The sequence below is a fragment of the Trichocoleus sp. DQ-A2 genome, from assembly GCF_039961915.1.
In the GTDB taxonomy this organism is placed as follows: Bacteria; Cyanobacteriota; Cyanobacteriia; order Cyanobacteriales; family FACHB-T130; genus FACHB-T130.
In genome coordinates this window covers 1-57,671 of record NZ_JAMPKD010000002.1, presented here as the reverse complement: position 1 = coordinate 57,671, position 57,671 = coordinate 1, and the positions used below count along the sequence as shown (strand labels likewise).

42 protein-coding genes, 1 tRNA gene, 1 pseudogene and 1 other annotated feature (1 of these 45 running past the window's edge) are annotated in these 57,671 nt (G+C 46.7%); of the genes and pseudogenes, 12 read left to right on the top strand and 32 right to left on the bottom strand.

Going from position 1 to position 57,671, the window contains the following annotated elements; translation table 11 throughout:
- The 4 genes from NC997_RS01735 to NC997_RS01720 all read right to left on the bottom strand — a co-directional run.
- A protein-coding gene (locus NC997_RS01735; RefSeq protein ID WP_190529329.1) for an alpha/beta hydrolase crosses the window boundary here: on the bottom strand, positions 1 to 879 show its 5' portion. Its footprint begins 39 nt before the window's first position; the window shows 879 of its 918 coding nt (coding positions 1-879); its start codon is at positions 877 to 879; its stop codon lies off the left edge, out of view.
- Positions 880 to 900: 21 nt separating this feature from the next.
- Positions 901 to 1,908: a GTP-binding protein gene (locus NC997_RS01730; protein WP_190529327.1), complete on the bottom strand. Its 1,008-nt coding sequence runs from the start codon at positions 1,906 to 1,908 to the stop codon at positions 901 to 903.
- 241 nt (positions 1,909 to 2,149) lie between these two features.
- Positions 2,150 to 3,391 (bottom strand): Rid family detoxifying hydrolase, encoded by a 1,242-nt coding sequence (locus tag NC997_RS01725; protein WP_190415165.1) that lies wholly within the window; start codon positions 3,389 to 3,391, stop codon positions 2,150 to 2,152.
- Positions 3,392 to 3,576: 185 nt separating this feature from the next.
- Positions 3,577 to 4,221, bottom strand: coding sequence for a TetR/AcrR family transcriptional regulator (locus NC997_RS01720; RefSeq protein WP_190415166.1), 645 nt, complete (start codon positions 4,219 to 4,221; stop codon positions 3,577 to 3,579).
- 156 nt (positions 4,222 to 4,377) lie between these two features.
- Here NC997_RS01720 and NC997_RS01715 point away from each other — a divergent pair, with 156 nt between their 5' ends.
- Both NC997_RS01715 and NC997_RS01710 read left to right on the top strand, forming a co-directional pair.
- A complete protein-coding gene (locus tag NC997_RS01715; RefSeq protein WP_190529325.1) occupies positions 4,378 to 6,027 on the top strand; it encodes a pitrilysin family protein in 1,650 nt (549 codons plus the stop codon).
- Positions 6,028 to 6,055: 28 nt separating this feature from the next.
- Complete coding sequence (locus NC997_RS01710; protein WP_190529323.1) at positions 6,056 to 7,561, top strand: pitrilysin family protein; 1,506 nt, start codon at positions 6,056 to 6,058, stop codon at positions 7,559 to 7,561.
- 100 nt (positions 7,562 to 7,661) lie between these two features.
- Here NC997_RS01710 and NC997_RS01705 read toward each other — a convergent pair whose 3' ends face one another.
- Positions 7,662 to 10,403 carry a zinc-dependent metalloprotease gene (locus NC997_RS01705; RefSeq protein WP_190529321.1) on the bottom strand — a complete coding sequence of 914 codons (2,742 nt, stop codon included), beginning with the start codon at positions 10,401 to 10,403 and terminating at the stop codon, positions 7,662 to 7,664.
- A 604-nt stretch (positions 10,404 to 11,007) separates the two neighbouring features.
- Positions 11,008 to 14,088: a zinc-dependent metalloprotease gene (locus tag NC997_RS01700; RefSeq protein ID WP_348257754.1), complete on the bottom strand. Its 3,081-nt coding sequence runs from the start codon at positions 14,086 to 14,088 to the stop codon at positions 11,008 to 11,010.
- Between the two features lie 341 nt (positions 14,089 to 14,429).
- Here NC997_RS01700 and NC997_RS01695 point away from each other — a divergent pair, with 341 nt between their 5' ends.
- Positions 14,430 to 15,302 carry a hypothetical protein gene (locus NC997_RS01695; RefSeq protein ID WP_190529319.1) on the top strand — a complete coding sequence of 291 codons (873 nt, stop codon included), beginning with the start codon at positions 14,430 to 14,432 and terminating at the stop codon, positions 15,300 to 15,302.
- 264 nt (positions 15,303 to 15,566) lie between these two features.
- Here NC997_RS01695 and NC997_RS01690 read toward each other — a convergent pair whose 3' ends face one another.
- Entirely contained in the window at positions 15,567 to 15,752 is a 186-nt protein-coding gene (locus NC997_RS01690; RefSeq protein ID WP_190433756.1) for a hypothetical protein, read from the bottom strand.
- An 83-nt stretch (positions 15,753 to 15,835) separates the two neighbouring features.
- Positions 15,836 to 16,576, bottom strand: a complete 741-nt coding sequence (locus tag NC997_RS01685) for a peptidylprolyl isomerase (protein ID WP_190529317.1) — start codon at positions 16,574 to 16,576, stop codon at positions 15,836 to 15,838.
- Between the two features lie 234 nt (positions 16,577 to 16,810).
- On the opposite strand from NC997_RS01685, the gene NC997_RS01680 reads away from it, so the two are divergent.
- Entirely contained in the window at positions 16,811 to 17,203 is a 393-nt protein-coding gene (locus NC997_RS01680; RefSeq protein ID WP_190529315.1) for a hypothetical protein, read from the top strand.
- A 365-nt stretch (positions 17,204 to 17,568) separates the two neighbouring features.
- On the opposite strand, the gene NC997_RS01675 is transcribed toward NC997_RS01680, so the two are convergent.
- The 6 genes from NC997_RS01675 to NC997_RS01650 all read right to left on the bottom strand — a co-directional run bounded on the left by NC997_RS01675 (position 17,569) and on the right by NC997_RS01650 (position 21,337).
- On the bottom strand, positions 17,569 to 17,841 hold the full coding sequence (locus NC997_RS01675) for a hypothetical protein (RefSeq protein ID WP_190529313.1): 273 nt from the start codon (positions 17,839 to 17,841) through the stop codon (positions 17,569 to 17,571).
- Positions 17,842 to 17,958: 117 nt separating this feature from the next.
- Entirely contained in the window at positions 17,959 to 18,168 is a 210-nt protein-coding gene (locus NC997_RS01670; protein WP_190415176.1) for a hypothetical protein, read from the bottom strand.
- Between the two features lie 128 nt (positions 18,169 to 18,296).
- The gene (locus tag NC997_RS01665; protein ID WP_190415177.1) at positions 18,297 to 18,509 is read right to left on the bottom strand and encodes a hypothetical protein; all 213 of its coding nucleotides are present in this window, start codon (positions 18,507 to 18,509) and stop codon (positions 18,297 to 18,299) included.
- Between the two features lie 142 nt (positions 18,510 to 18,651).
- Positions 18,652 to 18,870, bottom strand: coding sequence for a hypothetical protein (locus NC997_RS01660; protein WP_190429765.1), 219 nt, complete (start codon positions 18,868 to 18,870; stop codon positions 18,652 to 18,654).
- Positions 18,871 to 19,123: 253 nt separating this feature from the next.
- Positions 19,124 to 19,549: a HetP family heterocyst commitment protein gene (locus tag NC997_RS01655; protein WP_190415179.1), complete on the bottom strand. Its 426-nt coding sequence runs from the start codon at positions 19,547 to 19,549 to the stop codon at positions 19,124 to 19,126.
- Positions 19,550 to 19,576: 27 nt separating this feature from the next.
- Positions 19,577 to 21,337 (bottom strand): HlyD family efflux transporter periplasmic adaptor subunit, encoded by a 1,761-nt coding sequence (locus NC997_RS01650; protein WP_190415180.1) that lies wholly within the window; start codon positions 21,335 to 21,337, stop codon positions 19,577 to 19,579.
- 57 nt (positions 21,338 to 21,394) lie between these two features.
- Here NC997_RS01650 and NC997_RS01645 point away from each other — a divergent pair, with 57 nt between their 5' ends.
- Complete coding sequence (locus NC997_RS01645) at positions 21,395 to 21,709, top strand: hypothetical protein (protein WP_190529311.1); 315 nt, start codon at positions 21,395 to 21,397, stop codon at positions 21,707 to 21,709.
- Positions 21,710 to 21,755: 46 nt separating this feature from the next.
- Here NC997_RS01645 and NC997_RS01640 read toward each other — a convergent pair whose 3' ends face one another.
- Both NC997_RS01640 and NC997_RS01635 read right to left on the bottom strand, forming a co-directional pair.
- Complete coding sequence (locus NC997_RS01640; protein WP_242031466.1) at positions 21,756 to 24,947, bottom strand: peptidase domain-containing ABC transporter; 3,192 nt, start codon at positions 24,945 to 24,947, stop codon at positions 21,756 to 21,758.
- 699 nt (positions 24,948 to 25,646) lie between these two features.
- On the bottom strand, positions 25,647 to 28,139 hold the full coding sequence (locus NC997_RS01635) for a GH116 family glycosyl hydrolase (RefSeq protein ID WP_190529309.1): 2,493 nt from the start codon (positions 28,137 to 28,139) through the stop codon (positions 25,647 to 25,649).
- Between the two features lie 409 nt (positions 28,140 to 28,548).
- Here NC997_RS01635 and NC997_RS01630 point away from each other — a divergent pair, with 409 nt between their 5' ends.
- The 3 genes from NC997_RS01630 to NC997_RS01620 all read left to right on the top strand — a co-directional run bounded on the left by NC997_RS01630 (position 28,549) and on the right by NC997_RS01620 (position 33,516).
- The gene (locus tag NC997_RS01630) at positions 28,549 to 29,049 is read left to right on the top strand and encodes a pentapeptide repeat-containing protein (RefSeq protein WP_190529307.1); all 501 of its coding nucleotides are present in this window, start codon (positions 28,549 to 28,551) and stop codon (positions 29,047 to 29,049) included.
- A gap of 221 nt (positions 29,050 to 29,270) precedes the next feature.
- Positions 29,271 to 29,600: a hypothetical protein gene (locus NC997_RS01625; RefSeq protein WP_190529305.1), complete on the top strand. Its 330-nt coding sequence runs from the start codon at positions 29,271 to 29,273 to the stop codon at positions 29,598 to 29,600.
- Between the two features lie 406 nt (positions 29,601 to 30,006).
- Positions 30,007 to 33,516 (top strand): PAS domain S-box protein, encoded by a 3,510-nt coding sequence (locus tag NC997_RS01620; protein ID WP_190529302.1) that lies wholly within the window; start codon positions 30,007 to 30,009, stop codon positions 33,514 to 33,516.
- Between the two features lie 26 nt (positions 33,517 to 33,542).
- Here NC997_RS01620 and NC997_RS01615 read toward each other — a convergent pair whose 3' ends face one another.
- The 3 genes from NC997_RS01615 to NC997_RS01605 all read right to left on the bottom strand — a co-directional run bounded on the left by NC997_RS01615 (position 33,543) and on the right by NC997_RS01605 (position 39,684).
- Complete coding sequence (locus NC997_RS01615; protein ID WP_190529300.1) at positions 33,543 to 36,821, bottom strand: tubulin-like doman-containing protein; 3,279 nt, start codon at positions 36,819 to 36,821, stop codon at positions 33,543 to 33,545.
- A gap of 119 nt (positions 36,822 to 36,940) precedes the next feature.
- Positions 36,941 to 37,843: a VWA domain-containing protein gene (locus NC997_RS01610; protein ID WP_190529298.1), complete on the bottom strand. Its 903-nt coding sequence runs from the start codon at positions 37,841 to 37,843 to the stop codon at positions 36,941 to 36,943.
- 188 nt (positions 37,844 to 38,031) lie between these two features.
- A complete protein-coding gene (locus tag NC997_RS01605; RefSeq protein ID WP_190529587.1) occupies positions 38,032 to 39,684 on the bottom strand; it encodes an ABC transporter substrate-binding protein in 1,653 nt (550 codons plus the stop codon).
- Positions 39,685 to 40,053: 369 nt separating this feature from the next.
- Here NC997_RS01605 and NC997_RS01600 point away from each other — a divergent pair, with 369 nt between their 5' ends.
- Positions 40,054 to 40,599, top strand: a complete 546-nt coding sequence (locus tag NC997_RS01600) for a GIY-YIG nuclease family protein (RefSeq protein WP_190529296.1) — start codon at positions 40,054 to 40,056, stop codon at positions 40,597 to 40,599.
- 65 nt (positions 40,600 to 40,664) lie between these two features.
- Positions 40,665 to 42,494, top strand: coding sequence for a protein kinase (locus tag NC997_RS01595; RefSeq protein WP_190529294.1), 1,830 nt, complete (start codon positions 40,665 to 40,667; stop codon positions 42,492 to 42,494).
- 177 nt (positions 42,495 to 42,671) lie between these two features.
- On the opposite strand, the gene NC997_RS01590 is transcribed toward NC997_RS01595, so the two are convergent.
- Positions 42,672 to 45,053 carry an ATP-binding cassette domain-containing protein gene (locus NC997_RS01590; protein ID WP_190529292.1) on the bottom strand — a complete coding sequence of 794 codons (2,382 nt, stop codon included), beginning with the start codon at positions 45,051 to 45,053 and terminating at the stop codon, positions 42,672 to 42,674.
- 167 nt (positions 45,054 to 45,220) lie between these two features.
- On the opposite strand from NC997_RS01590, the gene NC997_RS01585 reads away from it, so the two are divergent.
- Together NC997_RS01585 and NC997_RS01580 are read left to right on the top strand one after the other, a co-directional pair.
- On the top strand, positions 45,221 to 46,741 hold the full coding sequence (locus tag NC997_RS01585) for an IMS domain-containing protein (RefSeq protein WP_190529585.1): 1,521 nt from the start codon (positions 45,221 to 45,223) through the stop codon (positions 46,739 to 46,741).
- 73 nt (positions 46,742 to 46,814) lie between these two features.
- Positions 46,815 to 48,059: a serine hydrolase gene (locus tag NC997_RS01580; RefSeq protein WP_190529290.1), complete on the top strand. Its 1,245-nt coding sequence runs from the start codon at positions 46,815 to 46,817 to the stop codon at positions 48,057 to 48,059.
- A 307-nt stretch (positions 48,060 to 48,366) separates the two neighbouring features.
- Here the strand turns inward: NC997_RS01580 and rplL are convergent, their stop codons facing one another.
- The 12 genes and pseudogenes from rplL to NC997_RS01520 form a co-directional block, all read right to left on the bottom strand.
- Positions 48,367 to 48,759 (bottom strand): 50S ribosomal protein L7/L12, encoded by a 393-nt coding sequence (gene rplL / locus NC997_RS01575; RefSeq protein WP_190415192.1) that lies wholly within the window; start codon positions 48,757 to 48,759, stop codon positions 48,367 to 48,369.
- Between the two features lie 131 nt (positions 48,760 to 48,890).
- A complete protein-coding gene (gene rplJ, locus NC997_RS01570) occupies positions 48,891 to 49,469 on the bottom strand; it encodes a 50S ribosomal protein L10 (protein WP_190529287.1) in 579 nt (192 codons plus the stop codon).
- A 45-nt stretch (positions 49,470 to 49,514) separates the two neighbouring features.
- Positions 49,515 to 49,714 (bottom strand) — a sequence feature (ribosomal protein L10 leader region).
- Positions 49,715 to 49,806: 92 nt separating this feature from the next.
- Complete coding sequence (gene rplA, locus NC997_RS01565) at positions 49,807 to 50,523, bottom strand: 50S ribosomal protein L1 (RefSeq protein WP_190529285.1); 717 nt, start codon at positions 50,521 to 50,523, stop codon at positions 49,807 to 49,809.
- A gap of 99 nt (positions 50,524 to 50,622) precedes the next feature.
- Positions 50,623 to 51,048 carry a 50S ribosomal protein L11 gene (gene rplK / locus NC997_RS01560; protein WP_190415195.1) on the bottom strand — a complete coding sequence of 142 codons (426 nt, stop codon included), beginning with the start codon at positions 51,046 to 51,048 and terminating at the stop codon, positions 50,623 to 50,625.
- Between the two features lie 9 nt (positions 51,049 to 51,057).
- Complete coding sequence (nusG, locus tag NC997_RS01555) at positions 51,058 to 51,714, bottom strand: transcription termination/antitermination protein NusG (protein ID WP_190415196.1); 657 nt, start codon at positions 51,712 to 51,714, stop codon at positions 51,058 to 51,060.
- Entirely contained in the window at positions 51,711 to 51,935 is a 225-nt protein-coding gene (gene secE / locus NC997_RS01550; protein WP_190415197.1) for a preprotein translocase subunit SecE, read from the bottom strand. Before secE ends, nusG begins: the two co-directional genes overlap by 4 nt.
- 325 nt (positions 51,936 to 52,260) lie before the next feature.
- A tRNA-Trp gene (locus NC997_RS01545) sits at positions 52,261 to 52,333 on the bottom strand.
- A gap of 92 nt (positions 52,334 to 52,425) precedes the next feature.
- Positions 52,426 to 52,788, bottom strand: coding sequence for a 50S ribosomal protein L19 (gene rplS, locus NC997_RS01540; protein WP_190415198.1), 363 nt, complete (start codon positions 52,786 to 52,788; stop codon positions 52,426 to 52,428).
- 275 nt (positions 52,789 to 53,063) lie between these two features.
- Positions 53,064 to 54,164 (bottom strand): phosphate ABC transporter substrate-binding protein PstS, encoded by a 1,101-nt coding sequence (gene pstS, locus NC997_RS01535; RefSeq protein WP_348257753.1) that lies wholly within the window; start codon positions 54,162 to 54,164, stop codon positions 53,064 to 53,066.
- A 449-nt stretch (positions 54,165 to 54,613) separates the two neighbouring features.
- A complete protein-coding gene (locus tag NC997_RS01530; protein WP_190529281.1) occupies positions 54,614 to 56,527 on the bottom strand; it encodes an iron uptake porin in 1,914 nt (637 codons plus the stop codon).
- Positions 56,528 to 56,899: 372 nt separating this feature from the next.
- Entirely contained in the window at positions 56,900 to 57,571 is a 672-nt protein-coding gene (locus NC997_RS01525; RefSeq protein WP_190529583.1) for an iron uptake porin, read from the bottom strand.
- Between the two features lie 10 nt (positions 57,572 to 57,581).
- A pseudogene (locus NC997_RS01520) lies at positions 57,582 to 57,671 on the bottom strand (IS5/IS1182 family transposase); the annotation flags it as partial.

The following is a 57,671-nucleotide window of genomic DNA, read 5'->3' as shown; positions in this document are numbered from 1 at the left end:
ACCTACAGCATCTGCGTACTCTTCATGTAATCCCAACGAACCGGGAAGCCTGACTGTCTGCACTCCTGGGACATTCGCCATTGCTTCCATTTCTTCCTTTGATTTCGGGGGCGCTTGTTCGCCAATGACTACCATCACGGGTAACGGTAAAGGCTGAAACCAGGCGAGAAAATCGTCTCTATGATTCACCGGATCTAAACCTCCGGTGACGAAGGCGGCGGGAGCAAAACGCGCTCCTGGTTGATGTGCTGTCTGCAACTTTTGTTCGAGTCGGGAGGGACTCAACGAGTTAGGTTCAACGTAGACATGGCGACGATACATCAAGCTAATGAAGGACTCCGTGGTGTTTAGCTTGTAGAGAGCTTGTCCTAAAATGGGCGATCGCACTACATTTCTCAGCGTTCCAAACCACCCTTGCTGTTTACCCATCATCGTCGGAAATGGCCCGCGCCAAGTGGGAGCCGCTAAAACAATCCGCGACAAAACGGACGGTTGTTGCCGCGCTAGCTGCATTGCGTAACCAGCAGCGTGTCCAGCAGCAATGATGGATACTGGCGTATTAAAAACATTTTTGACAAAATCTTGCAGAAATTGGTGATATAGGGCGGGTTGATAGTTCAAGGGTAGACGAGGCGATCGCCCAAATCCAGGCCAATCGAGAGCAACGGCTTGAAACTGAGATGATAATAACTCTGCCAGTCCGCGCATTTCCGCGCGTGTAGAAACGGTGCTGAAAGCTGGCAGAAGTAATATAGGAGATCCTTTGCCTAGAGTTTCATAAACTATGGGTAATTCTTGTCCTTCCCAAGTCCAGAGATATTCCTGAACGGTTCCGCCAATTCCGACAGTACTAGGTGCAGAAATCGTTGAAGTTGCCATAAGACACAATCCCTATTTTATTTACTCTAGGCAATCTTTTAACTGTTGTTGAATTTGGGCTTCATTCAAGTTACGCCCAATAAATACCAGTTGATTGCTCTTTTGAGAAATCCACTTGTCAGTTTTCATCTCAACCCGTTTACCGCACATTTGAAAGATGTGGCGTAAACTACTTTCCTTAAACCAGAGTAAACCTTTGGCGCGAAAAACGTCTTCGGGAAGTTGTTCGGTTAAAAATTGTTGAAATTTCTCTAAAAGGAGAGGGCGATCGCTTTCAAAAGAAAATGACATGAAACCATCATTCTCTAAGTGGTGGGAATGATCGTGATGGTGATCGTGATGGTGATGATGGCTAGATTCCTCTTTAGCTGGATAAGATTCCGCTTGGGAAACTCCCACATCTAAAATTAGTGGCAGAGGAACTTGTCCGTAGGAGGTTCGCAAAACTCTTGCGCCTACTTTCATGGCGCGAATGTAGTCTTCCAACTCCTTGACTTGGGCTTCTGGAACCAAATCGGTTTTGTTCAGCAGAATGATGTCACCATAGGAAATCTGATTGAGGGCGGCATCACTTTCAAAATGCTCCGGTGTAAACGTTTCCACATCCACCAAAGTCAAGATAGAATCAAGCCGAGTTAGATCGCGCAAATCTGTACTAATGAAGGTCAAGGCAATGGGCAATGGATCGGCAATTCCGGTTGTTTCGACAATTAAGTAATCGATGCGATCGCTTCGTTCCAGCACCCGATAAACTGCATCAAGCAATCCATCGTTGATGGTGCAACAAATACAGCCATTGCTTAGTTCGATCATATTTTGATCGACGGATATTAAGAGCTGGCTATCAATATTAATATTACCGAATTCATTAACTAAAACTGCTACCTTTAAGTCTTGACAATTATGCAAAATATGGTTGAGTAGCGTTGTTTTACCACTACCTAAAAAGCCTGTAACGATCGTGACTGGCATTCCCCGTTTAGGAATATCCGGAATTAGGTTTTGTTTGGGTGCTGTAAGATTGTTCATTGCTCTGTCGGTGTTAATTGAGCGATGCAGACATGGATTCGCACCATGCGGCGTAGCATTTCCGAGGACATGGTAGTTCTCAGAATGCCGGGATAATTTTAATAATGATAACTATTATCATAAGGGATCGCGGGAGGTGTTTTGTCGGCAACCCTTCTACCAATCGCTCGCAGGCTATACAGGCGTAGGTTAGAGTAGCGAGTTCTAACCTACAATGCGATCGCGCTTGGCGTTATCGGTCTTAAATTACCGCAATGCAGTCAATTTCTACCAGCACATCCTTGGGTAGACGGGATACTTGCACGCAGGCACGGGCAGGGGCTGTCTCTGCGTCAAAATATTTACCATAAACTGCGTTAACCGCAGCAAAATCATTCATATCTTTGAGAAAGACGGTGGTTTTGACCACATTCTCAAAGTTAGCGCCAGCCGCAGAGAGAATCGCTTCAAGATGAGCCATTACCTGTTCTGTTTGCTTGGCTACATCGTCGGTGTAGACAATATCACCGATTCTGGGATCGATGGCAATTTGACCAGCGACGAAGATCATCTGACCACTGGCAGCGATCGCTTGATTATACGGTCCGACTGGTGCTGGTGCGTTCTCGGTGCGAATTACTTTGCGTGTCATTGATGTTTGTGTTGGTAACGATGTTTCCTGTTTGCGGGGTTCTGTATCAGAGGCTAAGGACTTGTAAACTTCCCCATCGGGCATTATCGCGCCCGTGAAATCCGCACCCTTGATGCTTGCTCCATAAAGGTTTGCATCAGTCAAATCTGCTTTTTTCAGGTTGGCTCCATTCAGGTTTGCCCCCATGAAATTTGCTCCTTGCAGACCTGCTCTCTCTAAATTTATCCCTCGCAGACAGGCTTTTCTAAACTGTATGTTTGTCAGTTCTGCTGCGCCTAAATCTACCTCAGCAAAATTCATAGCTGACAAATTATAGCTGGGCAACTTGACACCCCGGAGCTTGGCTCCCTGGAGGTTGGCATCTTGGATGTTAACATTAGCTAATTCTGCCCGACTTAAGTCAGCTTCAGCTAAGTTTGCACCCGTTAGTTTCGCATTACTCAAGTTTGCTCTAACAAGGTTGGCTTGACTTAGAGACGCTTTAGTTAGGTTGGCACTATTTAGTTGAGCATCACTTAGGTTTACATTGTCTAGGTTGGCATTATTAAAGTTAACACCACTCAAGTTTGCCTTACTGAGGTTGGCACCGCTGAGTTCTGCCAAACCCAAATTTACTGAAGAAGCTTGCACCCCACTCAGATTTGCTCCAATTAAGGATACTCTGCTAAATTTTGCGCCAGTGAGGTTGGCATTAGCCAAGTTTGCCTGATTTAACTCAGCTCCGGTCAAATCTGCATTCTGTAGGTCTATCCCATTTAGGTTTGCACCTGGGAGCTTTATCCCACTTAGTTTTGCTCCTTGAAAGTTCCGTTCGCGTTGGGCGTATCTTTTTAGAAGTTCTTCAGCGTCCATTGTTGGTTGAGCAATTATCGCGCACTTGCATCAGTTTAAGACACCAGGCGAACAGGAAATCGCTGGGGCATTATTTTAAACCTGCGAAGGCGGGTTTTGTCTGTATAGGCGCGATTTCTAATCGCCGGAGCTAATGCAAATTTTAAACGCTCGGATTAATGCAAATTCTAATTGCCGGACTAATCTTAATTGCTTGATTTCGCTAACACACCATTCAGGAAAATATCAGCTAACCCTTCTGCCATTTCTTGCATTGCTTTCGGGGAAGCATTTTCTCCCAATAGGGTGTCGTGGCTAAAACCGGCGATTGTGAACATCCCTAAGAAAACTTGGGCGACAATTCTTGGATTCATGCGGCGATAGGTGCCTCTATCCATTGCAGTTTGAAAGAAAGCTTCCGCCACATCCGTCATTTTGACAATGACTTCAGCTTGGATGCGATCGCGCAACTCTGGATGAAACTGCGCTTCGGTAAAGCAAACCCGCAGCATATCCGCATTTTCACGTAGATTCATCATCCGCCGATGCATCACCTGAGCTACAGCTTTATAGCTGCCCATTTCACTCAATTCGGTTAATAAATCTGTGAGAATTTCTACCCAGCCTTGCGTCGCCACCTCAATCAAGATCGCCTTTTTGTTCGGAAAATGACGAAACAACGTTCCTTCTGCAACCCCCGCTGTCGCGGCAAGATCGCGGGTTGTTGTCCCCTCATATCCCTGTCGGGCAAATAACCGCTGTGCTGCCTGTAAAATTCGGGTGTGAGTATCGTCTTCAGTATGAGCAACTTGCTTAGTTGTTCCTACCGTTTTCCGGTTAAAAATTCCCATATTAAGAAATAAATGGATGGATTACCACTAACACCCTAATGCAATTGTGCTATGGGCGAGTAATCAATCCCCCAAACCTTCACAGATTGTTAACACCACACAATCCACGTTAGAGTCAATATCTTGGAATTAGCGCTGCTTAATCTTTTGTATTGTATGAGTCAGTTTTGTCGATTCCTGTGTGTGTCAATCCCAACGACAGCACAACCGTTACGGGAAAGTTTGAACCCCAGCCCTCAACCGTCAAGACAGCGTCAGTGGCGAAGCATTCTGGCTTTTCTGCTCGCGCTGCTGCTGGGGTGGGGTATGCAGCCCAATGTGGCGTTAGCTCGTACCCAGACGCTTGAAAAGGCGGATGGGACTGCCACAACCCAATCGATTCAGCCCTATTTAGACCGGGTGATTCAGCGGGTGACAGAGTTTCGCTTAGAGAATGGTCTGAAGTTTATTGTATTGGAACGGCACCAAGCGCCGGTCGTGTCGTTTTACACCTATGCCGATGTGGGCGGTGCCAACGAACCCAATGGTCAAACAGGCGTTGCTCACTTTCTAGAGCATTTAGCTTTTAAGGGAACCACACGCATTGGTACGCAGGACTACAAGGCAGAAAAACCGCTTTTAGACCGTTTAGACCAGTTATCTGAACAAATTCAGGCAGCAAAAGCGGCAAAGAAATCGGCAGAAGTGACAACGTTGCAGGCAGAATTTAACAAAGTTGAAGCCGAAGCAGCAAAATATGTCAAGCAAAATGAACTGGGTCAAATTGTCGAACAAGCGGGAGGCGTCGGTCTAAATGCGGCAACCTCTACAGATTCCACAGTCTATTTCTACAGCTTTCCTTCTAACAAGTTAGAGCTGTGGATGTCGCTGGAGTCGGAGCGGTTTTTAGATCCGGTGTTTCGAGAATTTTATAAAGAGAAAGAAGTCATCCTGGAAGAGCGACGGTTGCGAACCGATAACTCACCCATTGGTCAAATGATTGAGGCTTTTCTGGATGCGGCTTTCAAAGTGCATCCCTATAAGCGTCCAGTGATTGGCTACGACCAGGACATCCGCAATCTTACCCGCGAAAATGTGCAGAAGTTTTTTGACACGCACTACGTCCCCAGCAAGTTAACTATTGCGGTCGTTGGGGATGTTAACCCAGTGGAAGTGAAACGGCTGGCTCAAGTTTATTTTGGACGTTACAAAGCGAGAACGGCGGAGCAGGAGCAATTACCGACGGAACCCAAGCAAACGGAAGCGCAGGATGTCACTTTGCGCCTGCAATCCCAACCTTGGTATCTAGAAGGCTATCACCGCCCAGCGATGAATCATCCGGATCATGCAATTTATGAACTGATCGGTCGATTGTTGAGCGATGGTCGGACTTCTCGCCTCTACAAGTCTTTAGTAGAAGAGCAGCAAGTCGCTCTGAATGCGGAAGGTTTTAGTGGCTTTCCGGGAGATAAGTATCCAAATTTGATGCTGTTCTACGCGCTAACAGCTCCCGGTCATACAGTGGATGAAGTGGCGGCGTCTTTGAGCAAGGAAATTGAGCGGCTGAAGACGGAACCCGTAGCAGCACTGGATTTGGATCGGGTGAAGACTCAAGCAAGAGCTGATTTATTGCGATCGCTCGATTCCAATATGGGCATGGCGATGTCGCTAGTGGACTATGAAGTGAAAACCGGCTCGTGGCGGAACCTGTTTAAGCAACTAGATGCGATCGCTACCGTGACACCCGCAGAAATTCAGCGCGTGGCGAAAGAAACTTTCCAGCCACAAAACCGGACAATTGGGCGAATTCTGCCTAAACAGGACTGAGGACTGAGAGGAAGAAGAAGGAAGAGGAATGAGTATGCAGTGGTTTAGGCAGAATTTGCGGAAGAAGGGCAAAGGAAAACAAAGGAAAAATTATTTTCTGTTTCTTTTGACTTTCTCCTTGATACTTTTGACATTTTTGATGCCAGCGGTAGCGGATACAGCGCGGCATTATACGGAGTTGAAGTTTCCGCCATTGCCGGAAATTCAGGTACCCCCGTACACGCGCTATCAGATGGACAATGGGATGATTGTGTATCTGATGGAAGATCGCGAACTTCCCCTCGTGAGTGGCACGGCGATGATTCGCACCGGCGCTCGTCTGGAACCAGAAAACGAGGTAGGTTTGGCTACGTTGGTTGGGGAAGTCATGCGGACTGGCGGAACCGCGAAGCACTCCAGCGATGAACTAAACCAATTGTTGGAACAACGCGCCGCTTCGGTAGAGAGCAGTATTGTTAGCACTGCGGGTAGTGCTGACTTTACGACGCTCTCTGAAGACTTGAAGGACGTATTTAGTTTGTTTGCTGAGGTAATCCAAGAGCCGATTTTTGCACAGGAAAAGCTAGATTTAGCCAAGACGCAACAGCGCGGTGAAATTGCGCGGCGGAATGACGACCCAGGTGGTATTGCTTCCCGCGAATTTGAGAAATTAGTCTATGGCAACAATAGCCCCTATGCTCGCACCGTAGAATATGCAACCTTAGACAACATTTCCCGCGATGACTTAATCAGTTTCTACCAGAAATATTTTCATCCGAAGAATATGATTCTGGGCATCGTGGGGGATTTTGACAGTAAGGCGATGCGTCAGATGATCCAGGAAAAGTTTGGGAACTGGAAGCCAAAAGGCACAGCGCAAACTCCACCGATACCAGGGGCGGAACAGGCAAAGCGGGGAGGCGTGTTTCTGGTAAATCAGCCGCAGCTAACCCAGAGTAATATTGTCATGGGTCATCTGGGCGGTCAATTGAACAGTCCTGACTATGCGGCTCTGTCAGTATTAAATGGAGTGTTAAACGGTTTTGGCGGACGGTTGTTTAACGAAGTGCGATCGCGCCAAGGTCTTGCTTACACGGTGTACGGTTATTGGGGCGCTCAATATGACTACCCAGGCGTATTCCTTGCTGGGGGACAGACTCGCTCTGATGCGACTGTGCCCTTCATTAAGGGCGTTTTATCGGAAATCGAGCGCATTCGCACCAATCCAGTGACGCCAGCAGAACTTTCCTACGCCAAGGAATCGGAACTCAATTCTTTTGTTTTTAAGTTCCAAGATCCCAGCCAAACTCTGTCGCGATTGATGCGATATGAATATTACGGCTACCCGAAGGATTTTATCTTCCGTTACCAGCGCGAGGTGGAAGCAACCACGATTGAGGATATTCAACGGGTTGCCCAAAAATATCTCCAGCCAGAGAACATTGTCACGCTGGTGGTCGGAAATGCTGCTGCGATTCAGCCGCCTCTAACCAGCATCACGCCCAATGTTACGTCGATAGATATTGCGATTCCAGGAGCATCAAAAAATAGTTAGTCCTTAGTCCTTAGTCCTTAGTTTTTGCAACAGACTAATGACTAATGATTATTTGTCACAGGTCAGGAATCATTAGTTAAATGACTCCTGACCTGTCAGTTTAATTTGATTGCATCTGAGCATCTAAGGCTTTAGAGATGCGATCGCGTGTTTCTTGCAGGTGTGCTTTGGTGTATTCATCTAAGTTCCCACTCCGGTGCCTGAGGCTGCCGTTGATGTCTTCACGCAATTGGCGCAATTTTGACCAGGCAAGCGTTCGGGCGTCTTCGGGCACGTCCTCAGTCCGCAACACCATGCCGATTAGTATTTGCAAATGTTCTCGCTGCAAAGCCCGACGAAAGCTGGATATCTTCACCGATTTGCTATCTGCTGGCTGCAACTCACTCCAAATGTCACTGTGCAAGGTATTAAATAGTTCGGGTAGCGTCAGTGCTTGATTTGGCTGACTTTTCAGTTCCAAGTCGCGCAGACGGTTGAGGCGATCGCCCGATAGCACTTCTCTCAAAACAATGCTTTGCGGGAAGAAGATGCTGTCGTGAACCGGAAAATCAAGGCGATTAATTGCAATATTATTGCTCCAATCCATCCAGCGCGAGGGTGCTAACTTATTGAGTAGATCCGGCGGGAAATTAAAAGCGTCTTCCGCAAAGACATACTTTTGCAATGCTGCCAAGGCTTCGCGCTGCTTGGCGACTGGCACAGGTTCAAAGGGTAAGCGTCCGTTGCGGTTTCCGGGGCGATCGCGGTAGAACGATTGTCCGCCAATATACTTAGTAATCAAGAACACGTTTTGCAAATAGTGCATGAACGCGGTGTTAAAGCGATCGCTGACTTCGCTGTAACTTTCGCCGGTGCCGGGATACCCTTTATTGAGACGATCCCATAGTTGGCGGTCGATATCCAGTTGCGATCGCGAGTAACCAAGCGGATCGCCACTCAGGTCATATTGGTTCACGGTGGGATCGAGGTCAAAACTGTCTTCATCAGAGGCATAAGCTAATTCTGGCTGACTCGATTTCTTGGCAATCTCATCGAGAAACCGCTGTTCGGCGATGGGAATTACCCCGCCGCTGGGTTTATAACCATACTCAATCGCCCACTCGTCATAAGCCCCCACTTTGCTGGTATAGTAATCTCCTTGCTTGACGCCTTGGGGTGCCAAGTTGGGTGGCAGATAGTCCATGACGGAACTCACCATCCCCTTAGCACGGGTGATGTCAGTGTTGTTCAATTCCTCTGGGGTGAGGAGGGTACTGCCACGGAAGTTGTGTCTTAAGCCTAGAGTGTGTCCGACTTCGTGAGCAATGAGCAATCGCACAAATTGATGAATGTACTCTTTCATGCGATCGCTTCTGGGACTGACATTCTGCAATAGTGACAGCGACAGCGACCCAACTGCCATCTGATTGGCAAATTGCATTCCCTTGCATCGATGGTTGTGACCATCATGCTCTAATAACGAAGGTTTTACCTGTCTATTGGCACCATGCGCCTCTCCACCATGCGCCTCTCCACCATGTTTAGACGAGTGAGAAGGCAAGAAGCCACGGTGACAAATACTGCTGTTCCCCTTCTGGTTCGGTTCGATCAGGTGGCGATATTCCTGCTTGAACGAATTCACAAAGTCAGCGTCCACGATAATGTCAGCATCCAAGATTTCCCCAGTCAACGGGTTGACGCGCGACGGCCCTAATGCAAATGCGGCATCCAAAGAATTGAACCAGCGAATCGTGTTGTAGCGCACATCAGCCGGGTCCCAAGTCGCATTTTCTGGCATCTGCTGCACTGCGATCGCATCCTTGAATCCCGCCTTCTCAAACGCGGCGTTCCACATCAAAACGCCCTCGCGGATGGCGTCGCGGTACTCAACCGGGACAGTATTTTCAATCCAGAAGACAATTTGTTTTTTGGGTGGCGACAAGGAAGCTGCGGGATCTTGCTTTTCTAGATTCCAGCGCTGGATGTAGCGCACAAACGGATCTTTACCACTTTTACTGGAAAAATCCTTGTAAACCGTCGTGAAGTATCCAATCCGTTCGTCGGCAAGACGCGGAATATAGCCGTTGTTTTCCGGTAGCTGGGAGAGACTGTAATGTACCTTCAGGGAAAGGGCGCGGCTGTCAGGCAACGTCGGCAAATACGCCCCGTCATCTCCACTAGGGTTAGAGAAGCCGTAAATCGACTCAATTTCCATGTTCAGGGGGAAAGCTTTGGCAGCACCGAAGTAGGTTTTGTCTTCTTCTAGCTGGTATGAAGCCTCCAAAGCAGTTTTTAAATACGAACTTAATCCAGGTAAATCGCTGAGTAGCAGGTTCCCCAGATCGACGAGAATGGTTTGGCGTTGCGGATGAATGCTGATAATTTTCAGGGAACTGAGAACGGAGTCAGAAAACCCTCGTTCTAGCGATCGCTGTTCTGGATTGCCGGGACTAGTACGGAAGTTCACGTTGCGGACGGCAAAGTGCAAATTGTTGTTGACTCGACGAAAGTAGAAAAGCATATCTTGCAGCGGCATTCCGCTGTAAAGACCTCGTTCGCCAATTCCGGAGTCTAAGGTAATGGTGGCAAGGTAGTTTTTATTGAGCTGTTCTGGTTTAATTTCTAGATATATTGTGCCGGTTTGTTTGTTTCGGTAAACGGTAAATAATCCTTCCAGCTTTTGAGTGTTTTTAACCGTCTCATCGAAGGATTGAAAATCCGAATTTTCTATATTTATATCTTTAGCTAAAACCTGAGAGGTTACGACTGGCTTCTGGGTGTTTGTAATGGCTGCTTTAGCTGAAGAAACATTTGCGAAGAATAGTCCCAGAAGGAAAAACACGTAGAATGGCGATTTTTTCATTTTGTCTTTAAACTGATTGACGATTACTAATTCAAGTCGGAACAATGATGGGTTTGGAAAATAGAGATGCCATTGTCGTCTCTAGAGCCTGTTCGTGGCTTTAGCAGAGGGTCTGTACCAGATACATATAGGAAACCTACCCACCCAAATTTTAAAATTCCGGATTTTCTAAATCTGCTTGGCTACGAATAATTTGTATTTTTTTGATTTCCCTTCACCAGGTACTTTATAAACCTCCTCTAAGGGGGACTAAAAACAGAACACAAATCCTTTGATTTCTCTTCAACAAAATCTAGAGAGCTATGTTGCACGCTAAAGTTGAGCGTCATCTTCAACACCATCTTTAAATGCATCAACGTCTCCCTGTTTAAGGTTCCCGTTCCAGTGTTCAAAAATACTATCCGTCAAAAAAAACAAAAAAGTTTACAGTGACGCGGCGCGTTACTGTCTGATTGACTCCCCCAATACATCTTGGTGAACCTCTCCCCAACCTCTCTCTTGCAAGGAGAGGGGCAAAGAGTTCTTTCCCCTTTCCCTTGTAGGGAAGGGAAAAGGGAGTTAGGTTTTCTCTTTCACGTTGCACCATTTATCGTTGATCGCAGATTCACTTCGATTCCAACTGGGCGTTTAAGGCTTTGTTAATGCGATCGCGTGTTTCCAGAAGATGCGCTTTGGTATAGGTGTCGAGGTTCTTCTGCTTCGATGCACTATCCAGCGATTTCCGCAGTTGTTGCAGTTCGTACCATGCTAGGGTTCGGGCATCTTCCGGTACCGATTCAGTCCGCAACACCATCCCCAGCATGATTTCCAGATGTTCGCGTTGCAAGGAACGGCGGAGGCTGGAAATATTCGCGGGTTTGCGATCGGATTGCTGTACCTCTGTCCAAATGCTATTTTGCAAGGTGTCGAAGAGTTCCGGTAGCGTCAGCGCTTCTCCTGGTTTTGTTTTCAGTTCAATGTCGCGCAGACGATTTAGGCGATCTTCGGATAGAAGCGATCGCAATACCCGACTTTGCTGCAACAGCAGGTTTTCATGAATTGGATAATCCAGTCGGAAAATCGGGATCGGATTTCCCCAATGTCTCCAGCGCGACGGTGCCAACTGATTCAGCAATTGGGGCGGAAAATCAAAAGCGTCTGCGGCAAATACATATTTTCTTATTTTTGTCAATGCATCGCGCTGTTTTTCCAGCGGCACGGGTTCAAACGGCAAACGCCCGTTGGGATCTCCAGCGTGGTTGCGGCTAAATGACTGTCCGCCAATGTATTGACTCATCAAATTAGCATTACTGAAGTAGTAACTAAGTATCGTGTTAAACAACAGGCGCATTTCTGCATAGCTATCACCCCGCAACGGATAACGCTTATCCAAACGCCCCCACATCATCCGGGCGTTGTCCATCTGCGACTGTGAGTAGCGCAGCACATCGCCACTCAAATCCCAAAGACTGGCACCCGGATCGAGATCCAAGATGTCTTCATCCGTCGCATAGGCGTATTCTGGCTGGGGTGATTGGGAGGCAATTTGCTCTAAAAATCGCTTTTCAGCCACAAAATTTGTTGCCCCACTTGGTTTATAACCGTACTCAATCGCCCATTTGTCGTAAGGGCCAACAACGCCTGGATAATACTCTCCTTGCTTCACGCCTTCGGGTGCCAAGTTGACGGGAACGTAATCCATCACCGAACTCACCATTCCTTTAATGCGCGTGATGTCGGTGTTGTTCAATTCTTCCGGCTTTAGCAGAGTGCTACCGTGGAAATTGTGCCGCAACCCTAAAGTATGTCCAATTTCGTGGGCAATCAGGTGGCGGATATACTGATGCACAAATTCTTTCATTTCGTTGCTGCTAGGCAAGACATTGTGAACCAGCGATAATGCGATCGCTCCCATTGCTGATTGAGTAGCCGCTTCCATGCCATAGCAGAGATCGTGGTCTTGCAGGAGTTGCGAAAAATCGGGGGTAGATGATTGAGAATTTCTCTCTCCCTCTCTCTCCAATCCGTTGCAGAGATTGGGATTCCCCGCAATTTGGGAAAATAACCCGGTTCCCGACGACTGGCTTGACTCGACAAGGGTGCGATATCGCTGCCTAATCGATTGCACCATGTTGGCATCTACAATGATGTCGGCGTCTAAGATTTCGCCAGTCAGCGGATTGACACGCGATGGCCCCCTGGCAGAATATCCATCCAAAGAATTGATCCAGCGAATCGTGTTGTAGCGGACATCTGCGGGACTCCAGGTGGCATTATCCGGCATTTGCCGCACTTCAATCGCATCTTTAAATCCCGCCTTCTCAAAAGCTTTGTTCCACATCAGAACGCCTTCGCGGATGGCGTCGCGGTACTCAACCGGGACAGTGTTCTCAATCCAGAAGACAATCGGTTTCTTGGGTGGTGACAGAGATGCTTTCGGATCTTGCTTTTCCAAGTGCCAGCGATGAATATAACGAACAAAAGGTTCTCTGCGGTTGTCGTTGGAGAAGTCCTTATAAGCAGTAATAAAGTAGCCAATCCGGTCGTCAGCCAGACGCGGAATATAGCCGTTGTTTTCCGGTAGTTGGGATAAACTGTAATGTACTTTGAGGCTGAGTGCCCTGCTATCGGGCAAAGTAGCTAAATTTGCGTCCTCGCTACTTGTTGATGAGAAACCATAAACCGAGGAAATTTCGATATTGAGGGGAAAGGCTTTGGCGGTGTCGAAATACGACTTGTTGCTGTCGAGGCGGTAGGAAGTATTTAAAAACGTTTTTAACATTGAGGTTAACCCTGGCAAATCGGTCAGGAGTAAGTCCCCCATATCGATAAGCAGGGTTTTGCGTTGCGAATGAGTCGCTTTGATGTCTAGGGAGTAAAGGACAGAGTCGCTAAACGCCCGGTTGAGCGATCGCTCTTGCGGCTCCCCAGAGCGCGTGCGAAAGTTAACATTGCGAACCACAAAGTGTAAATTCTCGTTCACGCGACGAAAATAAAACAGGAAATCATTTAGGGGAACTCCGCTATAAATCCCGCGTTCTCCAATCCCCGATTCCATCGTCACGGTGCCGAGGAAGTTTTTATTGAGCTGTTCGGGCTTGATTTCTAAATAAATTTTGCCCGTCTTCTTGTTGCGGTAGAGGGTAAACAACCCTTCCACCTTCTCCGTATTTTTAACGATTTCATCAAAGCCAGACTTTTTAGTAGCTTTACCCGCGTCACCCGCGTCTGCCATCTGAAGCGCTGCCTGGTTGGCATCTTTCAGCAGCCCCAATATCGGTTGTAGCGGCACCGGACTGCCCTCCCCATACTGTTTTTTAGTATCTTTGACCATCCACGCAAAAGGCAGTTGCTCTGGCTGATTTTGGCTGTCTTTGATGACCCATACGTGAGAATACGGAGACGTGACAGAGGTAGGAATTTCGAGTGCTGACCCCTCTTCACTTTTTTGAGGCAACTTATTTGCGCTTCCCCGATCGAGAGGAATCTGTTGCAATTTATTAGTAAAACGGTCTGACTTCTGGCTTCCAGATAGCTGCTTCTTGGTAACAGCAGCCTCAAGCGATCGCATCTGTTGGCGATCGCCCAACCTTTCCACCGCTTTTAGAGGCACCAGCGCCTGCGCTGCTACTTGTAGCTCTATCCCGAACAACACTCCTTGTAGAACCAATAGATAGAACGGCAATTTTTTCATTTTGTTCAGCATCCGAATGACCATTCCTACTTCATCAAATCTTTAAAAAGTATTTCAGTATATTTACTGGAGCTTTACTCTAATTTTAGAGAATTGGGATTATGATACTTACGTGAAAGTCCTTAAGTATTTCTTTGCTAGAGTGCAATAGAAACTTTTCTCGTCAGTCTTTTCAGCGTAACCCAAAGGCTTGTTAAATGGAGACCTCCATTTAACAAACAGACTGTTTATTGTTATTGAAAACAGTCTAGGTGAAATTGTTCCTTTGTTAGTTCATCGCTTCGATCTGCAACTTTCAGCAGGTCAAAATTCTCATACCCAAAATTTTAGTGACATAAGGAAATAAGGTTTTTATGATAACCAAACAACGTCCCAGCTTACGCTTCTTGCTGTTCGCAACGCCTTTGATGGCTAGCTCTGCGTTCGTTGCTGCGCCTGGTTGGGCTGCAACTCTAGCCAAATCTGAAGCGACAGTAGAACTGAATAAATTTAGCCACTCACCTGTTGAGGTGGAGGCTTTTACTGAGGCTTTTACTGAGATATTTACAAGCAGTAGTGAGGTGACTGCCGATGCTGATGCCTTTGCAGAATTTACAGCCGATCCCTCCCCTAAAAAAACCTCCGCTTTCAATTTCTCTTTAAGTAAAATTGAGGGCGAAGGTAAGAGCTATTTTGGACAGGTGAAAAGCGTAGCTGGAGTGATTGGCTATAACTTTCTAGTAAATGCAGGTCAAACTTTCTCTTTCGATTTTTCAGCTTTTTTAGGTCTTAAAACCTCTATTGACGAACCAGAATTTGAATATGCTAGTGCGTCTGGCGAGGTAAATTTTCAGTTATATAACACCCAGAATAATAAAGATACGAAGACTTGGATTCCTTTAGACTTTTTTATCTTAGCCGGAAAAATAAAGACATTAGAACCTGGTGATTTTCTTGCTTATGAGAAGAGCGCCAACGTAACCGTTAAGCCAAATAAATTTTTTTTAGAGACTTCTTTTGGAGGCAACGAAGAAACTGCTGAAGCTTTTATTCAAGGTAAGTTTTCGCGTAAATTCGATAGCTTAACTTATCTAACCTTAGTAGAAACTAAGACAAATAAAGTGAAAGCAAGTAAGGCAATTGCTGAAACCCCAGAGTTTTCGAGTACCTTAGCTTTACTCTTATTCTGCTTAATGAGCGTTGGATATGAAGCCAGAAAGAAAGCTGTTGCAGTGAAGTCAAAATAAAAACGTCAGGCGACTAAAGTCGTAGCTACGCGAAGGAAGCCTGCCTACGTAGCCTTCATTTTTCAGCCTCTTAGTAGGGAATAGTTGCTGTAGGGGCACGGCATTGCCGTGCCCCTACAATGGCATAGAGATTACTTTTTCTAGAAGTCCCTAATAGGAACATCCTAATGCTTGTAGAAAGGGCGATCTGTAATCGCTAGGGATATAACAATTCTCGTTTGGATGCAGTAAGATTATATCCCACCCCACTTTTCAGGCAGGTGTCTATTTAGAAGTCACGCTAGATGTTGAGCGACTGCTACAACGATTGCCGGAACAGACTTCAACCGTGACGCATTGACTAATTGTACTCTCACTATCATCCGACGTAATGACTACGCTCTTGGCTTCTGCAACACTTTTTCCATCAGATGAGACGATTCGCTGAATTAAGACTTTAGAACGGATCACGATTGATATCCTCCATTCTGAATACTGAATTAAAAGCAAGAGTTAACATTGAATTTTAAATTCACCCAAAATTGGTGGCTTGTTTAAACCATTTGGTTATGAATCATATAATTTAACTCACTGGTTAACCACTCTTGAAAGAGTCTATCAAGGATTTCTTGATACCTTTCAGGGGTTAATTCCGCAGGAATGAACTCTTCAACCATTAAGAGATGATAACCTTGCTCGGTTTGGATGGGTCCAATTACTTCTCCGATTTGGGCACTAAATATAAGGGCGGCGATCTCTGGCTTTAAGTTCCAGCGGAAAAGCTTGCCTTCCAATCCACAATGATGTCTGCGCCTTTCATCACAATCGTAAAGATAAGCAGCTTGATGAAAATCGATCTCCTCTTCTTCAATTTGATAGAAAAGTTCTTGAGCGACCTTTTCGTAAGGAACAATAATTTGGTAGAGTAAAACTTGGTCAAAATCAAGCCGATTTTCCGCGAAGAATTTTTCGACTTCTTTAGAGAACAGAGAATTTGCTAACTTGCAAGCCAAAATGCGATCGCTAATTCCTGCCTCCCAGTCATCCACAGTAATCATCTGGTCTGCCAGCCATGCTAGCGTGTCTGAGGCTTTCTCCAAACGCTTCTCATAACGCAGCCTATCCGCGTCAGCCTGAATTTCTTCTGCGGTGACTGTTAGGTTTCTTTCCTGAGCCGCTTTTTCGATGATTCTTTGATATAAAATTTTTTGATGGACATCCTTCAACTGAAGATTTTTTTTCAGGAAATTAACCACTTCATTCGGATGAATAGATGCCCCTGAAAGATCGGTCATATCATTGTTATGACTCCACTCAGTTAGACTTAATCAGTAACTAGCCTCAGACCAAGGCCTGGAAAAACTCGGCTACCTAGCCCTACAAGGCTATAGGAAGCTCCTTCATTGTTGCTACTATTATTTTCAACAGAAAGGTCTTTACGTTGTTCAATAATCTCACTCTTGTCTGGAAGAGATGATAGCAAAGAGAAGTTGCTAATGTAGGTTGCGGCAACGGTTGATGAGCGGGAAGTGCCTGGGACGTTAGGGTTAGAGAAGGTTGCCACTGGCAAGGTGGTTGAGATTCCAGCAGCATTAGGGATGATTGTTGCTGGCGCATTAACTTTAGCGCTAGTGATATTAGCGCTAGTGATATTAGCGCTATTGGGATTGGCAGAGGTTGCAGGTGTAGGAACGGTGACGCTAGTGGGATTGGTAGAGGTTGCGGGTGCGGCAACAGTGACGCTCGTAATATTAGGAGAAGTTGTAGATGCGGCAGCTGTGGCGCTAGCGCTACTGGATGTTGCGCTAGGAGTGAAGACTGTCGCACTTTGGCTACTGGGAGTCCCTGTAGGAGATGTCGCTGTCGCACTACTACTACTGCCAGAACCCGCTGAAGATGAGAATGCGCTAGAGGTACTTTGACTGCTGCTGAAACCGCTATCACCAGACGAGGTTGCTGTTGCACTACTGGTAGCGGTGACACTACTAGAACCACCTCCAGAGGAAAATGAACTAATGACGCTTAAAGCGCTGGTGAAATCTTTGCCACCCGGAGAGTTAGCTTGGGAAGGTAGAGCAACAGATACGATCAAGCTTCCAGCTAGACCAAGATACAAAACGCATTGAGATGATTTAATCATATTGTTTATATGTCCTTAGATCAACAACTTAAATAAAGTCAGCAAGGCAAACTAAGGCATAATTATCTTCAGTTTTTACAGTCACAGAAGGATTGATAAACAGTCCAAGGTAGGGTATATCTTGAACTGTTATCTGCCAAATCTAGATTAATAGCCACCGGAAGTCCATGTTGAAACAGACATATTACCCTTGCTCCCAAAAGCACTAGCTGTGGCCTTCAGGCTATTTTTTGTTCCCTTGCTACTGCTAGTCGAATAACTAAAGTAGTCCGTGTCTTTGACATCGATATAATCTATCGGGATGTTGATATCTTTCAAAAAGTCGTGCAAGGTAATCTTGCTTGAGCCACCTGTCACCCCACTTGAGTCCGAAATTCCAGAATCGAAAAAATTTAAATCATTGATTGTCAATCCACTCATGGGAGTCCTCCTGCTAACAAAAAGGCCGCTGAAAGCCTTTTTATTTACTTAAAATTGGCTTTCAGCAGTTCTCAGACTTAAATTTGCTCAATGACTAGAAGTAATAGCCATCGTTAATTAGTTACTTTGGTAAACGTTGGCTGAATTGGAAGAAATTGCTACGGCAGTTGCTGGACCGAAAAATGATTTAGCCGTTGCTTTGGAAGAAGCGTATTGACTGAGATAGCTGTAGTTGCTCTTAGATGTGCTGTAGTAGCTATAGCCAGCACCAACAACGCTGGGAGATTGTTCGGCAACTTCTAAATGGCTCAGGTCAGAAATAATCATGGGATGTCTCCTTTTCAAAATGGGTTTAGTTTTTGCAGAAATCTAGTTGAAAAGCCAATCCCGGGGATAAGTTTCCCCAAGGTTTACTACTGAAAAAGCTCAAAGTTTAGAGCAGCAGTCACCTTTCATCAATTAATTTGGTAAACGCTGGCGTCATTGGTAGAGATTGCTACCGCAGTTGCTGAACTTAAAAATGATTTAGCACTTGCCTTAGAAGAAGCGTATTGATCGACATAGCTGGAATTGCTCTTATAATTGCTATAGCTATAGCTATACCAACCACCAACAACACTGGGAGATTGCTTCGCAGCTTCCAAATGGCTCAGGTCAGAAATAATCATTCGATGTCTCCTTTCCAGATTGAGAGTTTGGTTTACTTTTTGAGTAACCGAGTTAGAAAGCCTATTGTCGATAGACTTCCAGAGAGGTTTACCCCGATAAATGCTCAATATTTAGAGCATTATTTAACAGCAACCGCAACTTTTAAAAATTTAGTTGGGTAACGGTGGCTACATTTGTAGAAATTGCTACGGCTGTTGCTGGACCAAATACTGATTTAGCCGTTGCTTTGGAAGAAGCGTATTGATTGAGATAGCTGGAATTGCTCTTATATTTGCTGTAGCTGGAGTAGCTATAGCCAGCACCAACAAGACTGGGAGATTGGTCGGCAACTTCCAAATGGCTTAGGTCAGAAATAATCATTAAATGTTTCCTTTGCAATTCAGTTTTTTTCTGAAACAACCTTGTTTGGTTGATATAAACAATATAAACAGTATGGTTAAGGTCGTGTTGCCATTTTGGCATTTTTTCTCGATGATTTAAAAAATAGTGTGAGAGCAGTTTTTTGGCAATTGTAAAAGAAAAACCTGCCCCATTCTTTAGTAAAGATGAACGCGGCAGGATTTTTACGACTGGTCAAAAAATCAACTTCAATCTTGAAGAGCAGATTTTTTTGTTATTTTAATTCCCGAAAAATTGAGTTTATTTTTTGAGTTTTTATGACTAACCAGGGATCAAAATGACCCCCGCTTCCCCGTACTTGTGGCTCAGCGATCGCTTCTAGATAACCAAGGTCTTTAATTGTGCTTAAGCACTTGTGTGACTCTAGGCTCTCTGACCCGATTGCAGCCCTTTGATTATCTGTATTTAAAGTATCTGTTTTACAGTTGGTGTGTCTGCCAACTTGGCAGTTTTCTTTGAGCAATCGGTTGTATGTTCGGTAGGGGATGTAGTGTAGGGGATTGTAACCAGCAAACCGCAATAGTAAAACGCAAGCCCAAGAATACTTTCCTTCCATGATGGCTTCAACAACTTGATTAAACTGTTCGGAATTCATGGTTTTGTCAAGTTTAGGATTAGAACAGGGAATGTGATAAGCCATAACAATTGCCCTTGGATAAATTTGGTTTTACAAACTGATGCCGCCTTTTTGCATCTGGCGGATGGGATCTAACAGAATGTCGGCAATCCGGCGTCGGCGGATGATAATCTCCGCAGAGGCAGTTTGACCGGCTTTAAATTTGATGTTTTGACGATCTGCATTGATATAGTTACGATCCAGCGCTACTTCAATTCGATAGACTTCTCCCAGTCGCTCATCGGGTTTCGCATCGGGAGAGACGGATTGTATCTTCCCGGAAACGATACCGTACTCTTGATAGGGGTAAGCGTCGAATTTGATTTTTACTGGCATTCCCGTTTTTACAAAGCCCGCTTCTTGATTGGGTAAACTGGCTACGAGAATCATGGGTGCTTTGTGGGGAGCGATTTCGGCAACAGTTTGGCTGGGTTGAACCACTTCGCCAACGTTGCGGACTTTCAGAGACGACACCACTCCATCAACGGCAGCAGTCAGAAACCGTTGTTTGAGCTTTGCTTTAGCGGCGTTCAGCAGATTTTGAGTTTCAGCAATTTGGGCTTTAAGCTGAGTCATTTCAACTTCTAATTCCTGAATTTGCTGCTGTGTTTCTATCTGAGTTTTGCGCTCTTGAGCTTGTTTTTGAGCGAGTTCTGCGTGGAGTTGCTGTGCTTGTGCGAGTGTCTGCTTTAAATCGCCTTGACTTGAAGCGATCGCGCGATCGCCATCTCGCAGAGCTTGCTGGGCCTCAAACAGTCGGTCTTTAAGAGTTGTGTCTTCTTCTAGTTGAGTTTTGGTGATGGCACTTTGGCGATCGCGCATCATTTGCTCGGCATCCAGCAAATATTTCTTGGAGATCGCCCCCTCTTTGACCAGCGGTTTTACCCTCTCGACTTCCTCTACCGCCGCCGCTACATCAGCTTTTAGTTTCTTGTGCAGTTCTGCCGTCGTCGCCGACAGGGGTTTTAGTGTTTCGAGTCTTTCTTGATTCGCCGTCTTTGCCGTTTGAAGTTGAGCGATTTGTTCGCGGGTAGCAGATCCTTTGGCATTGACTTCGGAGATCGCAGCAAAAGCTGCTTGAGTGTCTGAAGAAGCGATCGCTGTCTGGGTTTTCACTTCCAGATGCGTTTTCTCTAGAAGCGCTTGCTTCTGAATAAGTTGCATTTGATTCGTTGCCAGCATTTGCTGCAAACGCTCTACTTCACCCGCCGCAATTTGGGTATCCAGTTCCACTAACACTTGACCGGCTTTTACCGCTTGACCTTCTTTGACGGCAATGTTGGCAACCTTCCCCATTTCCACTGGGTCAATCTTGTAGACGGCTCCTTTGGGCATTAACCGTCCTTGAGCGTGACCCACTTCGTCAATTTGCCCAAAGGTAGCCCAAGCCCCAAAAGCCAGACAGAAAGCCATTCCGCCCAATATCAGCTGACGAGGAAGCGTGGAAGGTGGCTGGTCAAGCACCGTCTGCAACGAGGTAGACCATTGGTTGGTTCGAGTCTCTGGAGAAGTGGCAGACGCGAAATGAACTTGAGAATTGCTAGCTGTTTCAGTCGAGGTGGGCTGTACGCTCATTTCGATAGAGCCAGTCGCACCCCCGTAAATCTCAGCAAAAGAGCGATCGCACTGACGCTGAATCTTGCCAGGATGAGTAACCGACTCGCCTTGAGTCGGAGTACGGGATAATATCCCCTGGCTATCGAATGAATTCTGGTTGCTACCTGTATAGCCTGAGCCAAAAGGCTCAACGGGTGGAGTTAAGGGTAGGTTTGAGGCCGTTGATGCAGAAATCGATCTGATTGGTTTTTGCATGGCTGTGGCCCAGAATGAGCAAGTTCAAAGTTTGAGATTGAGGATGGCTCTCGTTGCTTGGATTTAACGAGCGGTGCCATTTTTAGCCGGTTTCAGCAACATTTTGGTTTGGCTTTTCATCGTTACCAATTTTTCCACAGGAACTCCCTTTTTATCCTAATTTCTGCTGCTTGGAAAGTCTGCCAAATTGGCATATTTTTTGCCAAATTTTCTGAATTAGCTGCCAATTCACCGACGACTGGAATTGATGATTGCAATGCTACTGAACAAATGGTCGTGGAAGAAGAATTTGGCAGAACAAGAATCTTTAACATCGTAACGGTTGTAATTTGCTCCACATTCCTGCCAACGGATGAAACCAATTTCAAGTAAAACTGTAATAATTCATACAAGTTGGCTCGGTTTAGAACATTTGGAGTTAAAGATCCAGTTGTTGCTGCGCTAGATGGTAATAAAGACCTTGAAGCGAAATCAGTTCATCATGAGTACCGCGCTCAATTAGAATGCCTCGATCTAAGACCAGGATGCAGTCAGCGTGTCGGACCGTTGAGAGTCGGTGGGCAATGATAAAAATTGTGCGATTTCGGCTAATTCGAGCTAAATTTTGCTGGAATCGCCGCTCGGAGTCAGTATCTAGAGAGCTGGTAGCTTCATCTAAAATCATAATTTGAGGATTTCCCAAAAGCGCTCGAGCGATCGCAATTCGTTGTCTCTGTCCGCCAGAGAGATTTGCCCCCCGTTCCCCAACTTTTGTGTGATATCCCAACGGCATATCTTGAATAAAAGCATGAGCTTCGGCAAGTTTTGCCACTTCAACAACTTGCTCTAAAATGAAGTCATCCGAGTAGAGCGTAATGTTTTCTAAAATGGTTCCAGAAAACAGAAAACACTCCTGCGGCACCACCCCCAACTGACTCCGCAAAGATGAGGGAGAAACATGGCGGGTATCGTGACCATCGACACAAATTCGACCGCTTGTTGGCTGATATAAACCCTGGAGAAGATTGACCAAGGTACTCTTTCCAGAACCGCTGCGCCCGACAATTGCCACCGTTTGCCCAGCAGTCACTTCAAAAGAAAGATTCTGAAGCGTATTGCGCTCTTGATCTGGAGAATAGCGGAATGTTACATTCTCCAATTTCACCTCGCCCCGCAACTGAGGCAGAACTAGCAAAGGTTTTTGAGGACTTTCTTCGGGTTGAGCTGAAAACACATCATTCAGCCGTTCCACAGATACCAAAACTTCTTGCAGTTCATCCCAAAGGTTCACCAGTTGCAGCACGGGGTTGATGACACTACCAATCATCATATTGAACGCCACAAACTGACCGATCGTGAGCCGATCCTGAATCACCAGGGTTGCGCCGTACCAAAGCAATGCCGTGGTACCCAAGGTATTAATGAAGCCGCCAGTGACTTGCAAGCCATTTGCCAGTTTTTGACCCTGAAATTGGGCATTTAGGGTGCTGGTTAAACGAGCTTCCCAGCGCCAGCGCAATTCTCGCTCCGCTGCTGCTGCTTTTACTGTAGCAATGCCGGTCATCATTTCCACGAGTGAGGAGTTTTGTCCCGCTTCCTCGTTAAAGATTTTCCGCGACACCCCTCTGAGAAATGGACTCGCCACTACCGTCAAAATGACAATCGGGGGAATTAGCGCCACCACTACTAAGGTGAGACGCCAGTTGTAATAAGCCATCAGCCCCAAATAGACGATTGCCATTGAGGCGTCTAACCAAGCTGTAACCGCTTGGCGAGTTAGAAACATCTGGATTTTCTGGTTTTCCTGAACGCGCGTGATAATGTCCCCGACATGGCGCGATTCAAAAAAGGCGAGGGGTAAGGTTAAGGTATGGCTGATAAAGCCGCCGATTAGGGTGAGGTCTAATCGGTTGCCAAAATAATCCAGCAGGTATTGTCGAATTCCCGTGACGCAGACGCGCCAAACGCCAAATAGTAGCAGACCAAGGCTGAAGACGTGCAGGGCGATCGCGCTTTTGTGAACAACCACCCGGTCGAGAATAATCTGGGTAAACAGGGGGGTAATCAGACCAAAAATCTGGATCAGCAGAGACGCCAGGATAATTTGTCCGATCAGGGAACGGTAAGGCCAAAGCAAACCCCAAAAGCGATTGAGAGAATTTTTTTCCGTTGGGGTGGCATGCAATGCTGGCGTCGGATCGAGAAGCAGGGCGTATCCCGTCCAACTCGCCAGAAATTCCGCCTGGGAAAGCGATCGTCTGCCGACAGCGGGATCGGCAATCAGGATGCGATCGCCCTTGACTCGGTAAACCACCACATAATGATCGCCCTGCCAGTGGGCAATCCAGGGGTTTTTCCCCTCGATTAAGCGGTTTAAACTCGCCCTGACGGGTTGTGCGTGAAATCCGACCTTTTCTGCCGCTGCGCCTAAGTTCTTCAGGGAGGCACCGGCACGCCCCACGCCAGCGAGATTCCGTAAGGAAGTGATGCTAAACCGTTTCCCCCAATATTGCCCTATCATTGTCAAGCAGGCAGCACCGCAGTCGGAAGAGCTTTGCTGCTCAATCAAGGGATAGCGTTGCCAAAACCATCGACCCGGACGCTTGACGGGTTTGGGAAAAGCAATCGGAGGCGATTCAGGGGGCTGGATATTTGCCTGCACATCTGAGTGAATTTGTGGCGGTCGATTGCCATTCCAAGACGCTGGTGGAGACAGGTTCTTTGGCTGATGCCGCAATTTCCCTTCCTCCGTAGATTCACGGTGCCCGTTTTCAAGCGATCGCTCGGCAACTGCTTCTGACTGCTCTGAGAAAGTTGCTGCGATTAGCGCAATTGCTCGTGCTGCCTCAAAGTGTTGCTTAGGCAACTGATAAACGACTAAATCGGTCTGGGCAATCCAACTGCTCGGTGTGGGATGAGGATACCCCCAACTTTGTCCGATAGGGGGGGGTAAATCTGCGTCTTGTCGGCTTTCAATTTGACCGCTGCGTAACCAAAAGCGACCCGCCTCGGAGGGTGTGGATTCAATCAAAGATGCTCCCGCTTCGATCCGCGTTTCTACTAGGTAGGGCAACAGTTGTCGTAGCCTATGGCTGCTCAAGCGCCGCCAGTCTGTAGAGGTTTTGAAGAAAATCAGACATTGCCGCCAAATTGCCTGCTGTTGCAGGTAGTCTTGCAGATTCGGGAGCCGCTCTAACCAAGGCTGAAGGTCTGCAATTGAAATCCGAGCCACAATTCCGGCACTGGCAGCGATCGCGCTCGTCAGCTCGCAATGATTGCCAAATACCTTTTCTGCCCCAAAACTTTCTCCCGATTCCACCACCAGAGCGGGAACTTCCTTACCCTGTGCTGCGTCTAAAGCCAGTAGCCGCACCCGACCTTGACAAACTAGGTAAAAATCCCCCTGATTTTGTTCATCACGAACTGAATTTCCTGAGGCAGTGGCGGCACTATAGTTAACAAGGCGATCGCCCAGTTGAAAATCGCAAAGTTCAAATGCTCCCTCGAAGTCGGAAGCAAAGCTCGTATCTGATTGGGACAGCCTCAAGAGATTGAGGATATCGGGAAGGCTAGAGTAAGCGTTTTGTATGTCCTGAAGCGGAGGATGACCCTGTACCAGCATCCGATTCATCAGTGAGCCTCTTAGCTTTCAAGGTTTGTGATTGGCTCAATATGCGTTTCCGGTAGGTATCGCAGTAGTAACCGCTAGAATCCTTAGCCAGAAAGCATCTTTTCGATAAATTTCCCGAAAACTATAAACAGCCTAAAATTTTTAACTTTAGGTTTTTGTAAAAAAAGCATTAAAGGGAAGTTAAGGCTATTTAACCGTTAACAATGTATATGTCTTAGTGAATTTACTGAGGATTTGTCAACCGAGGCGCTAACGAATCTCATGGCTTCCATACAACTTTACAGAATCTTTACAAAAAAATGATGGAAGCTTTATGGAATCGTTCGATTTGTTCATCGTAACTTTACAATAAACATTCTTAACTCCGTAAATTCCGCACTGTCTTTCGCAATTGATATTTAAATTCGTTAGTGTAGCAGCAAATTCTATCAATCTGATATATTTCACAAACGGGGATGCTGCTCAATCCTTCTTGAATCAGACAAACTTAACCCCCAATCCCCCTACCAGGGAAGGGGGATAATTTCACTTTCGCCTTAGAGGATGCTGTTGGCTAATCGGGGAAAAACGATTTCATTTCACATTTTTACCGCTACACTGAATGCTTCTCTTTTCTCCAATTGAGTGGAGAGTTGGGGGATTAAATGTGTAGCATCCCCAAGGGAAATTCGGATAACAAAAAATATCGGGATACTGCCGTTAAAAGTGCGTTATCATGCCGTAGATTGCCCAAATTGCCATTGCTCGCAGGTAATGACTAGCGCGGAAAGTACCGGCAGCAGTAATCGCTTCCGGGGTTCGGAATTGCAACCCATTCTCATAAATTTGCTGCACCACAGCTTCCGTCATTTGGAAGGCTTCCTCTTTCATTCCCATCTGGATCATGAATGCTGCTAGCCCAAAGTTAATACCAGTCCAAACTTCCAGGGGATGAGTCGCGTCGGGGTTTGCTGGTGTACCGTCGGGTTTGACGCCATTAACGGCACCGATAAAGGTTTCAGGTTCGGAGGGCGGGAGGTGCCGATTGAAATTCAAAAAACAAGAATTATAGACAGTTTTTAAGGCAGATTCGGCACGCTCAAGCGGCACGAGATCGGGTAATTTTAATAAACGAGCGTAGAACTGACCGCATAGCTGATCTGCCATCACGATATCAGAGCCGCTTTCGCTATCGAGCCGGTAGTATTGACCGTTCCAGAGTTTTTCTTGATACACCTGCCGGGATTGTTTTAGCCAGATTTGGTATTCGGTAATTGGTAATTGGTAATCAGGGGAATTTTCTTCGGAGTTGAACTCAGACTTGTGTAATATTTCACCAATGGCGATCGCTGCCTCCAATGCTGCAATCCACAAGCCGCCGCAGTAGGCGCTAACCCCCTGCAACTTCCAATCATCGAACGTTTGATCGGGCGCACCCGAATTTTCGGGAATCCCATCCCCATCGATATCAAATTGCTTGACATAAGCAAGCGTCTTCACAATCGGCACCCAACACTCGCGCAAAAATTCGATATCTGTGGAACCCGTTAGGACAAAATCTCGATAAACCTGCAACACAAAGTCGCAGGGTAAATCTTTCCACAGGTTGCAATCTTGATAGCTGGTGTAGTTCGTTTTCTCCCACGGATGCTCGTTGGGGGCACCCAAATCGTGGGGCGTCGCATCGGCGGCTTTGCGAATGGCTGAGGCTTGGTTATAGCCGATAATTCGGGGCGTCTCGTCGTGGGTGGAAATCGCCCGTGCATAAGCTTCTAGCACCGCTTTGTCCAGTTTAGGCCAGAGCATCATCAAAGCAAATGAGCCGTAAAGTCGCACATCTAAGCTTTCGTACCAGCGATAATCCAAGCACTCTAGGACGCCAAATTGCCCCACGGGGTCATCTTCCGAAGCCGCTGTCCAGAGAGTGCCGCCGTCGCACAGTAAGTACAGCTCATTAAACAGCGCCATTTTGAACCAATTGGGCAAGTCTTGACGCTGCAAAATCGGCTGTTGCCATTCTCGGATCGCATCCTTCCACATATCATCTTGCTTGAGAGCGGTGCGAACCATCGACCAGGCATTTTTGCCGTTTCGACCAAAGAAATCGGTGTAGCGGCGGTAGTATTGAGTGCCCAGATTTGGTTGCTGGGTACTCCGTGAGAAGTCCATCACTGGAAAATCCCAGCAGACGATGAAGGGAATTTGGCGAGTTCTCCCAGGTTTTAGAGTAAACCGGACAGCGATCGCGCAACCGATTTGTTCTCCCGGTGCTGCCGGAGTTTCATCTTCTCGATCTGGCAACGAGCCATTACAAGCGAATAAATCCCAAATATCTGAGCCATCCCCGATCGGGTTCCAACGACCGTGATAGAAGACTTCTAAACTAGGATTTGTGACAGTTGCGATCGCCCACTGTCCTTCTCCCTCTCCGACTTCATCGTGTAGCCTCACCCGATCTAGCAGACAACCCACTCGGTGGAAGTCCACAATCCACTGATTTAAATTTCCGGTACTATCCCCCCAGCGCGGCTGGTACTCGTAAACCGGACTGCCATCATCCCGCACCTGCACTTCTGGAGATTGAATTGCATTCGTAAACCAACCTACGACATTCTGCCACGTCAGCATGATGCTAATCGTGATCGGCTTATCCGTAGGATTGTGGGCAGTCCAGTGAAAGATTCCTGTCGGGTAAGAGCTTTCTTGATAGTTACCAGCCCAAATGGGGGAGAATTGCTCGCACGTCAACTGAGACTGAAAAACCCCTTCATAAACAAACCAGCTGCGGGGATACAGCGCATGATAGGTTCCAGTGCTGCCTGCTGAGTTTGATTCCTCGTTTAATTGTTCATTTTTAATTTTTGATTCGCTCGGATACCATAACCACCGGGATAAAGTCCCATCCTCAGGCGGTTCTGTACAAAGCGCATAAGCTTGCGCGGGGGAGTCTTCTGGCTGCTCGAAGACGCTGAACTGACAAGCAGGCAGGCTCCGGAAGACGTGTTCTCCGCCATCCAAATGCCACAAGTTAAAGTCGCCACGCGAAGAACGACCGATGCATCCGGCTCCAAAGCCACCCAAGGGCATCCCGTGCCAAGGGCCATCGTCGAGATTACTAGGGTAGCGAACCGTGTGGGGTTTGTCCCAGCCGAGACCAATGGGACGACTCCAAGTACAATCGGGGATTTCGGGGCGAGGGCGTTGATAGATCATGCCTTGATTTTACGGTCTTTCGTTCCTACGATTACCCAAATTTTGTCAGTTCTTCTCTAGCTTCCCGATAAATTGGGGAGTTAAGAAGTCTATATACTGCAAACAAAAAACAAAATGTATTAGCATTGCATATTGCGTAGTATTACTTAATTGCGAAAACTTTTCTTGTTGATTTCTCCTGAAAAATACGTAACTTAATCTATATTTTACAGGCATCTTTTTATAACCATCTGTATGACTAAATGTTAAGAAATTGCACTACAATCTTAAATTTTTAATTATTTCTTTACCTCTAAAAAAATGACAAACTTCACTAAACTTTTATAGATTCTTTATCATTTCCAATGCTTATTTTTATGTCTAAAGGGGGATGATAAAAAAATATTCAATCTGAATCCAAGAGTATTACATGGAAGTTATCTCTCAGAAAACTGATTCATCAGCGAATCCACAGCCAGAGTTGGTTCAAAAAAAAGCTGACGAACTTCTCAAACGATACGCTACCGGACAAAGAACCTTTAGTAAGGTAACAATGCAGACAGGCAAGCTATGTATTTCTACATTTAACTTGATGGGAGCCAATTTAAGAACTGCTTGTCTAAGCGGAATTGTCCTAGTTGGCGCTAACCTAAGTCAAGCTGATTTGGCTGCAATCGACTTAAGGCGATCGGATCTCAGTAAAGCCAATTTAACTGGCGCGAACTTATGGAAAGCAGACCTCAGTGGGACAAACCTTAGTTATGCAAATTTAAGTGAAGCTTTTTTGGGGGGAGCTAACTTGAATGGAGTGAATCTATATGGAGCTAATTTGAGTCGATCCAATCTCAGAGGAGCCGATTTGTTGGAAGTTGACTTGAGCGGAGCCATTCTGACTCAGGCAATTATGCCCGATGGCAGTATCCATGAGTGAAAAGGATTGGGAACATCTTAAGGGATGTCCAGAACCAAAGCAGAATATCGCCCAACGCGAAGAGGGCGCGGCGTTTGTCTAGAGGTATCCCTTGGCTGAATCAACGCGCGATCGCGTTCCATCTACTCTCCATGTATATGTAAAATATCTTAGGTCTACCTACTTTGCTTCCCAATAGCAGCGCGTTGACCGTTGTTGATTAATTAGAGTGTATTTGTAAAATGGGTCTTAAAATCGTCGAGAATTTTGACAGTAGTTTTGCGCTTCTTCCAGAAGCGAAGGAAGCTCTGTTCAGTTTATTAACAGGTGAAGCTTTTCTCACCCAAATTACCGAACAGACAAACTGGGAAGGGGTTGAGTTTACAGAATTACTTTTTCAACCTGTTCCTTACAGCACTGCAACTCCCAAAGGAATGCCAGCAGAATTTGAAACATATAAAGAATCTGACGATCATATTATCATCAACGTGCCGCCGAACTTTATGTTCAAAGCAAAAATATTTAAACCGTCTCGTCTTTGTGCCATTTATAGAAAGGCGCAGTTAAATTAAGATAGGCTAGGTGGTTGAAACCGCAGCTATACACACAAAACCTGCCTTCTCTGGTTTAAAATTTATGATTTTTCGTTAGTCCGCTTGGCGCGGACTTATTTTGTTTAGCCGCGATTTCCAATTTCCAGGGCTAATAAGTTGACGATGAGCGCTTCTCCATAAGTCGTCAAAGCGAGATACCCGACTTCTTGAAGAAGTCGGGTATCTGAATTCTTAGCATCTTACAAGGCAATTGTTTCAAGCTTGTGCAGCGTTTATTTAAAAGGACTCCAAAAATAAAAAATAGAATTTTTAAAATAGCTAAAAATAATCCAGAAGGTAAATAGACAAAAATATTTATCTATCATAAGGTCATAAAGTGAAAACAGTTTTATCAAGTTAGTCTGAGGACTCAGCTAACGGTCCTATGTTAAAAGTGTTAAAAGTCACGCGCTCTCAACTGCAACGTTATGGTATCGCGGCTTTATCAGTCACCTTAACGCTGCTGCTGCTTCTGCTATTGCCGCCGACTAAAACATCCATTTCACCGTTGTTTTTTGCCGCCGTGACGTTCAGTGCCTGGTATGGCGGACTGGGGCCAGGGATAGTGGCTACGATAGTGGCTGTTTTAGCTAACAACTATTTCTTCGTACCTCCGATCTATCAGCTAGCAATCAGCCGTGAGACGGACGTTCTCCAGCTAGTCATATTTAGCTTAGTCGCACTGCTGATTAGTTCGTTAAATGCAGAATTACTGGCTGCGAAGCAACGAAGTGAGGCAAGCTTATCAAAACTAGAAGTAAGCTACCGTCGCCTGATTGATACAGCTCACGAAGGCATCTGGTTGATTACCCCAAACTTGCGGACAGATTACGCGAATCAGCGGTTAGCTGAGATGTTGGGTTACAGCGTCCAAGAGATGGGCGATCGCTTTGTTTTTGACTTCATCAATCGAGAGGAACGCATCGAGGCAGAGGAACACATTGAGCGAAGTAAACAGGGAATTCGAGAGCAATTTGACTTTCGGCTTCGCCGTAAAAATGGCGAAGACCTTTGGGCAATCCTCTCCACAAACCCGATTCTCAATCGGCAAGGTGAGTTTATCGGGGTGCTGACAATGCTGACCGACATCACCAAGCGCAAACAAACCGAGAAGGCACTCCAAGAGAGCGAGAGGCGCTTCCGACGCCTGGTTGAGGCGAATATTTTTGGTGTCACCTTCGCCAACTTTACTGGAAAAATCAACTACGCCAACGACGCTTTCCTGAAATTAGTCGGATATGAGCGGGAGGATTTGGTTTCGGGTCGGCTTTCCTGGGAACAGATAACACCGCCGGAATATCTGCATTTGGATGCACAGGCAGCCGAAGAACTCAAGAAAAATGGTGTCTGTACCCCATTTGAAAAAGAATATATCCGTAAAGACGGGAGCCGGGTTCCCATTCTTATTGGTGGTGCCCTGTTACAGGAACCTTACGACCAGCAACAAGAAGGGATGGCCTTCTTGATAGACATAAGCGATCGCAAGCGAGCGGAGGAAGCGCTGCAACTGCGATCGCAAGCACTCCAGAATCAGCAGCAATGGCTAGAAGACGTGCTGAATCTGTTGCCATCTGGCTTGTTGTTTATTGAGCCAGGGACGGGTCGAGTCCTCTTCGCCAACCGAGCCGCTGACGAGTTGGCAGGAGGCGAATTTCCCAAAAATAAACCAGCCGAAGAGTACCACACCGTTTACTATTGCACGGATGCGACGGGAGCGCAGATTCCCGACGAGCAAATGCCAGGGGTACGAGTGGCACGCGGCGAACGGCTCAACGGGTTTGAGATGAACTGGCACACGCCAGGAGGAATCCGTCCCTTGATGGTCTTTGCGGATACCCTGCCAGCGATGCACGGTCACTCTCCTGTCTGTGTCGTAATGTTCCAAGACATTAGCAAACGCAAGCAAGCAGAAGCAGCTCTGCGCCAGAGTGAGGAACGGTATTCTACCTTAGCGAGAGTTTCACGGGTGGGAATCTTCCATACGGATAGTCAGGGAAAGTGTTTGTATACCAACGAACGCTGGTGTGAACTTACCGGAATCACTTCAGAAGCAGCATTGGGGGCAGGCTGGGAAACTGCCCTTCATCCGGATGATCGCCAACGTATCTTTGCCGAATGGTATCAAGCCGCGCAGGAGAACCGGCTTTTCCAATCAGAGTATCGATATCAACGTTCCGACGGTTCGGTGGCTTGGGTATTAGGTCAAGCGGCTCCTGAAATTGGAGAAAACGGTGAGACAATCGGCTATGTTGGCACCGTTACTGATATTAGCGATCGCAAACAAATAGAAATTGCACTGCAAGAAAGCGAAATGCGACTGCGGCGCATCGTTGACTCAAATATCATTGGCATCTTTTTCGGCGATCTGAGCGGCAAAATTACCGAAGCCAACGATGCCTTCCTGCAAATCGTCGGCTATACGCGGGAGGATTTACAAGCTGGTGAAATTGCTTGGAATCTGATGACTCCACCAGAATACGTCGAGCGGACTCAGCAGGCGGTTAACGAACTCAGAGAACAGGGAGTTTGCGTTCCCTTTGAAAAAGAATTGATCCGTAAAGATGGCAGCCGCGTCTTTGTACTGGTGGGGACTGCTTTGTTTGAGGGATCTCTACAAGAGCAGGGTGTCTGCTACGTCCTCGATCTGAGTGAACGCAAGCGAGCCGAAGAAGAACGCGATCGCCTCTTCAAGCTGGAACAGGCAGCACGCGCTCAAGCGGAGTCAGCCAACCGGATGAAAGATGAATTTCTTGCTGTCCTCTCCCATGAGGTGAGAACGCCTCTCAATCCAATCCTGGGTTGGGCAAAACTCCTCCGCAGCCGCAAGTTTGATGAAAAAACCACCGCCCGCGCCCTAGAAACGATTGAGCGCAATGCCGAATTACAGTCGCGGCTGATCGAGGATTTGCTAGATATTTCGCGGATTCTGCAAGGCAAACTGAGTTTAAATATTGCCCCGGTTAACTTGGTGGCAACGATTGAGGAGGCGATGGAAACGGTGCGTCTAGCAGCTGAAGCGAAGTCGATTCAAATTCACTCAGCGATCGCTCCCAATCTGGGTAAGGTATTGGGGGATGCCAATCGCTTACAGCAAGTCGTCTGGAATCTGCTCTCCAACGCTGTTAAATTTACACCGATAGGAGGACAGGTAAAAATTCAACTTTCACAAGTCCCAAGTCCAGAGAATTCTGAATTCATTCAATCAAAATTCAATCAAAATTCCTATGCCCAAATCCAAGTAAGAGACATGGGGAGGGGAATTCACCCAGACTTTTTGCCCTTCGTCTTTGATTCCTTTCGTCAAGCTGATAGCCAAACGACACGGGTATCCGGGGGATTGGGGTTAGGACTGGCAATTGTCCACCACCTCGTAGAACTTCATGGGGGTACTGTTACGGCTGCAAGTCCGGGAGAAGGGCAAGGGGCAACCTTCACTGTGACGCTACCCCTAATGACAACTGCGCCTCAGACGAGTCAGGACAATCCGTTACTTGATAATTCTCCAAATTTGGAAGGGGTAAAGCTACTGGTTGTAGATGATGAGGTGGATACGCGGGAGTTAATCGTCTTCATTCTCGAAGAGTGTGGCGCACAGGTACGCGCTGTGGCATCGGCGGCTGAGGCGCTGGAGGCGCTAGCTCAGATGAAGCCGGATTTGCTGTTGAGCGATATTGGAATGCCTGAAATGGATGGCTATATGCTGATTCGTCAAATCCGAGCCAGGAGTGCAGAGGAAGGGGGAGAGACTCCCGCGATCGCCCTAACCGCTTATGCTGGCGAAACTGACAATCAGCAAATACTAAAAGCAGGCTTCCAGAGACACCTCACCAAGCCAATTGAGCCAGACGAGTTAGCGGTAGCGATCGCTAGCCTGATGAGCAGCATCAGTTCCTGAAGCTACCCTTCCCGAAAGAATTGATGTTAGCTCAGTTGCACTAATTTAGTGCCGCATTTAGAACAGAACTTTGAGTTCGCTGGGTTCTGATTTCCACAGTTAGTACAGAAAACGTGAGTACGAGTCTCTAGAGCCGGAGAATGATTTGACGCGACTCCAATTGGCTGAGTTGCAACAGGAGAATCAACAGGTTGAGTACCCGGTGAATAAAGCTTGTAAACTTCAATCATCTCCTGAATGACTCTTGCTTCGCGCTTGTAATTTAGGCTATCGGTTGCGCCTTCTTTTTCTAGTTCGACGGCACGCCGATCCAGATATACTTTCAGTTGGTGATACAGAGCTTGTTTTTTCTGCACCGTGTCAGCTTGGGTTAATTTTGCCGTCACCTGACGCTGAATTTCTTCTTGATCCGGGCGACACGCCAACACTTGCAGCACTTGCACCGCTTCTTCCCAACTAGAAGCGATATCAACGTTTTCCAAACCAATTACGGTTTGTCGGGTATAACGAATTACCTTTTCTTTGGTTAAGCGATTTTCTTCTATTCGCAAAACTTGTAACGCCCTTGCTTGTACAACGAGGCGGAAAATATCTGGATTTTCTGGAAAGATATCCCAAAACGGCGGTTCTTTTTGAATGTGAACGGGAATCGGCGGTTCTTTGCTTTCGCCTTTAAGTTGCGCCCGTTTTGCCTGAATGGATTGTCCTTTCCAATCTTGATAAGATTGCTGCAACTCCGGCATTCCCTCAATGCAACGCAGAGAGAAACCACCAATTTCTTGTACAAAGACAATCCGGTGACGTTCAGCTTCTCCCAGCGGTGTAATCCCTTCGTTACTGCCAACTCTCTCCCGCAGAATCGGGATGAGCTTAATTGCCGCTGGATCGCTGCTGTTGCGTCCGCCAACCAGGGCGACTTTGGCATTGAGTGCGGGGGTAAAGCCTGCGTCTTGACGTTTGAGAACGGCGTCAGAGAGTAAAATCAGCGGCTTCGATTTGCTGTAGGCCGTGCCGATGCGGTTGCGGATTTCGGCTTCGTCGTTGTTGAAGACTTTGAATAAGCGATCGCAAGCTGCCAATTCTCGCTTCAAGCGGCTACTTTCCGGCGCATTCATCACGACCAATTTAGCGCGATCGCCAATAATTTCTTTAAAGTCATTCTCCTGCACATCTGCCAAATTCGGCAGATCGAACAGCCGCATTACCTCACCCGCCGCACGGTTACGCTTCCACAGCGGACTTGCTTCTGCGAGAACCTGTACTGACAAATTGCTACAAATCCCATCAATTCCCAACTCGTAGCGACTCTTAGAACCTTCGCTAGCACCCGCTTGTTGCTCAATTAAATCTCGATATAATTCATTGAGTTCTTCGCGGTTATACAGCTTAATCCCATTCACAATCAAAGCATCAGCACTATCCGCTTGTCGATCCGCTTTTTGTTGAAAATTATCGCGGGTTTGCTTCAATTTTTGATTTAAGCGTGCCAAACGGCGGTTTAATTCATCCAGATGTTCTAGCATTCTGGTAATGACTTCTAAACCTAAATATCTTGCTTGAGTTTGAATGGTTGCTACCAAGCTACCTTCTAACCCGGTTAGCGCTAACTCGCAGGATTTTTCCATATCTGCGTGCTTGGTAAGGGCAAACTTATTCTTAAACTCAGTAATATCTTGCAGCGCCTTTTCGTAATCTCTCTGTCGTTCGGTTTCCTTGGGTTGCCAAACTTTTTCTGATTCCCGGCGGAACTTTTCGGCGGCATTTTCAAAAATTTGGCGCACCGCCGTCACGAAAGCATCGGCAAATTTTGGCCCTCTCGTGCGATCCTCAATAATCCGATAAAACTCTTCGTCTAACGCTTTTCGTCCTTGTTGTACGATGCGGTTGCGGTTATCGTACATCTTTTGCAAGAAGTCACCGTGCAATCGCTCGTCCGGACTTAATTTCCGCAAATGATTGGCTTTATATTCTTCAACTTTTGGCTGGAGATAGTCTAAAAACTGGAGAATCTTGCCCTTTTCTGAACCAACAATATTTACGCCTTGCTGGGTACATTGCAACTTATTATCCGTAGCAATTTCATTGCGGATAGAGTTTACCCAAGCGGAGATTTCGGTGATATATGACCTGTCACCAGCCGCAGATAAATCTGCAATCAGTTCCCCTTCTGTAAGGCGCATCCGTTTCAGGTCACTTTGCACCATCTCTAATACATTCGGTGGCAACTGTACCGATTCATTCAGCCACCAGCGAATAAAATCAGCGGCAAGTCTATCTGATAAATAAGTGCGAATTTGAGCTATTGGAATTTCTACCGTAGATAACCCAAAACTCATGAAATTTTTAGGATAACCGCGTCCCCCAGGATCTGCCTGCGCCCAAGCTCCTTTAATATTATCTCGAATCGAACGTTTATAAGGCGCAAAATCAGAAGTTAGATCAAGGAAAATGTTTTGGGAAATCATCTCCCGAATTTGGTCGAGAGTAAATTCACTCTCCCCATTTTTTGTTCCAACCAAATAAGTAAAATCAAAAGGCGCAGATTTACTGCGAATTTCGTCCACCAAACCGCTGCTAAATTGGGCAATATATTCAGTTCTATAGTCAGAAAAATAGCTCAATTCCATCAAAGCAGCGTAACCGTTAGCGAGAACGCGATCGCCGACATTGATACTGGCGAAAGCCGTCGGCATCGGCACAATCGCCGTCACCATCGGACTCGCTTGTCCCCGCAACCAATGGCGGACACAATAGCCGATATCAATCAGCATTCCGCTACCAGTCCCGCCGGATAGAGAACCCGTTACAAAGACATTTAAACTCGTCGTATCTACCTTAATGCCATAGCGATCGCGCATAAAGGTTTCGTGTCCTTTGACGGCATCAGCAGCTTCATTAAACCGTCTTTGAAGTTTGTGGTAATTGCAATAAAAAGCAAATCGCCCATAACTGCGAATTTGTCCTGCACCAACTTCAATTGCCCCAATATTTCGCTCTAATTCGGTAGGAAACCAACTCTCTATCCAGGGATAGTTTCCCATATCCGACATAATTTTTTTGACTTCACTACCAGCAACACTTGCCCAATATTTTTCGTTGTCTTTGAAGGGAGAACCAGCGGCGGCAGGATTATTGACTTTGTACTCTCTATCTGTATCAATAATTAAAAAGCTGATTAGGGGGAAATTTTGCAAACTGCCATAAGTTTCTTCTACTAAGCGGCGTACTCGTGACAACACTTCATGCCCGGTGCCTCCGATACCCACTAATACAGTGGGAACCATGCTTTTCTCTTCTACTGCCATAAGATTTTCTCCTAGTAGCTATATTTTAGAATTTTTAACGCAAAGGAGCGCAAAGGTAAGCGCAGAGGTACGCAAAGAGAAGATTTTATTTGCGTACCTCTGGGTTTTAAAAATCTCACCTAACATTTAACAACGATATCCAATAAATTAAATAGCTGCCAAACAATTAAAGGTGTCAAAACACTCCAAAATAGAGCATTACTTAAGGATAATTGACCAGAAAGTGACCGATTAAAACCAATTAAACCTTGAAATAACCACCGATCCAGGGGTAAAATTAGCGTCCACATTAAAGCAATCCATGTCGCCCCTAGCCCCAGAATAAGCCATTTAAGGTTACTGTTGAAACGGGTAAAAAATGTGTCGGTGAAGAGCATTTCTAGATTATTCTGTTCGCCAGACAGATAAATACCGCCAGTAGCTAAAGCTGCGGCTTGCAATTCTGGAGAGCCTTCCCCTATCACAACTGTATTAATTCTAACTTTACGATTCCTGGCATCGGTGATGATGGCTGGTGACACGTTAGCACCGCCATCGGTAACTAACAGTAATTCTCGACAGCGCTTTTGCCCAATAGTGCCGAGTGCTTCCGTACCTTTTTGAATTGCTAAGTTAATATCTGTCGTATTGTTCGCGACCAGTTGAGGGAGATCGGGATTTGCCAAAGCTTGAGTTAATTCGGCGTCCACTTGTTGACTGTCTGTTTTAAAATCACCCGTAAGCGATCGCACAACTCCCCCAAATCCCAAAACCTGTATCTGGTTTTTGTTTCTCAACTGCTGGGCGTTTTGTTGCAAATACGACCGCACCGCTGCGACTTCCTGATACATAACTGTACCTGGGGCGTTAAACTCCGTACTGTAAGTGCTGCTGCTGAGGTCGAGAGCGATCGCAACTGCTACTGGCGGCCTACCTAATCCTAACAGCCAGATGAGTGCCGTCACGACTATACACGCTCCCAGCAACATCAACGGAATCTGGAATAACGGATACAACCACAAACCGCGACGAGAACGACTCACTTAGAACCCTGTTGTAAATTGGTCATGAATCATGAGTCATTAACAACGACTCATGACAAGCAAAAACAAACTATAAACTACAGTCCTTCAACTACCAACTCCGGACTGCAATCAACCCAAAAACTCCTCTCTCCTCTCTCTCCTCCCTTCCCTCTGCGTCCTCTGCGTCCTTGGCGGTTCGTTCTCTTCTAAATCGGGTTAAATTCATACTTAGATCCCGGCGGGCCATTAGAACCAGGCGCGGCTTGCACAAGCGGAACTTCATTGAGAACATTAAAATCGGTAGCAGTGCCGCTAATGGGCACTCCTTGATTCAGCAGTTGAGATACGCCTGACCGAGAAGGATTTTGGCTAAAAGCAGACGTTAAAGCTTTCGTCGCATCATAAGCGGTAGCGGTGCGCCAACTGACACGTCCTTTCCAAATCGTGGCAGCTTGGTTAGCGAAGGGATCGTTCGGTTGAGAACTCCAGGGAACTGCCAGCACAATGCCTTTAATCGCGTCGCCGCCAGAAGTGAGAATTGTTGGGTTATACAGTTCATCTCCGCCAATTAACTGTAACCCTTGCGTCCCTGTGGGATTGGCTTTGGCAATCGCAACGGCTCGATCTACTTTATTCTTACTGAGTGCCAAGAAACCAATTTTCGCCCCCGCCGCAGTTGCATTCTGAATCTCAGTAGCAGCATTGAAGTTGGCACCCGTGACATCTACTTCCTTAACAACTTTGCCATTTACTTTAGATAAAGCGGTGGTGAACTGCTGCTTTAATTGCTGACTGTAAGGACTATCGGCGTTATAAAAAACCACCACAGACGGCGCGGAGGACTTTGCAGCGGTATATTTTGCTAAGGTGGTGCCGACGGTTTGCAGATAAGTACCCAGCAACTCGTTGGCTTTTTTGGCGAGGGGGATGGTTTGCAAGGTAGACTGACCGCCAGAACCGGGAGTAATGCTAGTGCTGATGGGAGAAAGGACGGTTAATCCAGCTTGTTCGTACATGGCAATCGCTTGCTGAGAGCCATTATCTACCCCATGTCCCAAAACGCCTAAAATATTCGGTGACTTGGTAAGGTCTTGCGCCAAGGAAACCGCTTTTACCGGGTCAACATCGTTGACAATCACGACTTCTAATAAGCGTCCGGGTGTCGCCGGAGACTGGTTAAACTCGTCTTGTGCTTGTCCCACACCCCGGAGAACTTCCTTCGCCGTGTCCGGACTGGGGGTGATGGGGACTACGACTGCCATTGTCAGAGGATTTCCGGCTTTTTTGGCTTTGGCGTTATTCAGGTAAATTTTGCTTTCGGGATCGTTGGGGTTGACGCTAACCGCTTGTTGATATTGCGCGATCGCTTCCTCCCAATTTTTCTGGGCAAACGCGACTGCGGCGGCTGTTTTTTGGGAATTTGTTGCATCCTTTAACAGGATTTTCTCGCCTTGACTGATCAACTCGGCATTATTAGCGGTATCGCTTGCGATCGCTTGCGGATCGGCAGTTTCCGTGGGTGCATTGTCGCTAGCGGTGGGAGATTGAGTCTCAGGAGACGCAACGATTGCCGGTTGTTTATTTCCCTGTGTCAGTTTATACAAGCCAAATCCCCCCGCCAGTGCCGCCAGAATCCCCAGCAGAATCAGGATTGGCAGCAGAAGTGAAGGCTTAGAACCGGGCGGCTTAGAGATGACCGTTTTCTGGCTTTTCTGAGGATTCATTGCCTCTCTAGGCAAGCCGCAAACAATACAGTCTGGCCCGTGATTTTCCTGGGGTGGATGGGCTTCATTGCTTGGGTACTGTTGATTGTTGTTTTTCGGTACACCATCACAGATCCATTTGCCTTGCGTATTCAATTCTGCCAATCTCCCTGGTAGCCATACTTACTATTTATTCTAATAATTCCAATCTTCTGCCGGATAGAGCAACTGTATCATTTAATTCTTGTTAGCGCGGCAACGTTCGCTGCTCCAGACGCTTTAAGATAGTGAAGGTGCATTATCCTTCACTAAGCTTGTGAAGCGTGAGCGCAGAAGTGTAGAGATAAGGTTAATTATTTTTAGCGCTTTTTTGGCAGTAAGATGACACCTAAAGGAAGAACCTCTGAGCTTAAGCCTAAATCTAAATTTAGGGATAAATTCAAGAGCAATATTTTTTTCCGGAATTTGTTCAAGCCACCTCTGTGAGATTATCAAAAAGTCAAATAAATAACTCAAAAAATACCGATGACTTCTGAAAGCGATATTCCATCTCTTGCCAGCCTAGAATATATCCCTTACCTCGACGAAACCGGACATTTACCAGAGAAATTTCAGGGAAAAATTGGCGTATACGCAATATTCGATCGAGAGAAAGTGCTGCAACTGATCAACTATTCCCGCGATATCAATCTCAGTCTCAAGCAACATTTAGTACGTCAACACGAACGCTGCTATTGGCTAAAAGCACATACTAGCGATCGCCCAAACCGTACCCTGCTAGAGAGCATTCGGAATGCCTGGATTGAAGAAAATGGTGCCGTCCCTCCCGGTAATGGTTCCGAACAAGCTGCATGGAACGATCCGATTGATGCAAAACGAGCCATGACCGCTGAGGAACAAACTAAGTTTACAAGTCCAGCGATGGATGAAGTCGGGCAAGGGAAGCTGTTAAAAAATGTAGCAAGGCGCGTTGAAGAAGAAATTTTTCAACAGCTCAAAACTCGTGGGGTTCAAGAGGAACTCCGCTTTAATCCAAAGTTAAAAGAAAGTGGCTTACTAGACCTAAAGTAAGGACGCCATAATCGCAAGTCTTCTACAATCCTTGCACCAAGTAACCCCGACCGCCCTAACATCCCATGAATCCACACCTGTTGAACAATCGCTATCGCATTATCCAGACGCTGGGAAGTGGTGGATTTGGTAACACCTTTCTGGCAGAAGATACTCATATGCCGTCACGGCGTCGCTGCGTAATTAAACAGCTCAAGCCAATGGCAAACAATCCCCAGATGTTCCAGATGGCGCAAGATCGATTCCAACGGGAAGCGGCTATTTTAGAGGCGATGGGTGAAGGTAGCGATCAAATTCCCAAGTTGTACGCCTACTTTTCGGAAGCTGGGCAGTTTCACCTGGTGCAGGAATTGATTGAAGGGAAAACCCTGACCAAAAAGGTGCAAACTCAGGGGTTAGTGCCTGAAAGTCAAGTTAAGGAGATACTTGTCAGTCTGCTGCCTGTCTTGGATTATATCCACAGCAAGGGCATCATTCACCGGGATATCAAACCGGACAATATTATTATCCGGCAACGGGATGGGAAGCCGGTATTGATTGATTTTGGTGCCGTTAAGGAAAGTATGGGTGCGGCGGTGCATCCAGGGAATGCTCCCGCCTCGATTGTAATTGGCACGCCGGGATTTATGCCGCCGGAACAGGGAGTCGGGCAACCCGTCTTCGCCAGCGACATATATAGTTTGGCGCTGACGGCGATTTATCTACTCACGGGGAAACTACCGCAAGATTTACCAACCGATCCGCGAACGGGGGAGATTTTGTGGCATCAGTCCGCAGCGAATGTTAGTCCGGGTTTTGTTGCTGTCTTGGATAAGGCGATTCAGTCGCATCCGCGCGATCGCTATTCCACTTCCAGAGAAATGCTCGATGCTTTACAATCGGGTGCAACTCCAACGGTGGCTTCTGCTGGGGGTGCTGGAGTGTCTAATATGGCAACCGTTGCGGTGTCTCCGGGTGGTGGGAGGAACGTTTCGCCTGCGCCCGTCAATTTGCCGCATACCCCTCCAAACCCTGCGCCTGTAGTTGGTCAAGGACGGCGATGGAATCCTTTGCTAATCGGCATTTTGGGTGGATTGACCTTGGTGGGTGCTATTGTCGGTCTTACCCGATTTTTCAGCAAATCACCCGAATCACCGTCTCCCGTCGCGTCCTCTTCACCAACATCAGAACCAACCGCCAGAGAAACAGAACGCACCCCTGAAAGAAATCGGCCTCTGGAGACATCGCCCTCTCCATCACCTGATTCACCGACAAGACAGGACGAAGCGACGCCTCCGCCGGTTATTGCTGAATCTCCGACACCAAGATCGGAGCGATCGCCCGAACCCGAACCAGCGCGAACTCCCGAACCAGCACCTGTTCAATCTGCAACACCAGAACCCGCGCGATCGCCTGAACCTGTGCGAACTCCCGAACCTGCACCCGTACCCCAAAACAATAACCCGAATCCAAATCGTCCAGTTTCGAGCGTTCCCACATTTCCCGTCGGTACATCAAGAAGCACTATCCAAGCATCCCTCGGCACTCCAAATAGAGATGTGAGTGGTGCTTGGAGAACCCGCGCTGTCGTCTATAACTTAGTGCCAAATCAGATCGATCTTGGCTACTTATTCGATCGGAATTCCGGTCGTCTTCGCCAAACTGAAGCCTCCTTTTACCCAACAGTAGATCCTCAAGTTGTGGAGACGACTTTAGACGGATTATTAACAGGTGGAGCCAACAATTATACTAAACAGGGACTAAAACAGGTGCAACAGCGTCGGAGGAGTTCTTACACTTTTACTCAAGGCTCTTTAAAAGGTATGATTGTCCGCCAAGATTGTGATGTTATTTACATCAGTATTTGGGATGCAGATTTGCACGAACACAATCCGTCTGCTGCCAGGAAATGTTAAATATTTTCATCGTTAACTTTGGGAGAATTCTAATTATTTCTGCTTGGTTAAAGCGACAGCAAAATATAACAAATGCTTGTAGCGACATTGTTTACAAATAGTATTTTTCAGTCTACTTTAGTTGATTTTTGCTTAAGCTGGGCGATTTAAATCGCTAGCGTTTGAACGGGTTAAGGATTAAAATATATCCTTCCGCTTTTGTACCCAAAAATTGATTGTTAAATAGACTACCGCGTGCAGCAACAAAATTCCCCAATTTAACCCTAAATTCTGCCACGTTGGATCGTAAATAGGCGTTTTATCAAACGGCATCGGCGCAAGCGTACCATTCGGTAAAAATATCGGATCGGGAACCATTGCATTGACATTGACCAAAGAACCGTAACCACCAATCGACCACCGACTTAACATCAACCAGGAAATTTTACTGGCAATTCCTTCTATCTTAAATAAAACCCCGGAAAAGATAATTTGAGGTAGCAAAAGTAAAGGTAAAGCACTATTCGCTTGCCTGCTATTTTTGGCAAGGGATGAAACCAGTAAGCCTAAACTCATGCTAGTAACAAGCGTCAAAAAGGTATTTACTGCAAATCCTAAAGACCAAGGTATCAATTCAGGTTGCGGAGATTTGAAACCAATCAGAATTACTGCTGAAATCAGCAAGGTTTGCAATAAGGCTAGCGCGGAAAGAACAAATGTTTTTGAAGCAAGATAAGGGATTAACCCTAAATTGACCAATCTTTCTCGCAGGTAAATCGCAGATTCTTTGACAATTTCTTGCAAAGAACTGGAAAGTCCGACCCAAATCGCAGCGCAGGTAAATACAAATAATACTCGCAGCGCTAAAGGTGCAAGGGCAGGATCGGATTCGCTACTAAGAATGAGAGGGTTTTTCCCACCAATTGCTAGGGGAATCAAGGCGATACCGATGGGAGAAGTTAGAAGAGATAAGGCGAGATAGATGCGATCGCGTCTTATCATCTTCAAGTAGCGCCCACTCAGCAAAGCTAATTGCTTCCACGGAGAGATACTGGCTTTTTGGGGAGGTGAACTGGCGTTTTGTGGCGTATGACTGCCAGCACCGAGGGAATTTGCAATGTAGCGTTGATAATCGGGCGATTGGCGAAACTGATTCGCGTATTGTTGAACGATGGCTTCCGTTTCTTCTTCTTTCTCCTTATCCAGTTGCGTGTAAATATCGGCAAAATTATCCGTTGTCACTCCAAAAAATTTCAGCGCGTCCTCCGGGATGCCATAGTAGCAAAGTCGTCCGCCGCGACCGAGAAAAGCAACGCGATCGCACATTTTGATATTCGCCGTCGCATGAGTGACTAAAATAATCGTGCGTCCCTGATCCGCTAATCTCCGCAACATCTGCATCATCTTCTTATCCAAACCAGGGTCGAGTCCCGAAGTCGGTTCGTCTAAGAAAAACAGCTTTGGATCGGCTAAAAGTTCTACCCCAATGCTGACTCGCTTGCGCTGACCGCCGCTGAGATGTTTGATTAAGGCATCTTGGCGATCGGACATTTCAATATCAGTTAGAGTTTTTTGCACCACCTGTGACACATCCGTATCCGGCGGAAGTCGCAGCGCCGCCGCATAAGTCAGCACCTCTACCACCGTCAAATCTCGGTGCAAAATATCATCTTGGGGCACATAACCAATTTGCGTGCGGTACATATTAAAGTTTTTCTGCAAATTGTCGCCATTGAGATACACCGCACCTTTAGCCGTCTTCTCAATCCCCAATAAAGTCTTCAGCAACGTGGATTTACCCGTTCCGCTTCCCCCCACCAAAGCCACAAATTGCCCTGGTTCAATTGCCAGGGAAACGCCATCCAGACGCCCTTTGATGACCAGATTCTCAGCATCCAGACGAATTTGATTGCCCTGATCAAGTACCACCAGATTGTCGCCGCGTAGCACCAGGGTAAATGACCCAATGCGAATGGTTGTCCCCTGTGACAGGACAGCAGAACCCGTGACTCGTTGCCCGTTTATAAAAACGCCGTTGGTACTGCGATCTTGCAGGATGTAGCGCCCCTGAGAGTCCGTATCAATCGTGGCGTGACGCCGAGAAACGATGGGCGAATCTAACTGCATCGTGGCATTGGCGTCGCGTCCGATTTCCACCGACCGATTTTTCAGCGAGACGGGACGCGGTGGCGTCAGCATTTTGGCGCTGGAGGGATTGAAATACCTCAGCTGAATTAAATTCTGGGGATTTTGACCAATTTGAATTTCAATGCCATTTTCCAGGCGATAGCCTTCTGTGGGCGTAATCAATCGGTGATCTACAAACAACTTATTGGTACTGGGTTTGCGTCCATCGCCGTCATAAATGTAATAGTCATCCCCATCTCTATGTAAGACGGCTTGGCAAGCGGAGATGACGCGCCAATCATCTGGAACAATTAGATCGGCGAAAGCGCGATCGCGTCCCAGTATGTGTCGGTCTGCTGTCAGTTCCAAGGGTGGTAAAATCTGCCCCTGATTATTTAGCACCAAATAGGGATTGGTGCTGATAACAGTCCGCTGCCCTGGCTGGGTGGTCATTGCATTCTCTAAAAGTGGGTAACTTTTTTTAGGAAAATGAAACCTTTCCGAGGTTTCTCCTTCTTTATCCTTCTTTAACTATTGGTAAATTTTGCTGAAACTGCTAGAAATGTCCTGAATACCTGATGTTATCTTCTAAAGAAAACCTTACGCGGTGAAGGCCAATGATGCCAACGCTGTTGGACAATCGCTATCGCATAATTCAGACGCTGGGCGCTGGAGGGTTTGGCGAAACCTTTCTAGCAGAAGATATCCATATGCCTTCGGGCCGCCGGTGCGTCATTAAGCTACTCAAGCCGGTGACGAATAATCCCCAGGTTTACCAGCTAATTAAAGATCGATTCCAACGCGAAGCCGCCATTTTAGAAGAGTTGGGCGAAGGCAATCACCAGATTCCCCGGCTGTATGCTTACTTTGCGGCTGGCGATCAATTCTACCTAGTTCAGGAATGGATTGAAGGGGAAACGCTGGCTCAAATGGTGCAACAGCAGGGATCTCTCAGCGAGAATTCGGTGCGGGAAATTTTGGTAAATCTGTTACCTGTCCTAGATTACGTGCATCACAAGGGGATTGTCCATCGAGATATTAAGCCAGCCAACGTGATTGTGCGAAAACGGGATACCAAACCCGTCTTGATTGATTTCGGCGCGGTGAAAGAAACGATGGGCACCATCGTCAATTCTGAGGGGCGTACTATCAGCTCAATTGTAATTGGGACGCCTGGATTTATGCCCAGCGAACAGGCAATCGGACGCCCACTTTTTTCGAGTGACTTGTATAGTTTGGGTTTGACGGCGATTTATCTATTAACCGGCAAACTTCCTCAATCCCTAAATATCGATCGTGACAGCGGCGAGATTCTGTGGCGTCAGTATGCTTTGAATGTTAGCGCCAGTTTGCTAGCGGTGCTGGATAAGGCGATTCAGTCTCATCCGAGCGATCGCTATAAAAATGTCCAAGAAATGCTCGATGCTTTACAAACTCCAGTCTCTCCAATTCCCCCCACGGTTCCTTACATTCCCCCGCTAGTCGTTTCTCCACCTCCAGAAAACACCTATCAGCCATCCACGGTGCCTTCTTACCCTCCTGAAGTTGCTTCTTTACAAACCACTGCGGTGTCATCCTCCCAACCTGTTGCCACCAGAACTATCTCCGATTCAAGAGATTGGCAGAAGGCTGTGATTTTAGGCAGTGCGATCGGGATAGTAATTCTGGGTGGTATTTTATTCAAAACTGGAAAGTTACCAAGTTTTTTAACGAACCGACCTCCCAATCTAGAAAATACTCAGCAAGCTCAACAAGAAGCCGTCACGTTAATTAATCGGTGGGTAAACAGCAAGCGAAAAATATTCGCTCCCCCCTTTAATCGCGAACTTGCTGCCGAACTGACCACGGGACAACTCTATGAGAATACCGTTGGAGAGGGCGGCTCAATGGCTTGGCTAGAGAATAACAATGCTTACTACCAGTACGGCGTTCAAAAAGTTGGAGATATTGAAAAATTTACCGTAGATGGCGATCGCGCAACTATCGAAATCAGGGTAACTGAAGAACGTACTCTCTATAAAAACGGTAATATCGACCCCAACGAAACTGACTTCAAAACTCGGTTGGTGCGATACACTTTGCAATCAGTAGACAGCAAATGGAAAATCCTTGAATACAAAACGATCAGAGAAATTCAATAACTCCCCGTGCAGTTCCTTGAAAATTATTTAAAACGAGAAATCAGGAAAACTTAAAAACCATAAGGTGCAGCTCGTGGGTCAGCAACCACAACCAAAACCGAATAAACGTGCCCAACAAATTGCCAAATTTAAAGCCAGACGTGCAGCTCGTGCCCATCAAGTCAAGAGACGGGTGCGACGGCTGCGATTTGCGGCTTTAGCGATCGCCTCCGCTACAATCTTTACAACTTGTGGGTTAAGGTTAAATCGGTTGGTAACTCAGCGTCCAGCAGTCGTATCCGAGCAACTAAATTCTACCTTGCCGGTACTTCCCCCTTGGGCTAAAACTGCATTATTACCTCTTCCATCTCGCCTCCCCGGACGCAATCCTTCACAACTTGTCTACAATGTCAAGACTCCGCCAAACTTTAAACAAAGTCAGGAGTTGGAAGAAATTGTTGATGATGTTGTTAAATTGGCGACCGAGAAAGACTTACCTATAAAGCCTTTATCTATTACCTTAATCAACGTTAAAACAGGTGAAATTGCCGGATATAAACAAGATACATTGAGATATCCTGCTAGCGTCATCAAAATGTTTTGGATGGTAGCTCTCTATGCTCAGATAGAAAACGGGATTTGGGCAGACGAAGGTGCATTTTCTTTATATGTGTCCAAGATGATCAAGGAGTCTGATAACGAGGCAGCTAGCTTCATCCTTGACCTGTTAACAGATACGCAATCTAGATCGAAAATAGAAAATGATGAAGAGTTTAAAATATGGCTAGATAAACGTCAACAAGTGAATCAATTTTTTAGAGGAGCAGGCTACAAAGGCATTAATATTAGCCAAAAAACTTTTCCAGTTCCCTATCTAAGACTTCCAGAGCCTCTAGAGATTGATTTGCAAATGCGAGGCGCTCCCAAAGACCCCATTCGGAATAAGATAACAACCGATCAGGCAGCTAGGCTCTTGTACGAAATGTGTGGAACTGGACAGGCTGTTTCCTCAGCCGCTAGCGAAAAAATGTGCGGATGGCTAAGAAGAGATTTGCGCCCAGAAATGAGAACGCAAGAGTCAAAAACCTGGGGTGACTTCAACCCCATCCAGGAATTTTTTGGCGAGGCTTTGTCTGATGTGGATATTGATTTTTACTCAAAGGCGGGTTGGACTTCTTTTTCGCGCCAAGAAGCGGCATTCGTCGCAACCAGAGATGGTAGCACCGTTTATATTTTGACAGTCTTTGGTGACGATGCCGCCTACGCCCAAAATAAGACAATTTTTCCCAAAATGTCTCGTTTAGTCTTCGATCGCATGGTCGCCCGGAATTCCCCCTAGGAACAAAAGAGGGATTAGATTACCTAAAAAATCACCTCAAAAAAAAAGGAGCCTTCTTTAGACTCCTGAATCGTAATTCCTGTTTAGCTTCAGGAAATTACTTCATTTCTATTCGGTGATTTTTTGCTAAGTAGGCGGATGCAATTAAATTGAAGATTTTCGTAGATTTTCGTAGGTTAGCTGGAAAAACGCAAGGAAACCCCAAATCTGCATGAGTTACGCGATCGCTAACCCATCCTACAAATAATTAATCCCGCCTACTGAATGGCTAATGGCTCATTGAAAAAAACCATTAGCCATTAGCCTTTTACTTAACTGCTACCTTCGCACCAGCTTCTTCCAACTGCTTCTTGATATCAGCAGCTTCTTCTTTGGCAGCGCCTTCTTTAACTGGCTTGGGAGTAGATTCTACCAAGTCCTTAGCTTCTTTCAGACCCAGACCCGTGATGGTGCGGACTACCTTAAGAATGGCAATCTTCTTATCAGCTGGGACATCTTCCAGAATCACGTCAAACGCAGTTTGCTCTTCAACTGGTTCCGCAGCAGCAGCAGCACCAGGAGCCGCCATCATCATCATTCCACCAGCAGGGGCAGCAGCACTAACGCCGAAAGCCTCTTCAATCTGCTTAACGAGTTCAGAAGCTTCCAGCAGAGTCAGTGATTTTAGTTGATCGAGAATTTGGTCAGTTGTAGCAGACATTTCAAAACTCCAGTAACGTTATTCTTGTTACAGCCTGCCTAGGCAGGCTTTGTTTGTGTAGCCGCGAATCCATTCTTTAGGCGTTTAGGTAGCTGCCTTCATCGGCAGACTTTGTACCTGTAGCCGCCAATTTATTCCTCAGACGCTGAGGCAGTAGCAGTTGCATCGCTTTCGCCGTTGCCACCTTCTTGCTGCTGCCCGGAGACCGCTTGTAGTCCTCTTGCCAGCGAAGCTGGAACTTCGTTGATAGCCACAGCAATCTTGGTTGCCAAGCCATTGATAGCTCCAGCAATTTGCGCCATGAGTTGTTCCTTGGAAGGCAAATCTCCCAGCGCTTTGATGTCAGCTTGGCTCAAAGCTCGACCTTCCATCACACCACCCCGAAGTTCTGTCTTCTTAGTGGCTTTTTGGAAGTCTTGGTAAGCCTTAATTGCGCCGCTCAAATCATCCTTGACTAGCAAGAAGGCAGAAGAACCCTTAAGGAACTCTGACATCGGTTGCCAGTTGGAATCACCCTCAATGGCAATTCCCATCAGCTTGTTCTTGCTCACCTTGCAAACGGTGCCGCTGGGACGCAGCCGCCGCCGCAAGTCCATAATCTCCGAAACTGATAACCCCTGGTAATCGATGACGATTGCCAGCTGAGCTACATTTAAAGTTTCTTTGATTTCAGCGACCATCGCCCGTTTATCTTCCGGCGTTCTACCCATGTATCTTTCACCTCCTTTAGAAAATGCAGAATGCCAAACCTAAAAAAGCCCAATTAAAAACCCCAGCGGTTGAGCCGGGGTTACGCAATATCCCAAGGAACCCTTTTCAGAGTTCGCATTTTTGGTGCAGTTTCTGCCATGTTGCGTGTGGCGAGAAGATTGACCTTAATGCGGTAAAGTCGCAAACCTAGGCAGGAAATTAAGCCATTAGCTCCTGCTGTCTCCGGCGCGTGCTATTCAGTTAATTGGGTTGAAAACTTTAAATCTTGCTCCTGTTGTTTACTTCATCGATTGCTCCTGTAAGGGTGGGAAACCCTTGCCCCTACAGGGCTGAATCTTAGGCAGCTTCAGTCAGCTTTAAATCGCGCAGGGCGTTGATGTCAATTTCAATCGATGGCCCCATTGTCGCAGATATGTACACTGTGCGCCAGTAGCGACCCTTGGCTCCAGAAGGACGGTTACGGTCAATCGTTTCCTGTAACGCCTTAAGATTCACGAGCAAGTCTTGAGTTGGGAAGGCAGCTTTGCCAAACAAAACGTGGACGATCCCAGTACGGTCAGCTCTGAATTCTAACTTACCAGCTTTAAATTCAGCGATCGCCTGCACTAGATCGAACGTCACCGTCCCACCTTTGGGATTGGGCATCAAGCCACGGGGACCGAGCAAACGTCCCAGTTTTGCTACCTGGGGCATCATATCCGGTGTCGCCAGCAGCAGGTCAAAATCCATCATGCCTTTTTGGATTTGGTCAATCAGCTCTTCGGAACCGGCAATATCAGCACCGGCATTGCTGGCTTCTTGGACCTTTTCCCCTCTGGCGATTACGGCAACTCGAATTGTCTGTCCAGTTCCTTTGGGCAAAGCAACGGTTGTTCGCAGCTGTTGGTCGGTATATTTGGGATCGATTCCCAGGCGGATATGCGCCTCAGCAGATTCAGGAAACTTAGCAGTGGCTGTCTCTTTTAAAAGGTTGAGAGCCTCTGTGGGTTCGTAGGGTCGATCTTCGACTTTCTTTTGCAGCTCTTGGAGCCTACGGGATACTTTCTTGGTCATATTTTTCTCCTGGGGTCACTAACGAGATATTATCTCTCCCCCGATTGGGTTTACGTTGCCAGCTGTCCGCTTGCTTGCAATTAGCGAATCAAAGAATCGCTATTCGTTAATCGTAACGCCCATATTCCGGGCAGTTCCTTCCACAATTTTCATTGCCGCATCAATGTCGTTGGCATTGAGATCCGGCATTTTAGTTTGAGCAATTTCTTGCAACTGTGCCTTTGAAATTGACGCCACTTTTTTCCGGTTTGGTTCGTTGGAGCCTCGCTCAATGCCAGCTGCCTTACGAATCAGAACGGATGCTGGTGGTGTTTTAAGAACAAAGGTAAAACTGCGGTCTTCATAGACCGAGATTTCTGCCGGAATTACCATCCCAGCTTGATCCGCTGTTTTGGCGTTGTATTCTTTACAGAACGCCATGATATTGACCCCGTGCTGACCGAGTGCTGGTCCCACTGGCGGAGCAGGGTTAGCTTTGCCCGCATTAAGAGCTAGCTTGATGATTGCAACAACTTTCTTTGCCATCTTAACTATTTAGCTTTGTTTCTGAACCTGATTAAACTCCAATTCTACCGGCGTATTGCGTCCAAAAATGGATAGTGACGCCTTCAGCTTGCTTCTTTCTGGGCTGACTTCAATGACCTCGCCTTCAAAATCTTTAAACGCACCAGAAAGGACAATAATTTTATCTCCTGTAGCCAGATGAGTTTTCACCACTGGCTCTTGCTCGGTAGCTTGTTTAAAGATACGTTCGACTTCTGAAAAACTCAGCGGCAAGGGTTTAACGTGTCCGCGTCCCCGTCCGTAACGGCGTTTCTGTTCTGCACCGACAAAGTTAATCACGTTTGGGGTGTTCTTGACAACCTGCCAAGCTTCATCGTCCATCTCCAATTCACCATCTGCCCCAGGAGTTAGCCGCATCCGGACTAGCACGTAGCCGGGAAAGACTTTTTCTTCCGACTCCTTGCGAGTGCCATCTTTGAGCATTTTCAGGGTGCGAGTTTGAGGAATTTCCACCTGGAGAATGCGATCGCGAACATCAAGAGTTTGAATCCGCTGTTCTAAGTTTGTCTTGACACGCTTTTCACATCCAGATGCCACCTGAACGGCGTACCAGCGGGATTTTACCGAGCCATCTGACGTGTCTTCAAGTTGATTGAAATCCTGTGGATTGTCGGTTGCAAAACTCATCCGAACACCTGCTTTGCTGCCCAAGCAAAGAAACCATCAACCAGATAAATTAAAACTGCCGAAAGAGTTACCATTAACAGCACAGCAGCAGATTCGCTGAGCAATTGCTGCCGACTGGGCCAGACGACTTTATTCAGTTCGTCTTTGGTTTCCTGAAAAAAGGTTGATATATTAAACCCAGTTGTTTTTGCTTCGCTCTCGGCTTCGTTTTTCTTTGCCACAATATCTCTCCCGTTAATACAGCTCTTGAGCAGTTCATTTCTACCGCTTTTAGCTGTGTACAGCCTAATGTGCTGCCAATCCACGCAGATACCGATGCAATCGTTGGGTCTAGCACCTGAACTTAGGCAATACTGATGAACCACCTACACAACACAAGTCTACCCGAAAGTAAACGTTTTTGAGGCTGACTATGCAACCACAGGAATGCTTTCGGGCAGAGCTTTGATGCCTAAGTTCTGAGTCCCTCTATGTTTTCACTCTGTTAGCGCTGTTGCGCTACTTCGCGAACACTCTTCAGTTCTCAGTCCTGTTTTGTGATGAGAGCGCGCCCTGGAGGACTTGAACCCCCGACATCAGGTTTTGGAGACCTGCGTTCTACCAACTGAACTAAGAGCGCACAGGTGGATTTGAGAGCGAGAGGCTGAACTTTTCTCTATTTAAGTTTAACCCCTAGCGGCGTCAATCGGGAATAGCCTTGTCCAAATTGGACTACAGGCTACGGTCAAAGCGTTGTTTAACGCGAGTGGCTTTCCCGACGCGATCGCGCAGATAGTATAGTTTAGCACGACGCACCTTACCCCGACGAATAATCTTGATGCTTTCAACTCGGGGAGAATGGAGCAGAAATACCCGCTCAACGCCTACTCCCTGAAATACCCGCCGTACGGTAATCGTACAGTTAATGCTGCTACCGCCCTTGGCAATAACGACGCCTTCATAGGGCTGCGTCCGTTCTTTACCGCCTTCCTGGATAATTACCCCAACCTTAACGGTGTCGCCCACATGGATAATGGGCAACTCTTTTTTCAGATGCTCCGCTTCAATTGAGCGGATGATTTCCTGAGCGTTCATTGGTTTCGCCAAAAAGTCACAGCCTTTAATCTTATATCAAGAGCTAGGTATACGTCTACCGGGAATCTCTGAATTTTCCCAAATTTTTACTTTTGTAGGCGATATAGTGCTAGGGGAATTCAGGATTGGAAGTTCTAGATTCTCACTCTCCAATCCCAAAAACTTCATTGTTAAGTCTTCATAGTCAAGTAGGGTAAGCAGTGCCTACTTGACTAACATTCTGGTTCAGAAAGGATTAGCCTCTTGCCGATTCGGGCAATATCTAACGCTGAAACTTACGGCTTGATGGTATCCACTGCTGCTTGAACTTTGGCTACAACAGGCTGGGGAAGAGGCACGTATCCTAGCTCTTCACTGTACTTTTGTCCTTCGTTTAACGACCACTTCAAGACATCCTTGAGGGCTTTTGCCTCGTCAGGATTCTCATAGGTCTTGTAAGCCATGACCCAGGTATAGGTGACAATTGGGTAAGAATTCTCGCCGGTTGGGTCGGTGATAGAAACTTGCAAGTCTGCGGGCAGAGTCACTGCGGCTAGCGTGTTAGCCGCGCTTTCGCTGGAGGGTTCGATAAACTTGCCCGCTTTATTTTCCAGCGCCGCTACAGGGATATTTTGTTGCTTGGCGTAGCCGTACTCGACATAACCGATGGCACCATCACTTTGCAGGAGTTGAGCGGTGACGCCTTCGTTGCCTTTGGCACCCACGCCGACAGGCCAGTTGACAGTTTTACCGTCGCCAGGGCCACTTTTCCATGCCGGACTAATCGCACTCAGATGTTTGGTGAAGACTGCTGTAGTACCGCTACCATCGGAGCGATGGATAACAGTAATCTCCCTGTCTGGTAAATTCAGCCCAGGATTGGCTTGGGCAATTCTGGGATCGTTCCATTTCTTAATTTTGCCCAAGAAAATATCTGTGTAAACCGCACGCGGTAGCTTAAGACCTTTGACATCAGGCAAATTGTAAGCCAGAACAATACTGCCTGCTGTCATGGGTAATAACACGGTACCCTTGGCAACCTTGGTAATTTCCTCCTGTTTCATGCCTGTATCGCTGGCACCAAAGTCCACGGTTCCCTGAGTGAACTGTTCCACCCCAGCGCCGCTGCCAACCGATTGATAGCTGACTTGGACGTTGGGATTCTGCTTGTTGTACTCAGAGAACCACCGCTGATACAAAGGAGCTGGAAAACTGGCACCGGCACCTGTGAGGCTGACGTTGCCGCCGCCACCACCGCCTGCTGCGGCAGGAGTGGCGCTACCAGGGGTTCCTGCCGTTGGACTGGTGGAAGGAGTTGTGTTTGGCGACTGACAGGCAGTCACGCTCAGTGAGAGGGCGATCGCAGGAATTAGAAAAGCCCGTCGTGTTGAATGCATTGGAGAAAACATACTGAATCTTTGAGTCTTTAAAAAGCTGACGCTGAAGAATTGTCAAAAATGCTAGGTGCATGTTCCTTCCTGGCGGTTATTGTCGTTTTATTTACTGCCAGGAGGTGGGGATGAACTAGAGCAGATGAAAACCAACTCCACAAGATAGCGTATTTACAAAAATAAAATGCTACCCCTGCCGATCTTTATGCTAGTTCTGCAAGTTTAGGTAAAGGTAAGGTTTTGGTAATCTACAGGTTAAGCAAAGGTAATGATTGGCAGCAGGAAAGCGCAGAACGAAGCAGTTTCGGAGGCTTGGATCTGCACAAGAAAGTGCGATCGCTTAAGTTCAGATAGGAGCGATCGCACACAGCATTTTTATTCGCGTAAATCTACCGTTTGTTGGGTCAGAGACGAGCGGGCGAGGAATCCCCCGCCCCTACCCGAAATATAGGTGCTTAGAACTTAAAGGTTGTTCGCAGCGTTCCTACGTAGAGTGTGTCGTTGTTATCGTTGTGTTCGGGATTGAGAATCACCAACAACCCTGGGGTGAGTTCAATGTTGTCAGTCAGCCGATAGCGATACAGAGCCTCTACATGATATGAGGTGTCCCGATCTTCATTGTTACTGACATCGTTGTCGGTCACTTTAGGCGGCATCCCAAATACGAAACCAAGTAGGTTCCCTTTTTTGCCCAAGTCTGGGAAGGCTAAGCTTACAGCCCAGTTCCAAATATCTGCATTAGATCCTGTAGTTGCAAGACCAACCGGACTAATTTCAGCTGTAGCTACTGAGTAACCTGCCCAGCCTGAGAGGGTAATGGCAGAACCAAGCCGGAAGCTTGCATTCAGTCCGTAGTGATTGCCTGAAGTCGCAATGTTCCCGAAGGGCCGGTTGGCAAATCTACTACCCGTACTCGACATGAAGCTGACGCCTTTTTCTTGGTTCTCATAGGTATGGGCGTAAACCAAACCCACATTCAGGGCGTCACTAGGACGGAAAACAAGTTGAGCTAAACCTGCATAGGCACCACTGAATTCCCCGTAACCGTTTGAAGGATCGTTGCCTCGAGGCGCTAGATAACCTAAAGATAGGTTTAATGCCTTGCTAAAGTTGTAGGTCGCAGTCAACCCAGTCCCCTCAGAACCTAGTCGGTAGATGGGGTTGAAACGCCCAAAGCGGGAGATAGAGCCACTTCCACTACTCTCGAAATTGGGGTTGAAGGTGTAGACGTTGTCATTGAATTCAACGTTGGCGGCATCAATTTGGATTAAGAGCTTATCGCCTAGGGGAAAACGATAGTAAAAGTCGTCGATTTCGAAATCATTCCCATTATTGCCGTCAAATCCCAAGCGGGTCATGCTGGTACCCGTAATGTTGGGTCTTGGGTTCGTTGATGACGAGCTACCGGCATCAAATTGAAAGATGTTTCTAGCTTGCAGGCGGGTTCGCAGGCGGTCTTTGCCCGTGAAGCTAGTGTCAAAATTCAAACGGGCACGGTCAGCAAAAATGAGGTTAGCGTCTATGTCGCCCCCGCCAGCCCTTTCTTCACCAAAAACGTCAGCAAGCGCAAAGATAACTTCGCCAGTCAGCTTAGTCGTTGTAGAGAATTGATGGCTTTCCAGAAAGGCCGTGCGACCTTCTAAGTTATCTACTCGCGTTCTTAAGGTGGCTAATTCTGCCCCAAATTCATCAATTAGCCGCTGTAGCGTCGCTAAATCTTCTTTAGTGACAAAGTCAGCCGAACTTGCCGCAATCAGTTTTTCGATTTGCAGCAAACAGGCGTTCATCCCGGCGGCAAATTCATAACGCGACAGTGCCCGGTTGCCGCGAAAGGTACCATCGGGATACCCGGCGATACAACCATAGCGTTCTACCAGACTCCGCAGTGCTTCGTAAGCCCAATCCGTCGGTTCTACGTCTTGCAACTGCGAGACGTTGGTGACTTGATCCATTGAGTCGGTCGTCCCGACTTCATTGGTGTATTGGTCGATTTGTTCTAATTCGCTGTTTTGGCTCGTGGGGACAGCATCACCAGTGGGTTGCGCGATCGCGTTATCTGCTAAAACTGGTTTCGGACTCAGTAATTCAGCTTCGGCAACCGGCGTTTCTTGGGCAGACGTGCCGTTGGTGAAAACTGGAATAGAACTAATTTCTGGTTGAACAGCCAGTTCTTGAACAGGTGTCTGCTGCGCTTGCTGGGATTGGTCGGCTGGTTTTAATAAATCAGTCACCTGGTTAGTGGCAGCTATCGGCTCGCTCGCCATTTGAGTTTCAGGCGTCTGTGCGGCAAGCGTGCTACTGCAAACTAATAAGGATGCACCTAGGATCGCTGGTCCTAATTTTAGAGTATTCCACAAAATTTTAGACATCTAATCTCCTCACACCTAACTGAACTCAAGGGAAACAATCCCGGATTAACGGAACGCTATAGGGAGTCTGCTTGAGAAACTCCATCATTATTAAACATGAAACACTGCCAACTCAAGCTCAACATTGTCTTGTAGGCGACATAATTTCCTCTAATGCTAGTTGTGTCAGTTTAGGGATAGGTAAGGATTTGGTAATCTACAGGTTAAGCAATCCTGACAATCCGCTAGCTAGGAACCCAACAAATAAAGCCGATTTAGAGGCTTTCAAGTTGCGCTCCGAATCGGCAAGAGCAAAGTTGGCGATTAAGCGATTAGATTAGTTTATGTGATTAGTTGTCAGTTGTGACTATCGATCCTCACCCTGACCGCTAATTAAAAGGTAAACGTTGTTCTAATCGTACCAATAATGATGTCATCATTATCTCTGTTTTGGTTAGGAGATGTCAGCCAGATAATGCCCGGAGTAATTGAGATGTTATTTGTCATCTGATACTTATAGAAACCTTCAATGTGATAGGCAAAATCACGCTCGAAGTTTTCTGGGCCAGGAACATTTAAACCTCTGAGAGTTGGTTCGGCTCCAGCGATAATGCCAAGCAAATTGCCTTTTTTGCCAAAATCTGGTACAGCAAGACCAAGGGCAAAGTTCCAAATGTCTGCATCGCCTAAGCCAATCAAACGAGCGTCAGTTTTGCCCACCCAGCAATTTAGAACAAATTGAGGGGTTAATTGGAAGGAAGCCTCTAACCCGTAAGAGTTGCTTGAAACGGGTCTGCTCAACTGAGCTTGGGTTAGACCACCTATAGTCGCAGCAGCTAGCGTCGCTGGATTCAAATTGGCAAGACCAGTGCCAGTACCACCCATAGCAAAGCGGGGAGCATTATTGCCGCCATTATCATAGGCGTGAATGTAAGTGAATCCAACCTTAAATCGGTTAGTCCCAAAAACTAACTGTGCCAAACCTGAGTAGTTACCGTTAAAAACCCCGTTGTCATCTTCGGGATTGTTGGCTGTGTTGGAGAGATAACCTAAGAGCTGATTTATAAAGTTGAGACTAAGAAGTGAGACGGCTGAGCATCAGTCGTACCATAGCTCCATAAATCATTGCCTCACTGACCTCTGGCAGTAGTTCATAATCCTTGCT

Coding starts and splice junctions, on each gene's coding strand:
- NC997_RS01620 (WP_190529302.1), top strand. CDS start 30,007: ATGTTAAAAGTGTTAAAAGTCACGCGCTCTCAACTGCAACGTTATGGT.
- rplL (WP_190415192.1), bottom strand. CDS start 48,759: ATGTCTGCTACAACTGACCAAATTCTCGATCAACTAAAATCACTGACT.
- NC997_RS01700 (WP_348257754.1), bottom strand. CDS start 14,088: ATGCTGAACAAAATGAAAAAATTGCCGTTCTATCTATTGGTTCTACAA.
- NC997_RS01670 (WP_190415176.1), bottom strand. CDS start 18,168: ATGATTATTTCTGACCTGAGCCATTTAGAAGTTGCCGAACAATCTCCC.
- NC997_RS01660 (WP_190429765.1), bottom strand. CDS start 18,870: ATGATTATTTCTGACCTAAGCCATTTGGAAGTTGCCGACCAATCTCCC.
- NC997_RS01600 (WP_190529296.1), top strand. CDS start 40,054: ATGACTTCTGAAAGCGATATTCCATCTCTTGCCAGCCTAGAATATATC.
- NC997_RS01715 (WP_190529325.1), top strand. CDS start 4,378: ATGAGTCAGTTTTGTCGATTCCTGTGTGTGTCAATCCCAACGACAGCA.
- rplS (WP_190415198.1), bottom strand. CDS start 52,788: ATGAACGCTCAGGAAATCATCCGCTCAATTGAAGCGGAGCATCTGAAA.
- rplA (WP_190529285.1), bottom strand. CDS start 50,523: ATGACCAAGAAAGTATCCCGTAGGCTCCAAGAGCTGCAAAAGAAAGTC.
- NC997_RS01720 (WP_190415166.1), bottom strand. CDS start 4,221: ATGGGAATTTTTAACCGGAAAACGGTAGGAACAACTAAGCAAGTTGCT.
- NC997_RS01665 (WP_190415177.1), bottom strand. CDS start 18,509: ATGATTATTTCTGACCTGAGCCATTTGGAAGCTGCGAAGCAATCTCCC.
- NC997_RS01710 (WP_190529323.1), top strand. CDS start 6,056: ATGAGTATGCAGTGGTTTAGGCAGAATTTGCGGAAGAAGGGCAAAGGA.
- NC997_RS01530 (WP_190529281.1), bottom strand. CDS start 56,527: ATGTCTAAAATTTTGTGGAATACTCTAAAATTAGGACCAGCGATCCTA.
- NC997_RS01705 (WP_190529321.1), bottom strand. CDS start 10,403: ATGAAAAAATCGCCATTCTACGTGTTTTTCCTTCTGGGACTATTCTTC.
- NC997_RS01595 (WP_190529294.1), top strand. CDS start 40,665: ATGAATCCACACCTGTTGAACAATCGCTATCGCATTATCCAGACGCTG.
- NC997_RS01650 (WP_190415180.1), bottom strand. CDS start 21,337: ATGCAAAAACCAATCAGATCGATTTCTGCATCAACGGCCTCAAACCTA.
- NC997_RS01615 (WP_190529300.1), bottom strand. CDS start 36,821: ATGGCAGTAGAAGAGAAAAGCATGGTTCCCACTGTATTAGTGGGTATC.
- NC997_RS01730 (WP_190529327.1), bottom strand. CDS start 1,908: ATGAACAATCTTACAGCACCCAAACAAAACCTAATTCCGGATATTCCT.
- NC997_RS01655 (WP_190415179.1), bottom strand. CDS start 19,549: ATGGCTTATCACATTCCCTGTTCTAATCCTAAACTTGACAAAACCATG.
- rplK (WP_190415195.1), bottom strand. CDS start 51,048: ATGGCAAAGAAAGTTGTTGCAATCATCAAGCTAGCTCTTAATGCGGGC.
- NC997_RS01685 (WP_190529317.1), bottom strand. CDS start 16,576: ATGACCGATCTTTCAGGGGCATCTATTCATCCGAATGAAGTGGTTAAT.
- pstS (WP_348257753.1), bottom strand. CDS start 54,164: ATGCATTCAACACGACGGGCTTTTCTAATTCCTGCGATCGCCCTCTCA.
- NC997_RS01585 (WP_190529585.1), top strand. CDS start 45,221: ATGCCAACGCTGTTGGACAATCGCTATCGCATAATTCAGACGCTGGGC.
- rplJ (WP_190529287.1), bottom strand. CDS start 49,469: ATGGGTAGAACGCCGGAAGATAAACGGGCGATGGTCGCTGAAATCAAA.
- nusG (WP_190415196.1), bottom strand. CDS start 51,714: ATGAGTTTTGCAACCGACAATCCACAGGATTTCAATCAACTTGAAGAC.
- NC997_RS01675 (WP_190529313.1), bottom strand. CDS start 17,841: ATGAGTGGATTGACAATCAATGATTTAAATTTTTTCGATTCTGGAATT.
- NC997_RS01640 (WP_242031466.1), bottom strand. CDS start 24,947: ATGAATCGGATGCTGGTACAGGGTCATCCTCCGCTTCAGGACATACAA.
- NC997_RS01625 (WP_190529305.1), top strand. CDS start 29,271: ATGGGTCTTAAAATCGTCGAGAATTTTGACAGTAGTTTTGCGCTTCTT.
- NC997_RS01725 (WP_190415165.1), bottom strand. CDS start 3,391: ATGGACGCTGAAGAACTTCTAAAAAGATACGCCCAACGCGAACGGAAC.
- NC997_RS01630 (WP_190529307.1), top strand. CDS start 28,549: ATGGAAGTTATCTCTCAGAAAACTGATTCATCAGCGAATCCACAGCCA.
- NC997_RS01695 (WP_190529319.1), top strand. CDS start 14,430: ATGATAACCAAACAACGTCCCAGCTTACGCTTCTTGCTGTTCGCAACG.
- NC997_RS01635 (WP_190529309.1), bottom strand. CDS start 28,139: ATGATCTATCAACGCCCTCGCCCCGAAATCCCCGATTGTACTTGGAGT.
- NC997_RS01590 (WP_190529292.1), bottom strand. CDS start 45,053: ATGACCACCCAGCCAGGGCAGCGGACTGTTATCAGCACCAATCCCTAT.